This is a genomic window from Streptomyces montanus (genome assembly GCF_005786655.1).
GTDB classification, from domain to species: domain Bacteria; phylum Actinomycetota; class Actinomycetes; order Streptomycetales; family Streptomycetaceae; genus Streptomyces; species Streptomyces sporangiiformans.
On the sequence record NZ_VBZC01000005.1, the window covers coordinates 190,433 to 245,436 of the forward strand.

60 protein-coding genes (1 of these 60 cut by a window edge) are annotated in these 55,004 nt (G+C 70.2%); 32 read left to right on the forward strand and 28 right to left on the reverse strand.

The window, feature by feature from the left end; genetic code table 11:
- Positions 1-42 precede the first annotated feature (42 nt).
- The 8 genes from FE633_RS06100 to FE633_RS06130 all read right to left on the reverse strand — a co-directional run bounded on the left by FE633_RS06100 (position 43) and on the right by FE633_RS06130 (position 6,648).
- A complete protein-coding gene (locus tag FE633_RS06100; RefSeq protein ID WP_138044031.1) occupies positions 43-1,287 on the reverse strand; it encodes a phthiocerol/phthiodiolone dimycocerosyl transferase family protein in 1,245 nt (414 codons plus the stop codon).
- 210 nt (positions 1,288-1,497) lie between these two features.
- On the reverse strand, positions 1,498-2,151 hold the full coding sequence (locus tag FE633_RS06105) for a GOLPH3/VPS74 family protein (RefSeq protein ID WP_138044032.1): 654 nt from the start codon (positions 2,149-2,151) through the stop codon (positions 1,498-1,500).
- Positions 2,152-2,249: 98 nt separating this feature from the next.
- A complete protein-coding gene (locus FE633_RS06110; RefSeq protein WP_138044033.1) occupies positions 2,250-2,945 on the reverse strand; it encodes a DUF3159 domain-containing protein in 696 nt (231 codons plus the stop codon).
- Between the two features lie 119 nt (positions 2,946-3,064).
- Complete coding sequence (locus FE633_RS48100; RefSeq protein WP_342791078.1) at positions 3,065-3,382, reverse strand: alpha/beta hydrolase family protein; 318 nt, start codon at positions 3,380-3,382, stop codon at positions 3,065-3,067.
- Positions 3,268-3,756: a TolB-like translocation protein gene (locus FE633_RS48105; protein WP_246113451.1), complete on the reverse strand. Its 489-nt coding sequence runs from the start codon at positions 3,754-3,756 to the stop codon at positions 3,268-3,270. The genes FE633_RS48100 and FE633_RS48105 overlap by 115 nt, the downstream gene beginning before the upstream one ends.
- A 62-nt stretch (positions 3,757-3,818) precedes the next feature.
- Positions 3,819-4,478: a TetR/AcrR family transcriptional regulator gene (locus FE633_RS06120; protein ID WP_138044034.1), complete on the reverse strand. Its 660-nt coding sequence runs from the start codon at positions 4,476-4,478 to the stop codon at positions 3,819-3,821.
- Between the two features lie 244 nt (positions 4,479-4,722).
- Complete coding sequence (locus tag FE633_RS06125; protein WP_138044035.1) at positions 4,723-5,748, reverse strand: Gfo/Idh/MocA family oxidoreductase; 1,026 nt, start codon at positions 5,746-5,748, stop codon at positions 4,723-4,725.
- 117 nt (positions 5,749-5,865) lie between these two features.
- The gene (locus FE633_RS06130; RefSeq protein WP_138044124.1) at positions 5,866-6,648 is read right to left on the reverse strand and encodes a TIM barrel protein; all 783 of its coding nucleotides are present in this window, start codon (positions 6,646-6,648) and stop codon (positions 5,866-5,868) included.
- 189 nt (positions 6,649-6,837) lie between these two features.
- Between FE633_RS06130 and FE633_RS06135 the strand changes: the two genes are divergently transcribed.
- The 8 genes from FE633_RS06135 (at position 6,838) to FE633_RS06170 (ending at position 15,285) form a co-directional block, all read left to right on the forward strand.
- Positions 6,838-7,863, forward strand: a complete 1,026-nt coding sequence (locus FE633_RS06135; protein WP_138044036.1) for a LacI family DNA-binding transcriptional regulator — start codon at positions 6,838-6,840, stop codon at positions 7,861-7,863.
- A 271-nt stretch (positions 7,864-8,134) separates the two neighbouring features.
- A complete protein-coding gene (locus FE633_RS06140) occupies positions 8,135-9,358 on the forward strand; it encodes a TolB-like translocation protein (protein ID WP_138044037.1) in 1,224 nt (407 codons plus the stop codon).
- A gap of 147 nt (positions 9,359-9,505) precedes the next feature.
- Positions 9,506-10,444, forward strand: a complete 939-nt coding sequence (locus FE633_RS06145) for a transglutaminase-like domain-containing protein (RefSeq protein WP_138044038.1) — start codon at positions 9,506-9,508, stop codon at positions 10,442-10,444.
- Positions 10,445-10,585: 141 nt separating this feature from the next.
- Positions 10,586-11,968: a S1 family peptidase gene (locus FE633_RS06150; protein WP_138044039.1), complete on the forward strand. Its 1,383-nt coding sequence runs from the start codon at positions 10,586-10,588 to the stop codon at positions 11,966-11,968.
- Positions 11,969-12,055: 87 nt separating this feature from the next.
- On the forward strand, positions 12,056-13,246 hold the full coding sequence (locus FE633_RS06155) for a damage-control phosphatase ARMT1 family protein (RefSeq protein ID WP_171059822.1): 1,191 nt from the start codon (positions 12,056-12,058) through the stop codon (positions 13,244-13,246).
- A gap of 58 nt (positions 13,247-13,304) precedes the next feature.
- On the forward strand, positions 13,305-13,697 hold the full coding sequence (locus tag FE633_RS06160) for a hypothetical protein (protein ID WP_138044040.1): 393 nt from the start codon (positions 13,305-13,307) through the stop codon (positions 13,695-13,697).
- Positions 13,698-13,787: 90 nt separating this feature from the next.
- The gene (locus tag FE633_RS06165) at positions 13,788-14,441 is read left to right on the forward strand and encodes a thioredoxin-like domain-containing protein (RefSeq protein WP_138044041.1); all 654 of its coding nucleotides are present in this window, start codon (positions 13,788-13,790) and stop codon (positions 14,439-14,441) included.
- Positions 14,442-14,547: 106 nt separating this feature from the next.
- The gene (locus tag FE633_RS06170; RefSeq protein WP_138044042.1) at positions 14,548-15,285 is read left to right on the forward strand and encodes an ankyrin repeat domain-containing protein; all 738 of its coding nucleotides are present in this window, start codon (positions 14,548-14,550) and stop codon (positions 15,283-15,285) included.
- A 79-nt stretch (positions 15,286-15,364) separates the two neighbouring features.
- Here FE633_RS06170 and FE633_RS06175 read toward each other — a convergent pair whose 3' ends face one another.
- Positions 15,365-16,537 (reverse strand): PucR-like N-terminal domain-containing protein, encoded by a 1,173-nt coding sequence (locus FE633_RS06175; protein ID WP_138044043.1) that lies wholly within the window; start codon positions 16,535-16,537, stop codon positions 15,365-15,367.
- A gap of 155 nt (positions 16,538-16,692) precedes the next feature.
- On the opposite strand from FE633_RS06175, the gene FE633_RS06180 reads away from it, so the two are divergent.
- Together FE633_RS06180 and FE633_RS06185 are read left to right on the forward strand one after the other, a co-directional pair.
- A complete protein-coding gene (locus tag FE633_RS06180) occupies positions 16,693-17,847 on the forward strand; it encodes a PucR-like N-terminal domain-containing protein (RefSeq protein ID WP_138044044.1) in 1,155 nt (384 codons plus the stop codon).
- Positions 17,848-17,918: 71 nt separating this feature from the next.
- Positions 17,919-18,797, forward strand: a complete 879-nt coding sequence (locus FE633_RS06185; RefSeq protein WP_138044045.1) for a poly(ethylene terephthalate) hydrolase family protein — start codon at positions 17,919-17,921, stop codon at positions 18,795-18,797.
- A gap of 26 nt (positions 18,798-18,823) precedes the next feature.
- Here FE633_RS06185 and FE633_RS06190 read toward each other — a convergent pair whose 3' ends face one another.
- Positions 18,824-19,282, reverse strand: coding sequence for a MarR family winged helix-turn-helix transcriptional regulator (locus FE633_RS06190; RefSeq protein ID WP_246113452.1), 459 nt, complete (start codon positions 19,280-19,282; stop codon positions 18,824-18,826).
- Positions 19,283-19,433: 151 nt separating this feature from the next.
- Here FE633_RS06190 and gap point away from each other — a divergent pair, with 151 nt between their 5' ends.
- Entirely contained in the window at positions 19,434-20,438 is a 1,005-nt protein-coding gene (gap, locus tag FE633_RS06195) for a type I glyceraldehyde-3-phosphate dehydrogenase (RefSeq protein ID WP_138044046.1), read from the forward strand.
- A gap of 16 nt (positions 20,439-20,454) precedes the next feature.
- Here gap and FE633_RS06200 read toward each other — a convergent pair whose 3' ends face one another.
- Positions 20,455-20,646: an antitoxin gene (locus FE633_RS06200; protein ID WP_138044047.1), complete on the reverse strand. Its 192-nt coding sequence runs from the start codon at positions 20,644-20,646 to the stop codon at positions 20,455-20,457.
- A gap of 135 nt (positions 20,647-20,781) precedes the next feature.
- On the reverse strand, positions 20,782-21,474 hold the full coding sequence (locus FE633_RS06205) for a ribonuclease H family protein (RefSeq protein WP_138044048.1): 693 nt from the start codon (positions 21,472-21,474) through the stop codon (positions 20,782-20,784).
- A gap of 189 nt (positions 21,475-21,663) precedes the next feature.
- Between FE633_RS06205 and FE633_RS06210 the strand changes: the two genes are divergently transcribed.
- The 3 genes from FE633_RS06210 (at position 21,664) to FE633_RS06220 (ending at position 24,654) form a co-directional block, all read left to right on the forward strand.
- Positions 21,664-22,587, forward strand: a complete 924-nt coding sequence (locus FE633_RS06210) for a MurR/RpiR family transcriptional regulator (RefSeq protein ID WP_171059823.1) — start codon at positions 21,664-21,666, stop codon at positions 22,585-22,587.
- 299 nt (positions 22,588-22,886) lie between these two features.
- A complete protein-coding gene (locus tag FE633_RS06215; protein WP_138044050.1) occupies positions 22,887-23,276 on the forward strand; it encodes a hypothetical protein in 390 nt (129 codons plus the stop codon).
- Positions 23,277-23,334: 58 nt separating this feature from the next.
- A complete protein-coding gene (locus FE633_RS06220; RefSeq protein ID WP_138044051.1) occupies positions 23,335-24,654 on the forward strand; it encodes a hypothetical protein in 1,320 nt (439 codons plus the stop codon).
- A 21-nt stretch (positions 24,655-24,675) separates the two neighbouring features.
- Here FE633_RS06220 and FE633_RS06225 read toward each other — a convergent pair whose 3' ends face one another.
- A complete protein-coding gene (locus tag FE633_RS06225) occupies positions 24,676-25,677 on the reverse strand; it encodes a hypothetical protein (protein ID WP_138044052.1) in 1,002 nt (333 codons plus the stop codon).
- A 285-nt stretch (positions 25,678-25,962) separates the two neighbouring features.
- Between FE633_RS06225 and FE633_RS06230 the strand changes: the two genes are divergently transcribed.
- The 6 genes from FE633_RS06230 (at position 25,963) to FE633_RS06255 (ending at position 30,779) form a co-directional block, all read left to right on the forward strand.
- Complete coding sequence (locus FE633_RS06230; RefSeq protein WP_171059829.1) at positions 25,963-26,685, forward strand: TetR family transcriptional regulator; 723 nt, start codon at positions 25,963-25,965, stop codon at positions 26,683-26,685.
- Positions 26,686-26,809: 124 nt separating this feature from the next.
- A complete protein-coding gene (locus FE633_RS06235) occupies positions 26,810-27,217 on the forward strand; it encodes a Zn-ribbon domain-containing OB-fold protein (protein WP_425473150.1) in 408 nt (135 codons plus the stop codon).
- Between the two features lie 68 nt (positions 27,218-27,285).
- On the forward strand, positions 27,286-27,795 hold the full coding sequence (locus FE633_RS06240) for a mycothiol transferase (protein WP_138044054.1): 510 nt from the start codon (positions 27,286-27,288) through the stop codon (positions 27,793-27,795).
- A gap of 263 nt (positions 27,796-28,058) precedes the next feature.
- On the forward strand, positions 28,059-29,144 hold the full coding sequence (locus FE633_RS06245; RefSeq protein WP_138044055.1) for a tetratricopeptide repeat protein: 1,086 nt from the start codon (positions 28,059-28,061) through the stop codon (positions 29,142-29,144).
- Positions 29,141-30,208, forward strand: coding sequence for a polyprenyl synthetase family protein (locus tag FE633_RS06250; RefSeq protein ID WP_138044056.1), 1,068 nt, complete (start codon positions 29,141-29,143; stop codon positions 30,206-30,208). Before FE633_RS06245 ends, FE633_RS06250 begins: the two co-directional genes overlap by 4 nt.
- 142 nt (positions 30,209-30,350) lie before the next feature.
- Positions 30,351-30,779, forward strand: coding sequence for a DUF2267 domain-containing protein (locus FE633_RS06255; protein WP_138044057.1), 429 nt, complete (start codon positions 30,351-30,353; stop codon positions 30,777-30,779).
- Positions 30,780-30,845: 66 nt separating this feature from the next.
- Here FE633_RS06255 and FE633_RS06260 read toward each other — a convergent pair whose 3' ends face one another.
- The gene (locus tag FE633_RS06260; protein WP_171059824.1) at positions 30,846-31,238 is read right to left on the reverse strand and encodes an STAS domain-containing protein; all 393 of its coding nucleotides are present in this window, start codon (positions 31,236-31,238) and stop codon (positions 30,846-30,848) included.
- 214 nt (positions 31,239-31,452) lie between these two features.
- Between FE633_RS06260 and FE633_RS06265 the strand changes: the two genes are divergently transcribed.
- Both FE633_RS06265 and FE633_RS06270 read left to right on the forward strand, forming a co-directional pair.
- A complete protein-coding gene (locus FE633_RS06265) occupies positions 31,453-32,103 on the forward strand; it encodes a dienelactone hydrolase family protein (protein WP_138044059.1) in 651 nt (216 codons plus the stop codon).
- Positions 32,104-32,170: 67 nt separating this feature from the next.
- Positions 32,171-32,815 (forward strand): phosphoribosyltransferase, encoded by a 645-nt coding sequence (locus FE633_RS06270; RefSeq protein ID WP_138044060.1) that lies wholly within the window; start codon positions 32,171-32,173, stop codon positions 32,813-32,815.
- A 69-nt stretch (positions 32,816-32,884) separates the two neighbouring features.
- Here FE633_RS06270 and FE633_RS06275 read toward each other — a convergent pair whose 3' ends face one another.
- The 3 genes from FE633_RS06275 to FE633_RS06285 form a co-directional block, all read right to left on the reverse strand.
- Entirely contained in the window at positions 32,885-33,337 is a 453-nt protein-coding gene (locus tag FE633_RS06275; protein WP_138044061.1) for a YbhB/YbcL family Raf kinase inhibitor-like protein, read from the reverse strand.
- A 163-nt stretch (positions 33,338-33,500) separates the two neighbouring features.
- Positions 33,501-34,625, reverse strand: coding sequence for a transaldolase (tal, locus tag FE633_RS06280; protein ID WP_138044062.1), 1,125 nt, complete (start codon positions 34,623-34,625; stop codon positions 33,501-33,503).
- Positions 34,626-34,680: 55 nt separating this feature from the next.
- Positions 34,681-34,944: a hypothetical protein gene (locus tag FE633_RS06285; RefSeq protein WP_138044063.1), complete on the reverse strand. Its 264-nt coding sequence runs from the start codon at positions 34,942-34,944 to the stop codon at positions 34,681-34,683.
- A 281-nt stretch (positions 34,945-35,225) separates the two neighbouring features.
- Between FE633_RS06285 and FE633_RS06290 the strand changes: the two genes are divergently transcribed.
- Complete coding sequence (locus tag FE633_RS06290; RefSeq protein WP_342791059.1) at positions 35,226-35,609, forward strand: hypothetical protein; 384 nt, start codon at positions 35,226-35,228, stop codon at positions 35,607-35,609.
- Between the two features lie 304 nt (positions 35,610-35,913).
- Positions 35,914-37,137, forward strand: coding sequence for a hypothetical protein (locus tag FE633_RS06295; protein WP_138044064.1), 1,224 nt, complete (start codon positions 35,914-35,916; stop codon positions 37,135-37,137).
- Between the two features lie 93 nt (positions 37,138-37,230).
- Here FE633_RS06295 and FE633_RS06300 read toward each other — a convergent pair whose 3' ends face one another.
- From FE633_RS06300 to iolC, 7 genes are all read right to left on the reverse strand, one after another.
- Positions 37,231-38,028 carry a VOC family protein gene (locus FE633_RS06300; RefSeq protein ID WP_138044065.1) on the reverse strand — a complete coding sequence of 266 codons (798 nt, stop codon included), beginning with the start codon at positions 38,026-38,028 and terminating at the stop codon, positions 37,231-37,233.
- Between the two features lie 167 nt (positions 38,029-38,195).
- Positions 38,196-38,981: a GntR family transcriptional regulator gene (locus FE633_RS06305; protein ID WP_138044066.1), complete on the reverse strand. Its 786-nt coding sequence runs from the start codon at positions 38,979-38,981 to the stop codon at positions 38,196-38,198.
- A gap of 55 nt (positions 38,982-39,036) precedes the next feature.
- Positions 39,037-40,530 (reverse strand): CoA-acylating methylmalonate-semialdehyde dehydrogenase, encoded by a 1,494-nt coding sequence (locus FE633_RS06310; RefSeq protein WP_138044067.1) that lies wholly within the window; start codon positions 40,528-40,530, stop codon positions 39,037-39,039.
- Positions 40,531-40,618: 88 nt separating this feature from the next.
- Entirely contained in the window at positions 40,619-42,493 is a 1,875-nt protein-coding gene (iolD, locus tag FE633_RS06315; RefSeq protein WP_138044068.1) for a 3D-(3,5/4)-trihydroxycyclohexane-1,2-dione acylhydrolase (decyclizing), read from the reverse strand.
- 11 nt (positions 42,494-42,504) lie between these two features.
- A complete protein-coding gene (iolB, locus tag FE633_RS06320) occupies positions 42,505-43,401 on the reverse strand; it encodes a 5-deoxy-glucuronate isomerase (protein ID WP_138044069.1) in 897 nt (298 codons plus the stop codon).
- A gap of 25 nt (positions 43,402-43,426) precedes the next feature.
- Positions 43,427-44,305, reverse strand: coding sequence for a Cgl0159 family (beta/alpha)8-fold protein (locus FE633_RS06325; protein ID WP_138044070.1), 879 nt, complete (start codon positions 44,303-44,305; stop codon positions 43,427-43,429).
- A gap of 29 nt (positions 44,306-44,334) precedes the next feature.
- The gene (gene iolC, locus FE633_RS06330) at positions 44,335-45,285 is read right to left on the reverse strand and encodes a 5-dehydro-2-deoxygluconokinase (protein WP_138044071.1); all 951 of its coding nucleotides are present in this window, start codon (positions 45,283-45,285) and stop codon (positions 44,335-44,337) included.
- 321 nt (positions 45,286-45,606) lie between these two features.
- Here iolC and FE633_RS06335 point away from each other — a divergent pair, with 321 nt between their 5' ends.
- The 7 genes from FE633_RS06335 (at position 45,607) to FE633_RS06365 (ending at position 51,980) form a co-directional block, all read left to right on the forward strand.
- Positions 45,607-46,626 carry a sugar ABC transporter substrate-binding protein gene (locus tag FE633_RS06335; RefSeq protein WP_138044072.1) on the forward strand — a complete coding sequence of 340 codons (1,020 nt, stop codon included), beginning with the start codon at positions 45,607-45,609 and terminating at the stop codon, positions 46,624-46,626.
- 4 nt (positions 46,627-46,630) lie between these two features.
- On the forward strand, positions 46,631-47,701 hold the full coding sequence (locus FE633_RS06340) for an ABC transporter permease (protein ID WP_138044073.1): 1,071 nt from the start codon (positions 46,631-46,633) through the stop codon (positions 47,699-47,701).
- A 9-nt stretch (positions 47,702-47,710) separates the two neighbouring features.
- Positions 47,711-48,622, forward strand: a complete 912-nt coding sequence (locus tag FE633_RS06345; protein WP_138044074.1) for an ATP-binding cassette domain-containing protein — start codon at positions 47,711-47,713, stop codon at positions 48,620-48,622.
- Positions 48,619-49,521, forward strand: coding sequence for a sugar phosphate isomerase/epimerase family protein (locus FE633_RS06350; RefSeq protein ID WP_138044075.1), 903 nt, complete (start codon positions 48,619-48,621; stop codon positions 49,519-49,521). The genes FE633_RS06345 and FE633_RS06350 overlap by 4 nt, the downstream gene beginning before the upstream one ends.
- A gap of 15 nt (positions 49,522-49,536) precedes the next feature.
- Complete coding sequence (locus tag FE633_RS06355; RefSeq protein ID WP_138044076.1) at positions 49,537-50,559, forward strand: Gfo/Idh/MocA family protein; 1,023 nt, start codon at positions 49,537-49,539, stop codon at positions 50,557-50,559.
- 82 nt (positions 50,560-50,641) lie between these two features.
- On the forward strand, positions 50,642-51,136 hold the full coding sequence (locus FE633_RS06360) for a hypothetical protein (protein WP_138044077.1): 495 nt from the start codon (positions 50,642-50,644) through the stop codon (positions 51,134-51,136).
- 28 nt (positions 51,137-51,164) lie between these two features.
- Positions 51,165-51,980, forward strand: a complete 816-nt coding sequence (locus FE633_RS06365; protein WP_138044078.1) for an SAM-dependent methyltransferase — start codon at positions 51,165-51,167, stop codon at positions 51,978-51,980.
- 137 nt (positions 51,981-52,117) lie between these two features.
- Here the strand turns inward: FE633_RS06365 and FE633_RS06370 are convergent, their stop codons facing one another.
- A complete protein-coding gene (locus tag FE633_RS06370; RefSeq protein WP_138044079.1) occupies positions 52,118-53,101 on the reverse strand; it encodes an aldo/keto reductase in 984 nt (327 codons plus the stop codon).
- A 264-nt stretch (positions 53,102-53,365) separates the two neighbouring features.
- Positions 53,366-53,767: an SseB family protein gene (locus FE633_RS06375; RefSeq protein ID WP_246113453.1), complete on the reverse strand. Its 402-nt coding sequence runs from the start codon at positions 53,765-53,767 to the stop codon at positions 53,366-53,368.
- Between the two features lie 174 nt (positions 53,768-53,941).
- Between FE633_RS06375 and FE633_RS06380 the strand changes: the two genes are divergently transcribed.
- Positions 53,942-54,211, forward strand: a complete 270-nt coding sequence (locus tag FE633_RS06380; RefSeq protein ID WP_138044081.1) for a DUF1876 domain-containing protein — start codon at positions 53,942-53,944, stop codon at positions 54,209-54,211.
- A 91-nt stretch (positions 54,212-54,302) separates the two neighbouring features.
- Here FE633_RS06380 and FE633_RS06385 read toward each other — a convergent pair whose 3' ends face one another.
- Positions 54,303-54,719 carry an SseB family protein gene (locus tag FE633_RS06385; RefSeq protein WP_138044082.1) on the reverse strand — a complete coding sequence of 139 codons (417 nt, stop codon included), beginning with the start codon at positions 54,717-54,719 and terminating at the stop codon, positions 54,303-54,305.
- A gap of 134 nt (positions 54,720-54,853) precedes the next feature.
- Positions 54,854-55,004, reverse strand: the 3' end of a protein-coding gene (locus FE633_RS06390; protein WP_138044083.1) for a hypothetical protein. Its footprint extends 854 nt past the window's final position; only the last 151 of its 1,005 coding nucleotides appear in the window; its start codon lies beyond the right edge, outside the window — the gene reads right to left on this strand; the stop codon is at positions 54,854-54,856.

The window sequence follows — 55,004 nt, forward strand, 5'->3', positions numbered from 1 at the left end:
GCAGCACCACGCCCTCGTTGCACGCTTCCTTGAATCAGGCACTCATCCGCGAGGTGACTCGGCGCACCCTTCGGCCAGCACGGCGCCCATCTCTGGGACGAGCCCGGCGACAGGGTCGTGGGTCAGTTCTGTCATCCGTAGCTGCCCGCCGACAGTTACGACACCGAGAAGGTGCTCGCCTCGCATTTGAGTGATCTGCGCGGGGCCCCACAGATCGGAGAGCGCGCTCAAGCTCTGCCGACTCGGGTGTGCGACCCCGAGGTTGGTGATCTGGATGTCGGCTGCGGTGGCGGCGGTCATCATTGCCTCGGCGTCGCCGCAGCTCGATGGGGGATGCTCTGCGAGAGCCGCCGAACCGGCCTTCAGCGCATTCGGTGTGCGCTGACGAGAGAGCGATGCGCGGGTATGCCGAGAAAGCGTCCAGAAGTTGTTCGCGTCGTGCGCGATGCTCCCCGTCCGGGCGCCTGCGAACCGGACTACCACTTCGTCGGGCAGGTCGACCGCACGGCGCAGGTCCACCGGGCTCAGGACCCGCACGAACGCGCGCCCTCGTCGGTGGAGTACCACCGTGGCAGCAGCGCAGAGCGCGGCATGCACTGAAGTGCGCTCCAGGTGACAACGACGGACAAGCCGCGTGGTCAGTCCCTGGTCCAAGGCGAGAGCTTCGACGTGCGGTCTGCGCCCGGAGAAAGGCATGAGCTCGCCGATGGCGCTCATGCGCTCGTCATCCTCCTCAGGCGTGCTGGTCGCGGCGTCGCCGGCATCCGCCGCTCCGCCGACGTGGGCGAGAAGATCTTCCTGCGCTTCCGGAACGTTGCTGCTCGGCGCCAACTCCTCACCGCCCAGGGCCGCCACCAGGTCCAGCAGAGCCCGCAGACCGCCGATGCCGTCGGCGATCTGGTGAGCGAAGGTGAGTACTACGGCGCACCCCGACTCCCGTGGGACAAGCACGGCACGTGCCAGGGGCCCTGGTGTCGGAGGGATCGGCCGCATCTGCTCGACGGCGACGACGGATCGCCACGGAGTGCCGTCCGCAGCCACATCGAGAGGGATCGCGCCTTGGGATGCCCGGAACACAGCCTCGGGTGCAGCGCGGTCAACCGCGACCGCGAGCAACGGATGTCGATCCCGCAGCGCCGCCAGCGCCGAAGCCAACGTGCTCGCCGGCACTCGGCGATCCAGCTCGGCGACCAGAGAGAACTGGACCGGATTGCGGTGCATGTAGAAGTCGATGGTTCGCTCGAATGCGCCCAGCGGTCGAACGATGCGACCTTGGCTCGTGGTCATCCTCGCGATTTCCTTCGCGGTGGTCGCGGGCCCGGAGCACCGTGAACGCTGCGGGACCGGCGGGCAGTTGGACCGTGTACTGGCTCATCTCCACGGCCAGGATGTGGCCGGCCGTCAGGGTCCAGTTGGTCGCCTTCTGCCGGTCGGACATGGCCGCCGATGACGCCTCGTCCGGCCCGGCGCCATCGCCTTCCGATATGTGGTCGGTGCTCACATTCCCCAACCGCCCCCGACCGCCCTGCTCGACAGGAACGAGTCGCGCAGTGCCTTGCGCAGGCCGGGAACAACGCCGTCGTAATGCGCGGCGAGCGTCTTGAGCGCCTGCTTGTGTGTGCGGCGCTCGTTTCCGGTGAACACGCTGGTCACCTCGACTTCGGTCGCGAACACGGCCATGGTCAGCTCGTCCACCGGGATCGCTGCCGGATCGGAGCCGAGGAGTACGGCGTTGCGTACCCTCTCCTGCAGGGCGAGTACCTGTTGCGGATCGTTGACAGCGACCCGGTCGACGGCGAGCAGCCCCAGCCACCTCTCGTGCTGGATCGTGATCGCACCCGTCGCGGCAAGCTGCTCGCGGATGGGCCTTTCCGCCGTGTGGGCCTTGTTGTGCACGAACTGGAGCCAGTGCTTCGGCTTCTCCGCGGGTACGTCACGCCACACCTCGGCGAGGAAGGGATCGCTCGGCGGCTTGGCGGCGCGCCGTGCGACCTTCCCTCCCTTGGCGGCGAGCAACCCGTCGAGGGTCAGCTGGGTCAGCGCCGCGGCGCGCAGCAGCTGGCCGCGCCCCTGGAGGTTGGTGAGCTCGAACTTCCCTTTGTCCACGGTGTAGCAGAGCAGGTAAAGGCGCTGGGGCAGGGTCTGGTGCATCTCTCTTCCCGAGTGTTTCCGACAGGTCGGTCATGCGGAGCGGAGCGGATGGTCGCGGCTGTTGCCGGTCGCGTGAAGGCCGTACGGGCCGGGCCGGTTCAGACCGATCCGGCGGGCTGCTGTCCGGCCAGGGCCTTCAGCCGCCTGCCCGAGCGCCGGCCCGCCCACAGCACCACCAGGAGGGCCAGGGCGAGGAGCGGGTAGCCCATCGCGATCCTCGCGACGGCCAGCCAGCCCGTGCGGTCCTCGTCGTACAGCCACTGCCAGACGGCGACCCGGACCGCGAAGACTCCCACGAGCGTGAGCGTGGCGATGTCGTAGTAGTGCCGCGAGGGCTTGTCCTTCAGCCAGGCGGTCCCGGTGCCGCTGAGCGCGCCCCAGACGACTCCGGCCAGGGGCAGGCGTACGAGGACCGAGAGCAGGAAGAGTACGCCGAGGGCGAGGTTGCTCCAGATGCCCGTCAGGAAGAAGCCCTTGGCCGAGCCGGTCTTCCAGGAGACGAACGCGGCGACCGCGACACCGAACAGGCCGGACAGCGCGGGCTGGAGCGGCTCCTTGCGCACCAGGCGCAGCACGGAGATCGCCAGCGCGACACCGACGGCGGTGCCAATGGCTGCCGTCAGCCCGAAGGCGGAGTTGGCCGACACGAAGGCCACGATCGGCAGCATCGTGTACACCAGGCCCGTCATGCCGCCCATCTGCTCCAGCGGTGTCTGCTTCGCCTGGCGTCCTGGGATCCTGCCCGGCCCGTGCGGGCCGGCCGCCGTGTGGGAGGGGGGTACGGGTTCAGTCATGATGCGGGATCAACTCACCAAGTAGTCGTGTGTCATTACGGCTTGCGGTGACCACCCTGCTGGCTGCCGGCCGTGGGTCCCGGTGCTTCGCTCCGGGACTGGCTGCGACGGGGCGTCAGTTACGACGCGTCGGGCCGTCCGCCCAGGTGGCGGGCGAGGAAGCGGTCGGACTCGGCCTTGACGACGCGGACGTCGTTGGCGCCCTGGATCACCATCAGCGGTGTGCGGATCGCGTCCACCCTGCTGATGGGCGAGCGGGCCCGCAGCTCCGCCTCCTGCTCCGGGTCGTCGGGGTTGCCGGCGAAGAGGTACCAGTTGTTGATCAGGTGGGGCCGTACGAACTCCGGCACCGTCTGCAGGAAGGTGACGAGGTTCGAGGGGCCGCAGAAGTCGATCGCGGCGGCGAAGACGTCGGGGGTGAAAGTGACGCCGACCAGGGAGGCGTAGCCGCCGAAGATCGCGACGCGGTCCCGGGGAAGGGCGTGAGGTCGACCGCCTCGGCATCCGGGGTCTCCAAGTCGACCCGGAAGACGTGCCAGTTCTCGTCGCCGTCGCCGTCCTGCTCGTAGAGCAGCCAGCGTGGATCGTCCGTCCAGTGGTAGACGTGCACACTGCGGTTGTCGTCCGCGGTGACACAGCGCGCCTCCTCATCCGAATCGACGCTCTCCACCCAGATGTTCAGCCGCTCCCGCCACGGTGCCAGGTAGGCGATCCTGGTGCCGGCGGGCGAGATCGATGCGGCGATGCGGACGGGTGCGCCTAAGAATTCCTCGACGGCGAGGTGCGGGACCTCGCGTGGAAGGGTGGGCATACGGATACGCCTCCTGGGTTCGCAGTTCGGTCGGTGCGCTTCTCGGGGCTCGATGCCCTCATTCAGGCGACGGGGTCGCCGACGACTCCGCCGGTGGCCGTGCGGATCGCATGGGCGAAACGCCGGGAGACGGCCGTCACGTCGGTGAACTCCGTGACGTCGTCGCCGGCGAGGAGGGCGGCGCCGATGTGCTCCTCCAGCACCCGCACGGCCGCGGCGGCGGCCGCGGCATGCATACGCACCTCCAGATCACCGGCCGGGCGCTCAAGACGGTCGCCGATGATCAGGCACATCGCGCGTTCCACCTGGTCGTAGGCCATCAGCCACGCCGTGCGGAGCGCCGGCTCGCTGTCGGCGAGCCGAATCATCTTCATCGCGAGCATCTCGTCGGCAAGATCGACGGGCGGCACCTCGTGACGGAGTCTGGCCAGTTCCGTGGCCAGGTGGTCTTCGAGGGGGCTCTGCCGGGGACAGCTGCGCAGCACCGTCATCAGAGTGACAACGCCCTGCATGACGATCGGCTCGGCACAGCTCTCCTTGCTGCGGAAGTGCCGCCAGATGGTACGCGTGGAGAGGCCCACGGCCTCCGCGATCTGATCGCCGCTCGTAGCGGCCACCCCCTGCTCCCAGAACAGGCGCGCCGCCTCCCGGGAGATCTCCAGCCGCAGCCGCGCACGCCGCTGCTCGCTCATCCCTCCTCCGCTGCGCTTCTCCATCGTCATGGCACCGCTCACCCTCTCCTCGCAATGTCATCAAGCGACGTTATGTCACTAAGTGACAGACCGCAAGGTGAGCGGACCTGAAGTGCTTCGGTTCCGGGAGGCCCGAGGGGCCGTAGCAGCGGCTTGACCGGCTTGGTGCAGCGCGGTGATCAGCTTCCGGGACCGAGGGTGCTGGTGGGGTTGGCCGGATCCGTGAACAGCACGACGTCCGTCGCGCCTGCGGCCGGGGACATGTACGTGGACGTCACCGGTCCTGGAGCTCGTCGACGCGGACGGTGCCGCCCGTGGTGACGGATCGGATGGCGGCGAGGGCTATGGACAGGGCGGCGCGCGCGTCCTCGCCGGTGACGGAGGGGATGCGCCCGGTGCGGACGCTGTCGGCGAAGTCGGCGAGTTCGGCCACGTAGGCGTCGTGGAAGAGGTGCTGGTCGTAGGTGACGGACTCGGCGGCGACACCGTCCGGGCCGTATGCGGTCAGGTGGGTGCGGCGGACGTCGCCCATGGTGAGCATCCCGGCCGAGCCGAAGACCTCGGCGCGTACGTCGTAGCCGTAGACGGCCTGGAAGCTGGCCTCGGCGGTGGCGAGGGCGCCGTTGTCGAAGCGGACGGTGACAACGGCGGTGTCGAGCAGGCCGCGGTCCTTGAAGTCGGGGCGGACCAGGGCGTCGGCCATGGCGAAGACTTCGACGGGTTCGGCACCGGGGTTGAGGTGCCGCAGGACGTCGAAGTCGTGGATGAGGGTCTCCAGGAAGATCGTCCACGGCGCTATGCGGGCCGGATCGGCCAGTTGGGGATCTCGGGTGAGCGAGCGCAACAGCTGCGGTGTGCCGACGTCGCCGGCGGCGACCTTCTCGTGGGCGGCCCGGAAACCCGCGTCGTAGCGGCGGTTGAAGCCCACCTGGAGCGGTACGCCCGCGTCGGCGGCGGCCGCGATGGCGCGGTCGGCCTCGGCGAGGGTGACGGCCATGGGCTTCTCGCAGTAGACCGCCTTGCCCGCCTTGGCCGCCGCCTCGACGAGGCCGGCGTGGGTGCGGGCCGGGGTGGCTATCACCACCGCGTCGATCCGCGGGTCGGCGAGCAGTTCACCGATGTCCGTGCAGGTGGTGGCGCAACCGAGCCGGTCGCCCAGGCTCCGCGCGGCACCCGGGGCCGGGTCGGCCAGGGCGGCGAGCCGGACGCCCGGAAGCCGGTGGGCGAGGGTCTCGGCGTGGAACGAACCCATCCGTCCGACGCCGATGAGGCCGACGGCAAGAGGCTGCTGGGTGGTCATGCTGGGTTCTCCGTACGTCGTCGTCAGAGGTCGTCAGGATCGTCAGATGCAGTCGGTGGTGCTCAGGGGTCTTCAGAGGTGAAGCAGGGGTCTTCCAGCGGGTGAAAGCAGGGGCCTTCAGGGGGTGAAGGCTGAGCGGAAGCGCTCCAGGGCGAGCTCGCTGTCGCCGGAGGCCCACGCCTCCATCGCGACCGTGCCCTCGTATCCCAGGTCCGCCAGGGCGCGGGCGACGGCGGGATAGTTGATCTCCCCGGTTCCGGGTTCGCGGCGGCCGGGGACGTCGGCCACCTGGATCTCGCCGATCAGGCCCAGGGCATGGGCCATGCGGACCAGCTCGATCAGATTCCCCTCGCCGATCTGGGCGTGGTACAGGTCCAGATTCATCCGCAGCCCGGGCCGGTCCACGGCCGCGACCAGCGCCAGGGTGTCGGCGGCCGTCGCGAACGGCACACCGGGGTGGTCGACGGCAGTGTTGAGGTTCTCCAGCGTGAAGACCACCCCGGCGCTCTCGGCCAGGCCGGCGAGGCGGGTGAGCGTGCGGTGGGCGGCGATCCACATCTCTCCGGTGGCCTCACCGGTCACCGGCACCACCGGCAGGCCATCGCCGTCCAGTCCGGTGCCGTGCAGGTTCAGCCGGGGGCAGCCCAGTTGCTCGGCCGCCTGGAGCGACTGCTCGGCGGTGCGCAGGAGTTCGGCCGCACCCTCCTCGTCGGTCAGACTGCCGCGGATGTAACCGGTCATGGAGGAGAAGTCGGCCGGGGTCCGGGCCAGAGCGTCGAGGTCGTGCCGGGTCCAGTCCCAGATCTCGACCTGGAAGCCGGCGTCGTGAATGCGCCGTGCCCGCTCGTCGATGGGCAGATCCACGAACACCATCTCGGCGCAGACCGCCAGTGCGTACATCGCCACGTACCTTCTCTCCCCGCGATTGGCTAGAACGTTCTAGCAGCGCGGACTAGAACGTTCTAGAAGCATCTGCGGAGCAGCAGTACGCCAGCCGTCGCCCACCCCTGTCAAGGCCCCGGCGGCCCGCGAAGGCTAGAACGTTCTATAGTCGGCTCCCAGGAGACGACCCCGACCAGGGAGGACAGGGTGCCGGCGACCTCAGCGGTCCCCGACGGAAAGCGACCGACGCTCGCCGATGTGGCGGCGCGGGCGGGCGTGTCCACGGCGCTGGCCTCCATCGTGATGCGCGGCGCGAAGGGCGCCGGCGCCGCCACCCGCGAGCGCGTCCTCGAGGCCGCGCGGGAGATCGGTTACCGTCCGGACGCCCGGGCGCGGCTGCTGCGCAGCCACCGCTCCCAGCTCCTCGGGGTGCAGTTCGGCCTCCAGCATCCGTTCCACTCCGACGTGCTCGAGGGCATCTACGCGGCGGCCGAACCGGCCGGATACGAGATCGCACTGAGCGCCGTGGCGGCCGGGCGCGGCGAGCACCGCGCCGTCGAGACGCTGCTCGCCGACCGCTGCGAGGCGCTGATCCTGCTCGGCCCACAGGCCCCCGCCGCGCGGCTGGCGGAACTTGCCCGGCAGTTGCCGGTCGTCTCCGTGGCCCGCCGGCTGCGGCCGTCCGTCCCGGGCCTGGAGGTCGTACGGACCGCAGACGACGAGGGAGCCCGCCAGGCGGTGGACCACCTCGTCGCTCTGGGCCACCGAGACATCGCCCACATCGACGGCGGCCGGGCACCGGGTTCAGCCGACCGGCGGCGCGGCTACCGCACCGCCATGAACCGCCACGGCCTGAGCGATCACATCCGCGTCCTCCCCGGCGGGCTGACCGAGGAGGACGGCGCCGCGGCCGCCCGGACCCTGTCGGCGGCCCGCCCGCGCCCCACCGCCGTACTGGCCTTCAACGACCGCTGCGCGACCGGCGTTCTCGACATCTTCCTCCGCTCCGGCGTCGCGGTCCCCGGCGACATCTCCGTCGTCGGCTTCGACGACAGCCATCTGGCCCGCCTGGCCCACATCGACCTCACCACCGTCGGACAGGACATCTCCCGCCTCGCCGGGCTCGCCGTCGGCCGGGCCGTCGCACGCCTGGAGGGCGACGAGATCCCCGCCGGGGAACACGTCATCGCCCCCCACCTCGTCGTCCGGGGAACGACCGCCCCGCCCCGCTGAACCCCGGACGCGCCGACCGGACCCTCGCCCGCCGCGGGCACACCGATCGGCCTGGCCTGTCACATGGTCCCTGTTGCGAGACGGCTGTGCCAACGAGCCCTAGATGGCCGGGAATTGACCGATCGCGTGCGGATCCATTGACCCTTGGCAGGCGGCGCGCTTTCATCGCGTGAACCTCGTGAGTCCTCTGCGCAGGGCCGGGGGCAACGGGGTACAGGGGGCGGAGCACTCCAGAACCGTGGCCGTCCCCGGCCGAAGGGGGAGCCACTTCATGAGACCTTCCTTACTCAGTTCCGTGACCGCCGTCCTGGCGGCCGCCCTGTCCTGTCTCGCCTGGCCTGCGGGGGCGGCGAGCGACGACCAGGTCCCGCACACCGAACGGATCAGCGTGGCTCCCGACGGCACCGGCGGCAACAACCACTCGGTGGAACCGGTGGTCAACGCGGACGGACGCGTCGTGGCCTTCGCGTCAGGGGCGACCAACCTGGTGCCCGGCACGGACGTGAAGAACAGCGTCTTCTACCGGACGGCTCCCGGCGCACCGCTGCAGCGTGTGGTGGTGCCGGGCGAGACGACGTCGACGCCCCAGCTGTCCGAGTCGGGGCGCTACCTGACCTTCAACTCGTACTCGGCCACGACCGGGAAGTCCTCCGTGCACGTCATGGACCTGCACACCGGGAGCGTCGAACGCCTGGCACCCGGGATGGACGAGGGCTATCACGTGTCGTACGGCATCGCCCCGATCAGTGCGAGTGGACGGTACGTTGCCTTCGTCGCCCGGCCCACCGTCGACGAGAACGGCGCGTTCGCTTGCCGGGTCATGCTCCTGGACCGCCGGACGCAGCAGGTTCAGCGGGTCAGCCGGCCCTCGAACGGATCGAAGAACTTCCACCAGTGCCAGCAGATCTCGATGAGCGCCGACGGCCGCAAGGTCGCGTATCTGGAGGGCTACTCCGGGCCGGCCGACGGCGACCAGGGCGACATCCTGGTGTACGACCGGGTGACCGGGCAGTCCGTGCAGGCCGATACCCCCCATGACGGTGCGCCGGCCGACAACTCGGCGATCGCTCCGGTGCTGAGTGCCGACGGCTCCAAGGTCGGCTTCAACTCGCAGGCCACGAACCTGGTTCCGGAAGCCGATCCGAACGACGGCTGGAATGCCTTCATCCGTGATCTGCGCACTGGCACGCTCCGGCGGTACGACGGCCGCTCCCCCACGGATCTCACCCTCGTCTCGGATCTGTCGGTGAACGGTTCGAAGCTGCTCCTGAACTCGGCGGACGCGGACCGCAGGACGCTGGGGCTGATCCTGCGTGATCTGCGCACCGGCCACGAGGAGCTGCTGTCACCGGGACAGGACGGCAAGCCCGTCACCGTGGGGCGAGCGGCACTGAGCGCGGACGAGTCGACGGCCGTCTTCGACTCCTACTACCCCGGCCTGGTGCCCGATGACACGAATCTGATCGGGGATGTGTTCGTCCGCACCCTGCGCTGACCCGCCGGGCACCGTCATCGCCTCACACGCTCTTGAACTCCCCGCCCTCCGTACGAATTTCTGGACAATTCGGGGGAGATTTTGACACGGTGAGGCGCACCGGCCCGGCAATCGAACACGTGGCCGATGCTTCCTGGGGGTCCAGCCATGCCATCCGCGTTCCTCGCACCCGACGTCGCCGCCTTCTACCGCGCACAGAGCGTGTTCTCCGATCCCGGCGCCCTCACCCCGCTCTACTCCGGCCTGCCGGATGACCCGGCTCAACTCGCCCGTATGGCACGCGACCTGCTGATCCACCGACTGGAGGGCCCGCAGTTCGGGTACGCCGTGCCGCAGGATCGCCTGCATCACGACGCCGAGACGCGTTATGTCGACGACATCCTGCGGATCATCGTCGAACGGAACGACGCCCCGCTGACTGAGCGGCGCGAGGCCGGTGACCGCTTCGTCGGCGTCTGCCGCGACTTCGCCCTGCTGCACTGCTCGTTCCTGCGCCACGCGGGCGTACCCGCGCGCCTGCGGAGCGGGTTCGCCGACTACTTCGGCTCGGACGGGTTCCACGGCGACCACGCGGTGACCGAGTACTGGGACGACGAACGCGGCTGGCTGCTCGCCGACCCGCAGTTGACCGACCCGGTGGTCTCCGGCACATGGAAGGTGGACTTCGACCCGATGGACGTGCCCCGCGACCGCTTCCTGGTCGCGGGCAAGGCGTGGCAGGCCATCCGGGCGGGCGACGCCGCCCCGGAGACCTTCGGGCTTCACCCGCCGCAGGAGGGGCCGATGTTCGGGGAGTGGTTCGTGGCGCAGGACATCCGGATCGACCTCGCCGCGCTGAACAAGGTCGAGACGCTGCTGTGGGACGTCTGGGGCATGGAGGCGGGCCGCGAGCGGGAGATGACGGACGTGATCCGCGAACGGTACGACCAGGCCTCGCTGGTGTCGGTGGACGACGTCCCCTTCGACACGGCGCGCAAGCTGTTCGCGGAGAACGACAGGCTGCGGACTCCGAAGACGGTGCGTTCGCTGGCACCGTTCAACGGCCCGAGCGACGTCGCTCTACGGCCTCTCCGGACTCTCCGGTAAGGCGAGTTGGCACCGAATCCGAAGATCGGGCGGACCCGGTGAACCGGACGCCGCGGCGGCACGTACTGATGGAGGGCTTTCAACATGTTGGTGCCCTCGCGTTGGTGACGCGATGTCAGGACGGTCGCACGGGAGCCATGGATGAGGCATGCACGACGGAACGTTCAGCGGTTCGCGCGGTTCGCCGCCATCGGCGGGCTGGTCTGCGGAGGGCTGATGGTGTCGCACGCCATGGCGAGCGAGACGTCGGACGAGCCGACCGCCCCCGGCGCGGTGACCCGGGCCGCCGACACGGGCCGCGGTCTCGTCTCCGAGCTGGGCACCACCCGCACGGCGGGCACCTGGATCGCGGAGGACGGACGCCCGGTCGTCGCGGTCACCGACGAGGAGGCGGCGGCCGACGTACGCCGCGCGGGCGCCCGCGCCAAGATGGTGGACCACAATATGCGCGACCTCCGCTCCGCCAAAGACACCTTCAGCGACGCACCCCGCGTCGCCGGCACCTCGTGGTCGATGGACTACAAGTCCAACCAGGTCGTCGTACGCGCGGACAGCACCGTCTCCGCCGACGAGTGGTCACGGATGACCAAGCTCGCCGAGAGCATCGGCAAGTCCGTACGCATGGAACGCATAGAGGGCACGTTCACGCCCCGGCTGAACGGCGCCGCCGCGATGTTCGCCGGCTCAGGCCGCTGCTCGGCGGGCTTCAACGTGACCGACGGAAAGTCCAACTTCATTCTGACGGCGGGCCACTGCGGACCGACGGGCACCACCTGGTTCTCGGACCAACAGGGCAGAGAGCAGGTGGGGACGACCGTCGCCGGTGAGTTCCCCGGCAGCGACTTCTCCCTTGTGGAGTACGACAGCGGCACCGCGCTCAGCGGAGCCGGCGTGGTGGACGTCGGCAACGGCCAGGGTGTACGGATCACCGGGGCGGGCGATCCGGCCGTCGGACAGAAGGTCTTCCGCAGCGGGAGCACCACGGGTCTCCAGTCCGGCGAGGTGACCGGCCTCGACACGACGGTGAACTACCCGCAGGGCACGGTCAGCGGGTTGATCGAGACCACGGTGTGCGCCGAACCCGGCGACAGCGGCGGCCCCATGTTCGCCGACGGCCGGGCGCTGGGCGTCACCTCCGGAGGCAGCGGGGACTGCGACAGCGGTGGTACGACGTTCTTCCAGCCGATCACCAAGGCGCTGGACACGCTGGGCGTACAGCTGGCCACCGATCCCCAATCGGACGCTAAGGACACGCCCTCCGCGGGCGACGACGGCAACGGCGCGGCGGCACCGCCCGCCGGGTCCTCGGCCGCATCGGGCGGCACGGGCCCGGGAGAGACGGTGCCCGGCGGCGGGCAGACGGACACGGCATCGTCGCCGTTCGACAAGGTCGCGGAGTACAGGAGCCTCGGGCCGGGACTGTTCGTCATCGCGGGAAGCCTGGTCGCGCTGGTGGCGATCAGGATCCGCTCGGAGCGGGGACGCAGGGCGTACCGCCAGCAGTACTCGCAGAGCTGGGGCTGACGCTGACAGCCGCCGCACATCCATGCTCACGCGCCCGCCACCGCACCCATGCCGCCACCGCTGAGGCGTGAGCGGTTTACTGGGGGGATGACGCGTCCCAGCCCAGTGCCCGAAGACCGCGCCCCCGTCATCGTCAGTACGGCCGGCTCCTTCGCCCGGAGCGTGCTGGACGAGCGGCACCCCGCCCTCATCGAGCGCGTACGGCGGGCCACGCCGTACCCGCCCGAGCAGCAGCGCGCGCTGGACGCCCTCCTGGAGGAGATCACCAAGGGGGAGATCGAGCGGCTGGACGAGGACGAACCGGGCGCGGAGCGATGGCGGGACGAGCCCTTCTACGGGCAGCGCTGGCCGGACGTGCCGTTCCTGTGGGCGGAGAGCTTCTTCTACCGCAAACTCCTGGCCGCCCTGCGCTACTTCACGCCGGGCCCCTGGCAGGGCGTCGACCCCTTCGCGCCGTTCAAGAACGCCGAACTCGGGAGCGCCAAGGTCGACGACGAGCTGACCGCGCTCGACCGCCTCCCCCGGCTCCCGGTCGAGGAGCGGGACCGCACGCTGCTGCACTCCTCGCTCTGGGGCAACCGGGCCGACCTGGGATTCCAACTGTCCGCGGGCGCCGAGGGATTGGGCGAGCGCGTACCGGGACTGGTGACGGACGACTCCGCCGCGCTCTGGGAGACCCTGGCCGGCGAGCGGTCCGGCAAGCAGCCAGGCAAGGTCTGTCTGGTCGCCGACAACGCCGGGCCCGAGCTGCTCCCCGACCTCGTACTCGCCGACCATCTGCTGACCACGCGCCGGGCGACCTCCGTGGTCCTGCACCTCAAGCCGTATCCGTACTACGTCTCCGACGCCACCACCGCCGACTTCCTCTCCTGCCTGGACCGGCTGTCCACCGCCTCCGGATACGCGCGGGACATCGGTGAGCGGCTGCGGCAGGCCATTACGAGCGATCGCCTGATCCCGCGTACCCACCCGTTCTCCTGCGCACCACTCCCCTACGCGCACATGCCGGCCGACCTCCGCGACGACTTCGCGTCCGCCACCCTCACCGTGATGAAGGGCGACCTCAACTACCGTCGCCTCGTGGGCGACCGCCACTGGCCCGCCACCACGCCGTTCTCCGATGTCACCGCGTACTTCCCCGGCCCGGTGGCCGCCCTGCGCACGCTCAAGTCGGATGTCGTCACCGGGCTCACGCCCGACACCGTGGCGCGGTTGGACGCGGGCGCCGAGTCCTGGCGCACCAGCGGCACACACGCCCTGATCCAGGTCAGGGCGTGACGTTCCTGCCACGGGGCCCGCGAAGCGTCGTCACGAGCACCGCATAACATCACCCGTGATGAGCAGCCGAACGCCGCGGAGCGGGCCCCGTGTCGCATGGAGCGCGGCGCTGTGGCCTGCCCTTGGTGTGCTGCTCGCGACACTGGCGATGTGCCTTGCGACAGGGGTGTACGAGCACGGGGAGCGGGCCGCCGCTCCCGTGGCCGGCGTATCCGTCCCCCTCTCCTTGGCCGAGGAGCGGCTGGTCTCCCCCGTCGACGACCACGACAGGTGCTGCGGCAGGCCGATCCGTGAGACACGGGCGGTGCTCCCCGTGGGGGCGCAGCCGCTGCCCGCGGTCCTGCCCCGCGCACCGTTCGTGCCGCCGCCGGCCGGCACTGCGCACCTTCCCGACCTGCCGTCCCCGCGCGGCGCTCCCGATCTCCATGTCCTCCAGGTGCAGCGGATCTAGACCGACGTCCGTTCGGCGACGTCCATCAGAGATTCCCGCACCCACCGCCGCCCGGGGTTCCCGTGCGGCGGGGACAAGGAACGTATCCGCATGAGCAAGACCAGCAAGAAGTCGGCCGCCGCGGCGCGCAAGGAGCGCATAGCGGAGATGCGGCGCGCGGAGAGGGCCCGCGAGCGCAGAAACCGCATCCTCACGATCACGATCAGCACGGTCATAGTCGCCGGGCTGGTCGGCTTCGGCGCGTACGCCCTCGACAGCGCCAACGACAAGGAGGAGGCGCAGAGCGCGGCCGCGAAGAAGCCCGTGAAGGGCGAGAAGTCCTGGAACGCGAAGAAGCTGAGCCAGAACCATGTCGCGAAGAGCGTGTCGTACCCGATGAACCCGCCGGTCGGCGGCGACCACCATCAGGCGTGGATGACCTGTGACGGCACGGTCTACACGAAGGCGATCCCGAACGAGAACGCGGTGCACTCCCTGGAGCACGGCGCCGTGTGGGTGACGTACAACGAGAAGGCGGCGGACGCGGATGTGAAGCGTCTCGCCGGCAAGGTCGACAAGACGCCCTACACCCTGATGAGCCCGGTCGACGACCAGTCGGGGGCCATCACGCTGTCGGCCTGGGGCCACCAGCTCAGCGTGGAGAAGGCGTCCGATCCGCGGGTCGAGCAGTTCTTCACGAAGTACGTGCAGGGCGCGCAGACCCCGGAGCCGGGAGCGGCCTGCACCAACGGGGTGACCGGGTAGCGAGGGAGCGGCGCCGGGCTCGTCCGCGAGTCCGGCGCCGCGGACGCTGGTTTTCTGGCAGGCTCGGCTCCGGGCGCACGGTCCGGCGCCGGGCAGGAGATCTGGGATGGAAACGCTCGACTCGCAGGATCCGCTGGCCCTCACGGTGACCGAGGCGATCCGCACCGGTGATCTGCCGACACTCCGGCAGTGCCTCGCCGAACATCCCGGACTGGCCACCGCGCGCATCGTCGAGCAGGACGGTGACGCGGCAGGGAGCCGGAGCCTGCTGCACATCGTCGCGGACTGGCCCGGTCACTTCCCGGGCGGTCCCGCGGTCGTTGCCATGCTCGTGGCGGCCGGCGCGGACCCCAACGCCCGCTTCGACGGAGCCCATTCCGAGACCCCACTGCACTGGGCGGCGAGCAACAACGACGTCCTCGTGCTCGACGCTCTGCTCCAGGCGGGCGCCGACATCGAAGCCCCGGGCGCCGTGATCGGGGGCGGCACCCCGCTCGCCGACGCACGCGGCTTCGGCCAGTGGCGGACGGCGCACCGGCTCGTCGAGCTGGGCGCGCGGACGACGCTTCAAGATGCCGCGACACTGGGCTTGTCGGACCGGGTGAAGGTCTTCGTCGAAGGCCCCGAACCGGCGGACCACGATGCCGTCACCCGTGCCTTCTGGGGCGCCTGCCACGGCGGCCAACTGGCCACCGCCGCATACCTTCTCGAGCACGGCGCGGATCTCGACTGGATCGGCTACGACGACCGGACCCCGCTCGACATCGCCCGCGCCATGGATGCCGACGCCGTGGTCCGCTGGCTGCTCGACCGAGGCGCGAAGGGGCGTGCCGAACTGCCCTGACCCGGGGCATAGAGGCCACTGTGAATCGGCAGGTGCCGGGGATCCACAGGCGCCGGGGATCCACAGGTGCCGGGGTTGGTCAGATGCCGGGCGACAGCAGCCAGGTGAGTACGAGCATCGTCTCCAGATGGAGTTCGGGGTCGGGACAGGTGCCGTCGGTCAACTGGCTGATCTGGCGCAGGCGGTAGCGGACCGTCTGCTCATGGACATGGAGTCGTTCGGCGGTGAGGACGGCGTTGTCGCCGCAGCGGAGATAGACCAGCAGCGTTTCGAGAAGCGGTGTGCGGCGGCGGGGCGGGAGCGCGAGGAGCGGTCCGAGCAGGTTGGCCGCCGCGGCTTCCAGGAGGTCCCCCGACTGGAAGGCCGAGAGGACGGCCACCTGGTCGACGCAGCGCAGCGGCGCTTCGGCCGGCAACGTCCCCCGCTCGACCAGATCAAGGCCGCGCCGCGCCCAGCGCAGCGACACCGCGCCCCGGTCGACGGGCACCACGGGCCCGAGCACCGCCCCCTTGGCCTTCGGGAGCCAACGCGGGCCGGGATCACGGGGGTCGGGCAGGATGAGGAACGGGGCGGCGGGGCTCCGGTCGGCAAGCACCTCGGGCGGCAGGACATGCATCTGCGGATGGTCCCCCGCCGGCAGGGCGAGCACGGCGAGGGTTCGGGGCAGCTGCCACCCGGCGGCCGAGGCCAGCTCGGTGAGCGGCCGTGGCTCATGGCCGGCATCGGCCACCAGGGCGTCGCGCAGCCGGTCCCGCTGTACGTCCAGCGGGTCGCGGCTGCATTCGTCGGCGTATCCGCGCGAGGCCGCCGCGATGGCCGTACCGATCAGGTCGAAGGCGTCCTCGGTGAGGGTCGCCAGTACGGACTCCGGCCACTGCTCCCGGTACGCGTCCTCGATGAGCCGGCGGCACGCCACCCGCCCTGCCAGGTCGAGCGCGTCTCTCAGCACGTCGAGGGGGCGGCCGAGGCGGCCGTGCTGGGCGCCGATGCGCTCGTACAGGGCGATGATCTCGGCGGTGGCGGCGGGGCCGGGCCGGGTCACGTCGTGGATCGAGACGAAACAGCTGACCGTCTGGTCGATGATCTGACGCACCGAATAGCCGTTCGTGCCGTTGGCGGCGTTCGCGTAGTCCGGCAGACCGGTGCGGACGGCCTCCTCCATCTCGTCGACGACGGCCGGGATCTGCCGCAGCAGCATCCGGCGCGTCTCGCCCGGGAGGGGCCCGGTGTCCTGTGGATTGGCGAGGGTCAAGGTGCCTCCCGTGGATTCCCGTGGGGCCCGACAAGCCTGCGGGACCCGTGTGACGTACGCCAGATTTCGCGCGCGAGCGCACGGCGAAACTGTCATGCGCCTTACACTCCAGACCACGCCGACTGACCCTCTCGTGCTAGCAAGGGAGTTGCCACGTGTCAGCTGCCGAGCCGTTCTTATCCAGGCGCCCGTGGCACGATCTGCCTCCGGCCCTCGCCCCGCTGCTGCGCGACCGCCTTCCGGATCTCACCACGGAGATGGTGCAGGCGATCCGCCACGAGGTACGCGGCTACCGGCAGCCGATCGGCTCCGCCGTCGCGCGCGACCTCGCCGAGGCGGTCGGTCTGGCCGCCGCCCAGTTCACCGAGCTCATCGAGGATCCGGACGCGCCCCAGCACCACTATGTCCCGCGCTTCCGACGGCTGGGCAGGCTGGAGTACCTGAATGGGCGCGGCATGGACGGGCTGCAGGCCGCGTACCGGATCGGCGCCCGTGTGGCGTGCCGCCGCTACGCGGACGTGGCGCGGGGCGCGGCGCTGCCGGGGGACATCGCCGTCCCGCTGAGCGAGGCTGTGCTGACGCACATCCACGCGCTGGCCGGGGAGTCGGTAACGGGTTACGAGGCGGCGCGGGCCGGGGCCACCGACGAGGTCCTGCGCAGCCGCCGTGCGCTCGCGGCACGGCTGCTGGAGCGCCGCCACGATCCGCTCGCGGAACCCCTGCCGGACCTCGCCCGCAGGGCCGCCTGGCCGCTGCCGGAACGGATCCGTTGTGTGCTGCTGCCCGCCTCCGGCAAGGTGCCCGGACTCGACGCGGACATCCTTCGGGTGAGCAGGGGCGGTGAGGTGCACCTGGTGGTGCCCGACGACAGGCTGTTGACGGTCTTCGAGGGCACGGGTGCGGCGGTGGGCCCGGCGGTACCGCCGACCGAGGCCTGGGTTTCGCTGCACTGCGCCCGGCTGGCGTGGCGTCTGGGACGGGTCAGCGCCGAGGATCACCTCTCGGAGCTGCACCTGCTGCATGGCTCCCCGATCGGAAGTCTCCTGGCGGATCAGGTACTTGAGCCGATACGAGCCCTGCCGCCGGGCAAGGCCGAACGTCTGACGGAGACACTCGACGCGCTGCTGGCCTCCACCGGGCGTACGGCCCCCGAAGTCGCCACCGTGCTGGGCATCCATCCGCAGACTGCCCGCAACCGGCTGCGTCAGCTGGCCGCCCTGTACGGCGACCGGCTCGACGACCCCGGCTTCCGGTTCGACGCACAGCTGGCGCTGCGCAGCAGGTCACCGCGGCGTTCCGTACTCCCGTGACAAACTTTCGTACGGAATTCAGCAGTTGAGTCAGAAGCGGTACTGAATACCCGTCAGCATGCTCTGGTCGCATGAGACATGCGAGCACCCGTAGCGCGAAACGTATCGGACTCCTCTCCGGCGCCGCCGTCCTGGCCGTGGGCGCGAGCCTCCTCCCCCAGGAGGCACTGGCCGGCCCCGGGGACTACCAGCGGGGCCCCGCGCCCACCGAGCAGTCCATCACCGCTGAGCGGGGCCCCTTCGCCACGGCCCAGACGACGGTCGACGGACCGAACTTCAACAAGGGGACCGTCTACTACCCCACCGACACCAGCCAGGGCACCTTCGGGGCCGTGGCCATCAGCCCGGGATTCGTGTCACCGGAGGCCGTCGTCAGCTGGTACGGCCCCCGCCTCGCGTCCCAGGGTTTCGTCGTACTGACCCTGGAGACCAACTCCCTCGTCGACCAGCCCGACGACCGGGCGACCCAGTTGGTCAACGCCCTCGACTTCCTCGTCAAAGACAGCTCCGTGAAGAACCGTATCGACCCCAACCGCCTGGCGGTGATGGGCCATTCGATGGGCGGGGGCGGTTCGCTCAAGGCGTCGGAGCTGCGTCCCTCGCTCAAGGCAGCCATCCCGCTCATGCCGTGGAACAACGACAAGACCTGGCAGGGCGACAGGGTTCCCACGATGATCATCGGTGCCCAGAACGACGTCATCGCGTCGCCCGCTTCGCACTCGAAGGTCTTCTACGACAGCCTCACCGGCACGCCGGAGAAGGCGTACCTGGAGCTGCGGGGCGCGGACCACATGGTGGCCATCTCCTCGAACGTGACGATCGCGAAGTACAGCATCGCCTGGCTCAAGCGGTTCGTCGACGAGGACGTGCGCTACGAGCAGTTCCTCTGCCCGGCACCGGCACCGAACCAGCAGATCAGCGAGTACCGGAACACCTGCCCGACCGGGTAACTCCGCGCCCGCACCTCCCCGTTGCCCTACGACCCGCCTCGCCCGAGTTCCGCGAGGCGGGTCAGGGCGGGCAGTGCGTCGGCGATCACCTGCCGTTCCTCCGGGGTGAGTTGGGCGATGAGCGGGATCAGATGGCGGGTGCGGTCGTCATGGCGGGAGCGCCCGATCCTCCGGCCGGCCTCGGTGATGTGGACGAGGACGGCACGCCCGTCCTCCGGGTCGGGGCGGCGCTCCACCAGCCCGTCCCGCTCGAGCCGGGTGACCAGCTGGGTGATGCCGGGCTGGCTGATCTGCTCGGTCCTGGTCAGGTCGGTCAGCCGCATCGGGCTGCCCCTGAACGCGAGGGTGTCCAGCACCGACAGCGTCGTGAACGGCAGCTTCTCCAGCGTGGGGAGCCGGATGTAGAAGCGGTTGAAGTTCTCGATCGCCATGGTGAAGGCGTCCGCGTCCAAGCCGTCGTGGGGAGCGTTCGGAGTGTCGTTCACGGCAGAAATATATCGCACACTTATTTAAGCTGCTTATGCTGTGTCATGGAGCCGCCCCGTCAGCGACCCCGCGCCTGCCGGTCGTGAGCCTGCCGGCCGTGAGCCTGTCGACGGGGCGCGTCACACCTGGTCGGCGCAAGGAGAGGGATCCATGACTGTTCGTATCGGCATCAACGGCTTCGGGCGGATCGGCCGCAACGTCTTCCGTGCGGCGGCCGCCCGCGATGAGGACCTGGAGATCGTCGCGGTCAACGACCTCGGCGATGTGGCGACCATGGCCCATCTGCTGGCCTACGACTCGATCCTGGGCCGCTTCCCCGGCGAGGTCGTGGCCGAGCCCGGCGCGATCCGGATCGGAGACACCGCCGTCAAGGTTCTGGCCGAGCGCGACCCCGCCGCTCTGCCGTGGGGCGATCTGGGCGTGGACGTGGTCATCGAGTCGACCGGCATCTTCACGGACGCGGCCACATCCCGCGCGCACGTCGACGGCGGCGCGAAGAAGGTGATCATCGCCGCGCCGGCGAGCGGCGAGGACATCACCATCGTGCTCGGTGTGAACGAGGACGCCTACGACCCGGAGCGGCACACGATCATCTCCAACGCCTCGTGCACCACCAACTGCCTCGGCGTACTGGCCAAGGTGCTGCACGACGCCGTCGGCATCGACTCCGGGATGATGACCACCGTCCATGCCTACACCCAGGACCAGAACCTCCAGGACGCCCCGCACAAGGACCTGCGCCGAGCCCGCGCCGCGGCCCTCAATGTCGTCCCCACTTCCAGCGGCGCCGCCAAGGCCATCGGCCTGGTCCTGCCCGAACTCCAGGGCCGCCTCGACGCCTTCGCCCTGCGGGTGCCGGTGCCCACCGGCTCGGTCACGGACCTGACGGTCGCGACCAGCCGCCGCACGACCGTGGAGGAGGTCAAGGAGGCCTACGCCCAGGCCGCCGCCGGCCCGTACAAGGGTCTGCTCTCCTACACCGAGGCACCCCTCGTCAGCACCGACATCGTCACCGACCCCGCGTCCTGCGTCTTCGACGCGGAACTCACCCGCGTGGTCGGACCGCAGGTCAAGGTCGTCGGCTGGTACGACAACGAGTGGGGCTATGCCAACCGCCTCATCGACCTGTCACTCCTGGTCGGCGGCACCCTCTGATGTCGGCATCCTCCCGTCAGGACTGGGGCGGGCGGTCCCTGCCCTCGGTGCCGAACTCGTCCTTGAGCCTGTCCTGACCGGTGTCGACCCGACCGCTGTACCGGCCCTGGGTCTTGTCGTCCACGGTGTCGCCGGACTTGTCGATCCCCTTGCTCGTCCGGTCCTCGTGGCCCTTCAGCATGTTCTTGATCTTGTCCATCATGGACATGGGACATCCTCCTGATCCGCTCGCCCCCCACTCGTCCAGGGTCACCGCAGGTGGGGGGATTCGCATCCCAGGCAGGATCGGGACACCCCGGGCCTCGGCCCCGAGGGGCCCGGCCCTGGGTGGACGGGCCGGGTCCTACGCCTCAGTACGGCACTCCGGATGGCCCCAGCCGTCGTTGTTCTTGGCGATCGTCGTGCCCGCCGCGTACGGACGGCCGCAGCGGCAGCGGCCGGGGAACTTGGCCTTGAGCGTGCGGGCGGAGGAACCGGAGGCACGCTTGCGCGGCGCCGCGGCCTTGCCGCCCGATGAGGCCTTCTTCGCCGCGGGAGACGGCGGCGGCTCCGGCGACCCCTGCCCACTGCCGGCCGCCTCCTGGACGAACGCGGCCTGGCTCGCGGCCCGATCGGCGAAGTCGTTGAGCGGGTCGCCGCCGACCTGATGCGCGGGGACGTAACGGAAGTCCACCGAGCGGCCCTCCAGCAGCTCGTCGATCCGTACGACGAGTTCCTGGTTGGCCACCGGCTTGCCGGCGGCCGTCTTCCAGCCTTTGCGCTTCCACCCGGGCAGCCAGCTCGTGACGGCCTTCATCGCGTACTGGGAGTCCATCCGGATCTCCAGCGGCACGTCCGGCGGCACGGCGGTCAACAGCCGCTCCAGTGCGGTGAGTTCGGCGACGTTGTTGGTCGCCGTGCCGAGCGGCCCGGCCTCCCACTCGACGGGAGTTCCCGTCCCGTCGGCGATGACCCAGGCCCAGCCGGCGGGCCCGGGGTTTCCTTTCGACGCCCCGTCACACGCGGCGCTTACGCGTTCAGCCATGCGTACGATCATGCCAGCCCCCGCCGCCGGGGGACCCATCGGCCGGTCCGCCATCGCAGTCGGTCCTGAGGCGGGCCGGCGCCGCTCCGGGGAGGCTCGGGCACGGATCACGGTCCGGCGTCGACGCCCGAAACGAGTCCCTCGGAGGCCGCGGGGGGTGAGCTATGTTGAACCCTTGTGGGAGACGAAGGAGGCGCACCGGTGCCATCGCCGCAGCAGGCACGCGCACAGGCGTCTGCGATCACCTCGGGGAAGCCGGTCTCCGAGGCGGAGGCCGCTCCCACCTCACGACTGCGAGCGCTGTTCGACGGCCCTCGGCTCTCTCCCGGGCAGCGACGCATCGCCCAGTACCTGATCGAGCACATCACAGAGGCCGCGTTCCTGTCGATCACGGATCTCGCGGATCGGGTCGGCGTGAGCCAGCCCTCGGTGACACGCTTCGCGACGGCGGTGGGCTTCAGCGGCTACCCCGCGCTGCGGGAGCGGCTTCAGTCGATCGCGCTCAGCGCCCTTGCGAGCACTTCCGACGACAGCGAGGAGGCCCGCCCGAACGAGCTCCAAGCGGCCGTCGACGCGGAGATCGACAACCTGGAGAACCTGCGGCGCGACTTCGCCGATCCGGCGCAGGTGATCGAGATCGGGCGCGCGTTGTCGCGGTCGACGCCGCTGACGGTGCTCGGCCTGCGGATCTCCTGCTCGCTGGCCGAATACTTCGCCTACGCCGCCCGCCGAATCCACCCCGACGTCCGCCTGGTCACGCGGGGCGGCAGTGTCGCGTACGACGCCCTCCTCCAGTCACGCGAGGCGGGCGGAACCTGGGTGCTGGCCTTCACCATGCCGCGGCACGCGCAGGAGACGCTCACCGCCATGCGGGTCGCACGGCGCGCGGGCCTGAAGGTCGCCCTGATCACCGACCTGGCGCTCGGGCCGCTGGCCGACGAGGCCGACGTGGTCTTCGCCTCCGGCACCGGCTCGCGCCTGGTCTTCGACTCCTATGCCGCGCCCGTCGTGATGTCCGCGGCCCTCCTCCAGGCCATGACCGACGCGGATCCCGAGCGCACGCAGGCCCGCCTGGACGACTACGAACAAGTCGCCGAACAACACGCGTTCTTCCTCAAGGACTGAGACCCCTTTCCCCGGGACCGGGGTTCACAAGAAGGTGCGCTCGCCCCTCGCAAGGCACGATTCAAGAGGGTTTCACATGAATTTTTTCATTCCCTTGCGTACCCGACGGTATATATGAATACTTCTCGCTGATCGGGAGATGGGTTCCTGATCAGCCCGGGAAAGGCGCTCCCTTCTCGCATCGGCCCCGGGCGCACTGAACGGGCACCGCTCGCGCACGCCCGTCGGCGGTCCCGGTCATCCCCTAGCCGGGGCCGCCAAGAATCTGACGACCGGCCGGCCGGCCACCTCGGGAAGCGATGACGATGTCCCTGACGTACTCAGCGATCAGCACGGACTGGCCCTGCCAGGTCAAGACGCCCGGTACTCGGGACTGGGAACGTTCGGCGTCCAAGTGGCTGCGTGAACTGGTGCCGGACCGCTACGGCAGCTACCCGCTGCTGATCCGTCAGCCGATCCTGCTCGCCCGCCACGCGCAGATACAGCTCCAGCAGGAGATTCGGGTCGTTCGTACCGCCCTGCACAGCGCGCGGGCCGAACTGCCCGCCCTCGGGCTTCCCGAGTCCGTCATCGAGCACACGATCAAGCTGTACGCCGCGGAACTCACGCAGTTGAACCACATCGCCCGGGGTGTACGCGTCGTCTCCCAGGCCCTGGTGGACAGCGGAAGCGGGCGGCACGGCAACTGAGCCGATCATGTGCGGCCCCGGCGGGTTCACCGCCCTCGGCAATCGTTAGTCTGCCGGGATGCGTGATGGGGGAAGCAGGAGTGACACCGGTGACGACCGTGACGTCGACCGGCCCGAGGACGGACTCGACGAGCTGCCCGCGGATGAAGCGGATGACGCGGATCAAGCGGATGACGCGGATCAAGCGGATGAAGTCGCCGAGCACCCCGCAGACACAGTCGACGAGCGGCCCGCTGGACACGGTGGCCGTTTCGGCCCGCTGAAGCGGCACCGGCGACTCGTCGTCTGCGCGGTCGCGTTGCTGCTCGTCGCCGGGGTGTCCGTCCCCCTCGCCCTCGCCTACTCCGGTGGGGACAAGCCCTGTTGGCAGCTGCCCGCCTCGAAGCGGGCACTCGCCGACGATCCGGCGGCCGCCACCGAGGCGCTCGATCCGGGCGAGGATCTCAAGCGCTTCGGCTCCACCAGGAAACTGCTGGCGCACGAGGAGGTGTGCGGAGACGGCGCGCGCGCTCTCGGCCGCGTTGTGAACGCCGCCACCCGCGCCGCAGGACCGGGTGAGCCGCACACCATGGCGCAGGCACGAAGCGCCTACGCGGTGGCCGCCGCACTCCACGGAGTCGAACTCCCCGACGGGCTGGCGCCGGGCGTGGCACGGATGTTGGCCGAGTACGTGGTGGACGCGGGCCGCGACGACAGGATTTACGACGACCAGGTGACCGGCCCCGCGGTACCCGCCGAGGGGGCCCAGCCCGACGAAGAGGGCTACGTGTGGCTCGGTCGCTTCCTTGCGCCCCGCGAAGCACACGTGACCTTCGGATACGGCGACAGCCTCACGGAGGCCGACCCGGACATCGAGATCCTGGTCTCCGAACTGGCCAAGGACCCCGAGGCGTTCGCGATCCTCTACGACGCCGAGCGCGCCTGGTTCGCGCACTACCTGGAGCGGCTGACCGACGAGGGCGGCAACCCCGACTTCCGCGGTTCGACCGACAAACGCTTCCCGTCGACCGACCAGGACTGGCCCGACAACGACCTCGAGGACCTGTCCGGCCGTATCGGCAACCTCATGAAGTACCGCGCCCGGTACGCGCGAGACGGCACGATCTCCGACCTCGCCGCCTTCGACAAGGCCGTACGCGCGCACACGCGCGGCACGTACCGTCCCGCGCCGAGGCAGCTCGGCACGCGCCCGCCTATGGGCGACATCGCGGACCGGCCGGTGGCCGGACCCGTACGCGGCGACCTGATGGACGGACGGCACCAGCTGGCCACGGTTCTCGCCGGGTGGGCGAAGGAGCGGAACGTGCCGGACGAACGCGCCACGGCGATGCGGCAGTTGCTGGAGGACGGGTACGTACGCGCGCTGTGGCTGATGTGACGGGTCCGGGCCGGCGCCCCCTCAGAAATGGAACCGCAGATCGGAGCAGCCGCGCCGGTTCACCTGATCCTGCGCGAACCGCTTGAGCAACCGCTGCTGGTCCGCTTTGCCGACACCGGGGATGTCCTCGGACCCGCCGAGCGCGTAGTTGGCGGCCTCGCCGTCGCAACGTGCGGTGGCCGTCATGGACCGGAACTCGCCGTTGCCGCCCTCGAAGTTGAGGCGGCTGCTCCAGTCGCCGTACCACGCCACGAACGCCAGCGACTTCTCCGAACCGGACTCCCTGTCCCCGCTGGAGACGTCGCAACGCCCCGTGGGTGCCGCGTTGTTCATTCCGACATCGACCCGCCAGTCCACGCCCTTCGGCAGCCCGGCCTCGGCCACCCACCCGCAGGCTGTGCCCTTGGCCTCCGCCGTGGACAGGGTCTTCGGGTCGTCCTCCGGGTCGGCGGGCACAGCGCCTCCCTTCGGGGCCTTGAGCGGCTCGGCGCCACAACCCAGCCGTTCGGAAGCCGAGTTGGTGAGCGCGATGGCCGCCTCGTACGCGGCGCCAGGCACCCCGCTCAATGTGTCCGTGCCCATCCACGTGCGCACCAGAAGCTTGCGCTGCCGGCCTTCGGCGTCCTCGCCGAGGTCCGGGCAGGGCAGCAGGAGGTTGATGGCGCGGTAATCGTCGATGAACCCGGGGAGCCCGTCGGGCAGAACCCCCTGCCGAGAGAAACCCTCCTCCGGGAAGGCGCCGAAGAACTCACGGTCCTGGTCGTCGCGTCGGGTGTAGGCCTCCATCTCGATGAGCCGCGAGTTCTGGATCTCGTCGCCCTCGATGGTGAGGTCGCACCCATAGGAGCCGAGCCCGTCGCTCTGCCGGGACTCCTCGCTGTCGAGATGCGCGTCCTCGGGCATGAGCCGGTCCACGACGTCCCGGGGCAGCGCCCCGTCGCAGGCGCTCCCGGCCAGCATCCAGTCCCGCGCGTACGGCTCGGCCACATAGCCCGCCACTCCCAGGACCACCGCAGCCGTCACCGACACCTTGATCCATCGCCGCACCGTTTCCGACCCCCGTCACACCGATTTCACGCCAACTCCCGCCCCACCGGCGGACACAGAGCCGGACCCTACTGGTTGCCCACGGAGTCCCCTCCCTCGCCCCTCTCCCCCATCCTCCCGCCCGACCGCAGCCCCATGGCACTCAGTTCCCCCGGAAGAGCACACTGAGTGCCATTTCGTGTCACTCGATGCTAGGTTCCCCACATGAGCGAGGTATCCCGGCCTGGCCAGGCGGCCGATGCGCCGGTTCCGAAGCCGCCGATGCGGGACGCTCTCGTCGCGGCGGCGTTCCAGTTGTTCCTGGAGCGGGGGTACGAGCAGACCACTGTCGACGACATCGTGTCGCTCGCCGGTGTCGGGAGGCGGTCCTTCTTCCGGTACTTCCCGTCGAAGGAGGACGTGGTCTTCCCGGACCACGAGCGCTGTCTGGCCGACATGACCGAGTTCCTGGGCCGGGGCGGCGACGAGGACGATCCGGTCGCGCGGGTCTGCGACGCGGCACGCCTCGTCCTGCGCATGTACGCGGAGAACCCGACGTTCTCGGTCCAGCGCTACCGCCTCACCAGGAAGGTCCCGGGGCTGCGCGCGTACGAACTCTCGGTGGTCTGGCGGTACGAGCGGGCCCTCGCCGAATATCTGCGCCGACGCTTCTCGGGGCGGCGCGACGGGACGCTGCAGGCCGACGTGATCGCCGCGGCCGTGGTCGCGGCGCACAACAACGGGCTGCGGTCGTGGCTTCGCTCGGACGGCCAGAGCGACGCGGGCGCGGAGGTCGACCACGCACTCGCCCATGTGCAGCGGACCTTCGGTCCGACTGTCGTTCCCCCCGGCTCCACTCCGGCTCCCGCACCCACCCACGCCCCCGCCCCCACCTCCTCCGAGGCTCCGGCGGAGGACGTGGTCGTGGTCGTCTCGCGGCGCGGGGTGCCGATGTGGCGGGTGGTCCAGGAGATCGAGACCACGCTGGGGCGCCCCCTCGATTGAGGGTACCGAGTGCCTTTACGGGTGGCACTGCGTGCCATACGCTGAGCTCGTGCACGGCGCGGTGCTCCGCGCACCTTCAGTTTCGCGCACATCAGATTCCGGCCCAGCGCAGGGAGATGACATCGTGTTCCACCGAGGAAACGGGATCGCGGCGGGCGTGCTCGACGCGGAGAGGGCGACCACCCCGAACTCGACCGAAGAGGGGCTGTTCTACCAGCGCTGCCGCTGGTGCGGGACGGCCATGTTCCACCGGCTGCTCTGCCCGGTCTGCGCGGGCAGCGACCTCCGTACGGAACGCAGCTCGGGCCAGGGCGTCATCCGCCACTCCACCACCGTCCAGCGCAACACTCCCGCCGCGCGCAATGTGTCCCTCGTCGAGCTGGAGGAAGGGTTCACGGTGCGCGGGCGAGTACAGGGCCCGCTCATCGCGATCCACATCGGCGGCCGCGTCCAGCTGACCACGGCCGCGGACCCGGTGCGCCGCGAGCCCGTGTTCAAGCTGAGTGAAGAGCCGCACTCGGGCTGGTTCTGACGCGCGCGGGCGGGGACTCGCGGGAACACTGGCAGGGACAGTTGCCCGCGCAGAGCGTGGAGGAACCCATGCACGCCAAGGATGTTCTCGTCGACGCGTACGGTCGCATCCAGGAGGAGGTCCACGCCGTCGTCGACGGACTCTCCGCCGACGATCTCAACGCCCGCCCCGACGACCGGGCCAACTCGATCAGCTGGCTCGTCTGGCATCTCACCCGCATCCAGGACGACCACGTCGCCGACGCCTCCGGCCGCAAGCAGGTCTGGCAGTCGCAGGACTGGGCGGACCGCTTCGGCCTCGGCCTCCCGCGCAAGGACACCGGATACGGGCACACCCCGCAGAAGGTCGCCAAGGTCCGCGTGGACTCGGGCGACCTGCTGGTGGGCTACTACGACGCGGTCCACGAGCAGACGCTCTCCTACCTGCAGGACCTTGACGATGACGAGTTGGACCGCGTCGTCGACAAGAGCTGGTCCCCTCCCGTCACCCTGGGCGTCCGCCTGATCAGCGTCGTCTCCGACGACCTGCAGCACGTCGGCCAGGCGGCGTTCGTGCGGGGGATCCTGCAAAGCCGCTGAGCAAGGCTCGGCGAGGCCCGCGCGGCGCGTGGGCCTCCCTGCCCTGCCTGTGATGTACACCTCAGAAGCAACCCGGCCGCCGACGCCGACGTCTTGATCGACAACGGGAAGGCGCGGCGGCGCCGGTGACCCCCGCCCCAAGGATGACGATCCGGGGCGGACATCCGGCGCACTATACACTCCGCGTATACACGCCGTGTATACGCGACGCGGATAGGTCCGCCGTGCCCCCGGGCAAGCAGACGGCAGACCGAAAGGCATCCATGTACGGCAAGGCATTCGCCCCGGAGTACCAGGGCGCGCTCACCACACTGTCCGTGAACTCGTCGCTGGTGGACGTGCTGGCCGCCGGTACCGAGCGGTTGCGTGCGGCCGAGCGGGCCGGAGAGCGGCGCGAGGCGGCGCGGTCGGGTCTCGCGGTCGCCGAGGCACACAGGCGGCTCGGGCAGGTGGCAGACGCCGACCGGGCGTGGAAGGCGAGCTACCGCGCCGCCCGCGAAGCCGAGGACGACGCGGCGATGGCATGGGCCCTGTGGAGCGGAGGCACGCTCGCGCGCCAACGCGGCGCACTCGCCCTGGCCTGGCGGCTGCTGGGCCTGGCGGCCGAACTCGGCGAGCGCGGCGGCGACATCGTCGTACGCGGCTACTCGCTCGCCGGAATGGCGGAGACCGGCCGTATCCAGGGCGACTACACCGCGGTCGGCGCGCTGCACGAACAGCTCCTGGCCGAGGCACGCAAGCGCGGCGAGGCCCGGCACACCGTGTGGGCGCTGGAGGGCATCGCGCAGATGCACCGCAACACCGGCTCGTACGACACGGCGTACGCGATGTTCGAGGAGGCCGCCGAGATCGCCGGGCGGGCCGACGACCGCCGTGGCCACGCCTGGGCGCTACGAGGCCTCGCCGACATCGTCTCCGTGCGTGACGGGGACGCCGAGCGGGCACTCGGGCTGCTCGCCGAGGCCGAGGTCACCTGTCGCGAGATGAACCTGTCGAGCGCGCTGGCGTACAACCACAAGATGCGCGGCAACGTCCTGTACCGCGCCGGGCGGTACGTGGAGGCGCGGGACACCTACGAGCAGGCGCTGGCGGAGTTCCGTGCGATGAACGAGCCGCGCGGGGAGGCGCTGTCCCGTCTCGGGCTGGCCAAGTCCCTCGCACACCTGGGCCGCGATCTCGACGAGACGGCGGCCGAACTGGCCGAACTCGCAAGGACGTTGGAGCGGATCGGACTTCGGCACGCGCGGCAGATGGTGGCTCGGGCGCAGGCGGAGTTCGGAGTGGAGGTGGGGGTCGGGCCCAAGGAGGCCGGGACGGCAGCCGCCGCGAGCGTGGAGGAGGGGCGATGACGACGAGGTCCTCGGTCCTTCCGTCCGCCCTGTCCTCTCCCGCCGGTGCGGCTCCTCATATCCTCGATCACTGCCGGGAGTTGGTGCGTCCGGCGCTGGAGGAAGCCGTCGCGCGCCTGCATCCGTGGGTCGGCGAGATGGCCGCGTACTCCTTCGGCTGGTGTGAGGTCGGCGGCGCGCCCGCTGCCGCGGCCGGCGGCAAGGGGCTGCGGCAGGCGCTGGCCGTCCTGGGCGCGGAGGCGTCCGGGGCGCCCGTACGATCCGGAGTCGCCGCGGCCGTCGCGGTGGAGCTGGTACACACCTTCTCACTCCTGCACGACGACATCATGGACGGCGATCCGACCCGGCGCCGCCGTCCCACCGTGTGGAAGGCGTATGGCACGGGTCCGGCCGTCCTCGCGGGCGACGCGCTCTTCGCGCTGGCCGTGGAGACGCTGGCCGACGCGCCGGGCGGCCAGGTCCCGGCGGCGGTACGCCACATGTCCACGGCCCTCAACGACCTCGTACGCGGTCAGGCCGACGACCTGCTCTTCGAGTCCCGCTCCTGGACCGGCCCGGACGCGGTCCGCCCGGACGAGTACCGGGCGATGGCCGAGCACAAGACCGGCGCGCTCCTCGGGTGCGCGGCCGCACTGGGTGCCGTACTCGCCGGTGCCCAGCCGGCGACGATCACCGCCCTGGACCGTGCCGGACGCCACCTCGGCGTGGCCTTCCAGGTGATCGACGACATCCTGGGCGTCTGGGGCGACCCCGCCCTCACGGGCAAGCCGGTCCACGCGGACCTGCGCCGGCGCAAGAAGACGTTCCCGGTCCTGGCCGCTCTCGCCGCTCCGGACACCCAGCGTCTCGCCCTCCTCCTGGACTCCCCCGAACCCCTCGACGACACCGTCGTCCGACGGGCCGCCGTCCTGATCGAGGAGGCCGGCGGCCGCGCCGCGGCCCTGGCCGAGGCGCACCGCCACATCGCCGCCGTGGACGCCTGCCTCGACAGCGTCCCGCTGGAGCAGGCCGCGGCCGACGGGCTGCGTGCGCTGCTGTCCTTCCTCCTGCGACGCGAGAGCTGAGACGAACGGCCGGGGCAGCAGGGGGCCGTGTATTCGCTCGCTCCAGGGAAACTCGCATGGTGCTCGCATGGTGTACGTGTCCGTCTCACGAGCCGCAGGAACACGTGCACCGTGCACCGCGTATCAGAAGGAGTCGGGAACCATGCGGCACGACGAGCTGATCGGAAAGGTCCAGGCACAGGCTCAGCTGCCCGACCGGGGCGCCGCCGAACACACGGCGCGGGCGGTGTTGTCGACGCTGGCCGAGCGCATCCCCGAGGGGCTGGCCGATCACCTGGCCGCACAGCTCCCCTCGGACCTGGCCGAGTCCATGCGGGAGAAAGCCGCCGGGCCCTCCGAGGACGAACGGCGGCGCGGTACCGGCGAGCGCTTCGACCTCACCGCGTTCGCGGGCAGGATCGCCTGGCGCGCCGGCGTGCCCGAGGATGTCGCACTGCGGCAGGCGGCCGCGGTCCTCGAGGTCCTGGACGCGGCGGTGGCGCCCGAGGAGATGGAGAAACTGGCGAGCGTTCTGCCCACGGACATCCGTACGCTGCTGCCGCTTGCCCGGGCCGAAGACACCGGGGCATAAGCGGGAGCCGACACGGGGCCGGCACGGGACCGGCTCAGGCTGAGCGTCCTTCGGGCGGAGCGCCCTTCAGGTGATGCCGTCCGCGCCCGTATCGGTCCGTCCGGGCGGAGAGGTCCTGGTGAGGGCGGTCGGCAGGTCCGTGACGATGTCGAAGGTGTACGAGAGCCCGGTCAGTCGGAGCAGGCGTCTGTGGCGCGAGTCGTCGAGGACGAGGAGCAGCCGGCCTCGTCCGCCCGCCAGCCGATTGCGGATGCGGCACAGGAGCGCGAGGCCGCTGCAGTCCAGGAACGTGACCCGCCGCAGGTCGAGCACCAGCCGGCTGGGGCCCGCCTCGCACACGGCGTCGAGGCATGCCACCAGCTCCGTGCTGGCCATGAGATCCAGCTCTCCGGAGAGTTCGATGACCGTGCTGTCGTTCACGGTCCGCTCTCGGATGTCGTAGGTCGGATGCTGCATCATCGCCCCCATCCCCTTCGGGGGTAAGCACCCGTGCGTCCCTGTGGCGCACCGTGACCGAGTGGGGCATATTTTCTCCGCCCTCACGTACCCCCTGTACGCCGCACCATTCGCATCGCGCTCGGCCGGGTGTGAACGCTCCCGGCCGCATGGTCGGCGAGCCCGGGGGTACTCGGCGGTCGCCCGGTTTCCGGATCCACAGCAGCCGGGAGGTTCCATGCTGTCCACGCTCGTGACCGTACAGACCGGCGAAGCGGCGCTGGCCGGAGATCTGACGGTGCCGGACCAGGCGTCGGCGGTCATCCTCTTCGCGCACGGCAGCGGCAGTTCCCGCCACAGCCCGCGCAACCAGGCCGTCGCCGCCACGCTCCGTACCGCGGGACTCGGCACCCTGCTGATCGACCTGTTGACCCCCGAGGAGGAGGCCGAGGACGTCGCGACCGGTCGGCACCGGTTCGACATCGACCTGCTCACCCGGCGGCTGACCGGCTCGGCGGACTGGCTGGCCGCCCGCACCGAACACCTGCCGATCGGTTTGTTCGGCGCCAGCACGGGAGCGGCCGCCGCGCTGGCGACCGCCGCCGAACGCCCTCAGGACGTGCGGGCCGTGGTCTGCCGCGGTGGCCGTCCCGACCTGGCCCCCGACCAGGTCCTCGCCCGCGTACGCGCGCCCGTGCTCCTGTTGGTGGGAGGGCGCGACGAGGTCGTCCTGCAGCTGAACCGGGACGCGGCCAGTCGGCTGCAAGCCCCGCACGAGCTGCGGGTGATCCCGCACGCGACGCATCTCTTCGAGGAACCCGGTGCCCTGGACGAGGTCGCGGCGGCGGCCGCACGGTGGTTCACCAGCAGCGTGCACCCACGCCGGTAGCCCGCGTCCGCCTGCCTCCCGCAGCGTCCGGCACTCGGCACACGAGGGGGCGGAAGGAGTGGTCTTCATGCGCTTCCATGACCGACGGCAGGCCGGCGCGGCCCTGGCGGAACGGCTCCGGGCGCGGCAGGAGAAGGGAGCCCTGTCCGACCCGGTCGTGCTCGCACTGCCTCGCGGCGGCGTCATCGTGGCCGACGAGGTCGCGCGCGCCCTCGACGCGCCGCTGGATGTGCTGGTCGCCCGCAAGATCGGGGCTCCCTTCCAGCCGGAGCTCGGCGTCGGCGCGATCGTCGGGGACGACCCGCCGCTCTACGACGAGCGGGCGCTGGACCGCCTCGGCCTGAGCAAGGCGTCTCTTGAGCCCATAGTCGAGCTGGAGCGGATTGAGCTGCACCGGCGCGAACAGCTCTATCGCAAGGGCCGGGCCGTTCCCGACCTGACCGGCCGGACGGCTGTCGTGGTGGACGACGGCGTGGCCACCGGAGCCACCGCCCTGGCCGCACTGCGCTCCGTACGCCTGCGCGATCCCGCCAATGTCACCCTCGCGGTCCCGGTCTGCTCACCGGAGGCGAGCCGTCTGGTGCGGGCGGAAGCGGACGACGTCGTCTGCCTGCACGAGCCCGCGGCGTTCATGGCGGTCGGGCTCTGGTACCACGAGTTCGACCAGGTGACGGACGGCGAGGTGCTCGAGGTGCTGAGCAAGTCCCCGTGAGGCGTGCGGGCTGAGCAAGTCCCTGTCAGGCGTGCGGAAGGTCCTGCCTCGCAGCGGAGGCGGACGACGTCAGCGCTGGTAGAGCCCCACCAGCGTGCCGCTGGCCAGTTGCTGCCGGTCGAGCACACTGTGCACGTCGTCGGCCGTGGCGTCGTCCGGCAGCGACACGGGAGCGGGAAGGGCGTACAACCGGAAGTAGTAGCGGTGCGCGTCATCGCCGACCGGCGGCTGCGGCCCGCCCCACCCCCGCTCCCCGAAGCCGTTCCGGTGCGGCTGACTGCCCGAGGGCTGCTCGTCGGCGTCCAGACCCTCGCTGTGCGGATCGATGCCGGTCACCAGCCAGTGGACGAACGTTCCCGACGGCGCGTCCGGATCTTCACACACAAGAGCCAGCTCCGCTGCCTCTTCGGGGACTCCGGACCAGCTCAGAGGCGGAGAGATGTTCTCCCCCGTCTTCGCGTGACGGCGCGGAATCACGTCATGATCTCTGAATGCGGCGCTCTTGAGCTCGATATCGGTCATGCGCGCCGCAGTACCCCGAGAGAGCGCGAGCACACATGACGCAGCCGACTCGATCATGGAGCCGACTGCGTCTGCTACCCCTCGCGGTGCACCCGAGTACCCAGGTCACGGCGTTGAACGCACCAGTCGCGACCCGTTCGACCGAGGGCCCGCGCCCGCCGGGTCAAGCCCGCCCAGAACTCGCGCCGCCGGTTTTGAGTTGGTCGGCAAGGATCTCGCCGAGGTGCTCCCAGCTGGCACTGAACTTCTCGACGCCCTCCTTCTCCAGAACGGCCATGACGTCGTCGTAGTCGACGCCCACCTCTCGCAGGGAGTCGAGGACGCGCTGGGCCTCGTCATAGTGCTCGCGCACGGTGTCGCCGCGGATGCGGCCGTGGTCGGCGACCGCGTGCAAGGTCGTCTCGGGCATGGTGCAGACGACGCCGTCGGTGACCAGGTCGACGACATAGCGGGTGTCGTCGTAGCTCGGGTCCTTCACGCCGGTGGAGGCCCACAGCAGGCGCTGAGGGCGCGCTCCCGCGTCGGCCAGAGAGGTCCATCGCTCCTCGCCGACCATCTGCTCGTAGAGGCGGTGGGCCGACCGCGCGTTGGCCACGGCGGCGCTGCCGCGCAGCCGTCGCGCCGCCTCGTCTGCGATCTTGTCGAGGCGCTGGTCCACCTCCGTGTCGATACGGGAGACGAAGATGGACGCCACCGAGCCGATCCGGGAGAGGTCGTGTCCCGCGTCGCGGGCGCCCGCCATGCCGGTCAGGAACGCGTCCTGAACCTGCCGGTACCGCTCGAGCGAGAACATCAGGGTGACGTTGATGCTGATGCCCTCGGCCAGACAGGTACTGATCGCCGGGAGCCCCTGCCGGGTCGCCGGGATCTTGACGAAGAGGTTCGGCCGGTCCACCAGCCACCACAGCGCCCGCGCTTCGGCGACGGTCCGTTCGCTGTCGTACGCCAGGCCGGGGGCGACCTCGATCGACACCCGGCCGTCGACACCGTCACTGTCCTCGTAGGCGGGGCGGAGCACATCGCAGGCCCATCGCACGTCGAAGCAGTTCAGCTCGCGCTGTGCCGATTCCACGCCGACGCGGCGCAACGCCAGATCGGTCAGCTGACCGGCGTAGGCGTCGGTGTTCGCGACGGCGTTGGTGAAGGTGGTGGGATTGCTGGTCACTCCCGTCACATGCCGGTGGCGGGCCAGGTCCGCGAGGCCACCGCCGGTCAGTCGCTGCCGGCCCAGATCGTCGAGCCAGACCGCCACCCCGGATCGTGTCAGTTGTTCCAGTGCGTCACCCATCCTGTGCCTTGCCTCTCCCCGGCTGCGTCGCCTCTCCCCTGTGTCGGGTCCGCTGTCAGTCGGGCTGTTCCTGAGGGACGGGTTCCTCGGCGAGGGGTTCCTCGGCGGGGGGTCCGCCCTGATCGGAGTCGTCGCTCTCGTCACCGCGACGCCGCCCGGAGCCGGCTTCGTCGGGGTCCGGGTAGACCTCCGGAGGCGCTTCCTCATCGGTCGGAACCTCGACGAGTGCGTCCTCCCGCTCGGCTTCGTACGGCGGCTCGGGGAGGTCCCGCGGCACCTTCGTGTTCGTGCCCGGCTCCTCCATCCGCTTATCGTTCATGCTGGCAGCTCCTGTGTTGATCGCCCTGACGGGCCCATCCGGAGTACCCGCCGTCCCAGACACCAAACGAGACCGCCCGGCCGGCCCGCGAGGCCCTCCGGCCGACCCGATCACCGCGTCCTGGCACGCTGGACGCCGCTTCTCCTGCGCGGCGGGACCGCCACAGGCACACGGCAGCGGACCATGTTCGACAATCACCGCATGAACGTCCCCGAACTACTGGAAGCGGCTTCCCTGTTGGCCCTGGCTCCCGCATCGGCGGCACGGCGAACGCCATCACGGTGGACGACGTATGGGAGTACCTCGTCGACGACGAGTGGGAGATCGCCCTCGGTTTGCTGGAGGAGCTCGGGGAGCTCGGGGAGCTCGGGGACGGCCGTCCGCTGCCGGTGGCCTTCTGGGAAACGCTCGCCGAAGCCGCCGAGCGGCTGCGGCTGGAGCGGAGCGCTGCTTGGTGCCGTTGGCGGTGCCACGAGGCCCGCCACGGGATGATCCGGGCGGGCCTGGCCCTCCGCCCGGCCTCGGAGGGCCGTCGCAAGGGCCCACTGCCCGGCGCCGGTGTTCTGCGGCCGATGTGGGACATCGGGCACCGCTCGCCCACCGGCGCCGGTGTGGCGACCGTCCTGGAGATCCAGCCACCCGCCACGACGATGCCATCGGGGTGACCGCCCGCCGCACGACGGCGGGACGACGCACCGGACCCTTGACGCCACGCGGCGCCGTTGCCACACTCACCACCCGCACGAGAAAGCGCTTGCTATCGATTGACCTCCGTAGCGCGCCGGTAACACCCCGAGCCGAGTCCTCCCCGGTCACGCACCTCCCGCGGTGAATCGATTCAATTCACGCTCGATCGAATCGCATTCGACACGGGACCGGAGCGCCGCAGGACGGGTCGTCAGGCGCGCCCACCCCCCACTGACAGGAGAAGCCGAGATGGGACGCAGAGCCGCAACTCACTTCAGAGGCATGACCTTAGGCACCCACAAGAGGCGCACCAGGGTCACCGCCGCCTGCGCCACCGCTGCCTGTGCCACCGCCCTGCTCGCCGGGGCCGCCACGCTGACGGCCCCCGCCGACGCGGCGCCGAAAGCGGCCGCCGCGCCCCAACAGGCCGCCGCCACCACCGCGTCCGCGGCAGCGGCCTGTGGCGACGGCTCGTACCAGGCCGAGGCCGTACTGAACGGCAGCACCTGGACCGCCCGCCGGGGCAGCAGCGTCGTCTACACCGGCTCCGACATGCGCGCCGCGATGCAGGCCGCGGTGAACAGCCTTACGGCGGGCCGGACTTCGAAGGAACGGGTCGTCGTGCGTGGCTCGGGCTCCATCAGCGCCGGGTCCAGGGTCTCCCTGCCGAGCTACACCGTCCTCGACGTCTGCGACACCATCAACGTCACCGGCTCAGGCTCCGGCGACCAGGCCCCGGTCTACGCACGCGGCGTACGGGACATCGAGGTCCAGCATCTGAAGCTCACCGGCACCCCGCTGTACGGCGTCTTCATGCGCAACGTGCAGAACGTGGTCCTCGGCCAGATCGACATGCGGCTGTCGCGCGGTCTCGGCGTACGGATCGACAACCGCGGCAACACCAGCCAGTGGACCAAGAACGTCCGGATCGACAATGTCTACGTGTCCGGGGCGAGCAGCCACGCGGTGGAGACGTACGGAGTCGACGGCCTCACCATCGGCACGGTGACGGCCCGCGATGTCGGCGAGTCCGGGCTGCTGCTGAACCAGACCATCAATGCCACCGTCACCAAGGTGGACGCGAACAACGCGGGCGCCGGCACCGGCTACGCGGCCTTTCGTATGGCCAACCGCAACGGCCGGGTCGGCAGCGGCTATCCGACCAACATCCGGGTGGGCGAGGTCATCGCACGCGGCGGCGGACGCGGGGTCTTCTGTGTCTCCGAGAGCGGCGGCGCCGTCATCGACCGGGTCACCCTCTCCAACACCGGCAACAACTCGATCCTGATCGAGAACTGCTACAACGTGAACGTCGCCGCCCAGAGCGGCAGCGTCACCGGCGGAGGGGAGATCCGGCTCGCCGCCCGCTCGGAGTTCGCGAACAACGACAACATCACCGTTCAGAACCTCACGGTGACCAACTCCGCGATCACCGAGAATCCCTGTGGCACGAACACCACTTTCCGCAACAACCGGCTGGTCGACAGCCGTCAGAACATCTGCTGAGTGACGCCGGCGCAGCCGAGGCAGGCTGCGGCCCCGCGCCCACGTCAGCGTCAGCGTGACGGGCGCGGGGCCATGGCGGGGAGGACGGCCCGGTCAGGACACGTCGGTCATCTTGGGCATGTCGCCCTTGGTCGTGGTCATGTCGATGACAGAGAACGAGGCGCCCTGCGGGTCACTCAGTGCCGCGAAGCGGCCGAAGGGGGTGTCCATCGGACCGAACCGCAGCACCCCGCCGCGCTCGGTCGCCTTCGCCACCGCCGCGTCGCAGTCCTCGACGGTGAAGTACACGTTGATGTAGGGCGGCACCTCGGGCGGGAAGTCGTCCGTCATCTTCATCCGGCCGAGGACGGATTGCTCGCCGAGGTTGAAGACCCTGAAATCCATCGTCTCGTCTTCCATCTGCTGCGCGCGGTACGGGAAGACGGCCGGGAAGAAGGCGTCCGACTTCTCGGGCTCCCGGGTGAAGACCTCCGCCCAGCAGTACGCGCCGGGCACGGCCTTCGCCTCGAAGCCCTCGTGGACGCCGGCCTGCCAGACGCCGAAGACGACACCGCTCGGGTCCCGGGCAAGCAGCATGGAGCCGAAGTCGCCGACCTGCATCGGCCCCATCAGTACCTCACCGCCATGGTCGCGGACCTTGGCGGCGGTGGCGTTGACGTCCGGAGAGGCGAGGTACAGGCACCAGGCCGACTGGTCCTCCGCCCCGGGCATCGGCGGGACGACGGCGGCCACCGCCTTGCCGTTCGCATACGCCTGCGTGTAGTTGCCGTACTCCGTCGACGCCTCACCGAACGTCCAGCCCAGCACGTCACCGTAGAAGCTCTTCGCGCCCTCGAGATCGGCGAACATCGCGTCGGCCCAGCAGGGCGTTCCCTCGGGTTCTGCGGCCATGGCTCCGACTCCTTCGTCTGAGAAGGCTTGATCCGAGAAGACTGCTCCGACTTTTCACGCTAGCCAGCGAGCCGCCACCGCGCGCGTCGAAGAGCCGCCGCACCGGACCCGACCGCCCCGAGCAACCTGGGCAGCGCCGTTCAGGGGCGCCCCCGAGCGGCCTCGCTTCAGGGGCGTACGAGGAGCTGGAAATCGAAGGCGTAGCGGGTGGCGCGGTAGACGTGGGTGCCGTACTCGACCGCTCGCCCTGTGTCGTCGTATGCGGTGCGCCGCATGGTGAGCAGCGCGGCTCCTGCCGGCTCCTCCAGCAGCTCGCCCTCCTCGGAGGTGGCGGAGCGGGCGCCGACGGTCTGGCGGGCGCTGTGCAGGGTGATGCCGGCGGCCCGCATCATCCGGTAGAGGCCGGTCGCCTCCAGGCGGGCCGTGTCCAGGTCGAGCAGTGAGGCGGGCAGGTAGTTGCACAGGTACGCCACGGGTTCGCCATGCGTCAGGCGCAGCCGCTCGAGCACCATGACGTCGCCGCCCTCGGGGATGCCTAGGGTGGCGGCGACGTCCGCCGAGGCCCGCTGGACCTCGTTGCGCAGGACCCGGGTGGCCGGGCTCTGCCCGGTGTCCGCCAGGTCGTCGTAGAGGCTGCTCAGCTCCAGCGGACGCTTGACCTGGCTGTGCACCACCTGGGTTCCGACGCCGCGCCGGCGCACCAGCAGTCCCTTGTCCACCAGGGACTGGATCGCCTGCCGGACGGTCGGCCGGGACAGGCCCAGCCGCGCGGCGATGTCCAGCTCGTTGCCCAGCAGATTGCCGGGCGCGAGCGCGCCGTGCTCGATCGCGGACTCCAGCTGCTGGGCGAACTGGTAGTAGAGCGGGATCGGGCTGCCCCGGTCCAGCGCGAACTGGATGCCGTCGAACGCGGAGGCGTTCGCGGCACGGGCCGCCTGGCCGTGCGCTGTCACAGGAGCCCCTCCCTTCGCGTGCTGTGGACGACTCGCGTGGTGCGGACGAGGTGTCTCAAGAGTGGCTGGGGAAGCCGAGGTTGATGCCGCCGTCGGCCGGGTCGGGCCAGCGCGTGGTGATCACCTTTCCCTGGGTGTAGAAGGCGATGCCGTCGTTGCCGTAGATGTGGTGGTCGCCGAAGAGGGAGTCCTTCCAGCCGCCGAAGGAGTGGTACCCGACGGGGACCGGGATCGGGACGTTCACGCCGACCATGCCGGCTTGGACTTCGAGCTGGAAGCGGCGGGCCGCGCCGCCGTCCCGCGTGAAGATCGCGGTGCCGTTGCCCCAGCGGGAGCGGTTGATCAGCGCGATGGCGTCGTCGTAGGTCTCGGTACGGACCACGCACAGCACGGGGCCGAAGATCTCGTCCCGGTACGCGTCAGCGGTGACCGGCACCTTGTCGAGGAGCGAGACGCCGAGGAAGAAGCCGTCCTCGTGGCCCTCGACCGTGTACCCGGTGCCGTCGACGACGACCTCGGCTCCCTGGGCGCGGGCGCTGTCCACGTAGGAGGCCACCTTGTCGCGGTGCTCGCGGGTGATCAGCGGACCCATCTCGCTGGCCGCGTCGTTGCCGGGGCCGATCTTCAGGCCCTTGGCCCGCTCGGCGATCTTGCCGACCAGCTCATCGCCGGTGTCGCCGACCGCGACGACGACCGACACGGCCATGCAGCGCTCGCCTGCCGAGCCGTACGCGGCGTTGATGGCCTGGTCGGCGGCGTAGTCCAGGTCGGCGTCGGGCAGGACGAGCATGTGGTTCTTGGCGCCGCCGAGTGCCTGGACGCGCTTGCCGTGCTCGATGCCCTTCAGCTGGATGTACTTGGCGATCGGGGTGGAGCCGACGAAGGAGACGGCGGTGATGTCCGGATGCTCAAGGAGACGGTCCACGGCGACCTTGTCACCCTGCACGACGTTCAGCACGCCGTCCGGCAGTCCCGCCTCGGTGGCCAGCTCCGCCAGCCGGTACGAGGCGGAGGGGTCCTTCTCGCTCGGCTTGAGCACGAAGGTGTTGCCGCAGGCGATGGCGATCGGGAACATCCACATCGGCACCATGGCCGGGAAGTTGAACGGGGTGATGCCCGCGACGACGCCGAGCGGCTGGCGGATCGCGGCCACGTCGACGCGGGTGGAGACCTGCGTGGACAACTCGCCCTTGAGCAACTGCGGGATGGAGCAGGCGAGTTCGACGATCTCCATACCGCGGGCAACCTCGCCGAGCGCGTCGGAGTGCACCTTGCCGTGCTCGGCGGTGATCAGTTCGGCGATCTCGTCGCGGTGGGCGTCGAGCAGCTCGCGGTACTTGAAGAGAACGGCCGTGCGCCTGGCGAGCGAGGCGGTGCCCCAGGTCTCGAAGGCGGCCTGGGCGGTGGCGACGGCGGCGTCCACCTCGTCCACGGTGGCGAAGGCGACCTGCTTTTCCTGGGCGCCCGTGGCCGGGTTGTACACGGGGCCGAAGCGACCGGAGGCGCCATCGACGGCCTTGCCCCCGATCCAGTGGTTGATGGTCTTCATGACGGGCGGATCCTTTTTTTCGTGAGCTGAGGGAATCAGCAGGTTCAAGGGGGTTCAAGGGGGTTCATCGAGGGTTCAAGCGGGAGGATCAGAGGTGCCGGCGGCGCCCCTGGACGTTGCGGTCGTAGGTCTCGCGGGCCCTGGTGGCGGCCTCGCGGGAGGCGACCTCGGCGACCGGCACGTCCCACCAGGCCTGGGCCGCGGGGGCGGTGGGCGTGGGGTCCGTCTCGACGTAGACGCAGGTCGGGCGGTTCGACGCGCGGGCACGGGCCAGGGCGTCGCGCAGTTCACGTACGGTCTTGGCGCGGATGACGTCCATGCCGAGGCTGGCCGCGTTGGCGGCGAGGTCGACGGGCAGGGGCGCGCCGGTGAAGGTGCCGTCGGCCTCCCGGTAACGGTAGGCGGTTCCGAACCGCTCACCGCCGGTCTCCTCGGACAGGCCGCCGATGGAGGCGTAGCCGTGGTTCTGGATGAGGACCAGGTTGACCGGCAGGCCCTCCTGGACCGCCGTGACGATCTCGGTCGGCATCATCAGGTACGTGCCGTCGCCGACCAGGGACCACACGGGCGTCGCGGGGGCCGCCTGCTGTACGCCGATGCCGGCCGGGATCTCGTAGCCCATGCAGGAGTAGCCGTACTCGAGGTGGTACTGGCGCGGTGAGCGGGCGCGCCACAGCTTGTGCAGATCGCCGGGGAGCGACCCGGCGGCGTTGATGACCACGTCGTCGTCGCCGACGACGGCGTCCAGGGCGCCGAGCACCTGCGTCTGGGTGGGAGCCTCGTTCTCGTCGGCCGCCCGGTAGGCGGCGTCCACGACCTGCTCCCAGCGCTCCTTGCCCGCGCGGTACTCGGCCTCGTACGCGGCGTCCACGCGGTGGCCGGACAACGCCTCGGTGAGCGCGTCGAGCCCTGCGCGGGCGTCGGCGACCAGCGTCCGCGCGCTCAGCTTGTGGGCGTCGAAGGGCGTGACGTTGAGGTTGACGAAGCGCACCGCGGGGTGGGCGAAGAGGGTGCTGGAGGCGGTGGTGAAGTCGGTGTAGCGGGTGCCCACGCCGATGACCAGGTCGGCGGTGCGTGCGATGTCGTCGCAGACCGCGGTGCCGGTGTGGCCGATGCCGCCGATGTCGGCGGGGTGGTCGTGGCGCAGCGAGCCCTTGCCCGCCTGGGTGGAGGCGACGGGAATGCCGGTGGCGTCCACCAGCGCCTTGAGCGCGTCCTCGGCCTCGCTGTGGTGGACGCCGCCGCCGGCGACGATCAGCGGCCGTTCGGCGGCCTTGATGGCGCGCGCGGCCTCGGCGAGTTCGGCCTGTTCGGGTGCGGGGCGGCGTACCTGCCAGACCCGGTCGGCGAAGAACTCCTCGGGCCAGTCGTACGCCTCGGCCTGGACGTCCTGCGGCAGGGCGAGGGTGACGGCGCCGGTCTCGACGGGGTCGGCGAGCACGCGCATGGCGCCGAGGGCGGAGGGGATCAGGGCTTCGGGGCGGGTGATCCGGTCGAAGTAGCGGGAGACCGGGCGCAGGGTGTCGTTGACGGACACATCCGCGGACACGGGGTGTTCGAGCTGCTGGAGCAGCGGGTCGGCGGTCCGTGTGGCGAAGTAGTCGCCGGGCAGCAGCAGGACCGGGAGCCGGTTGACGGTGGCGAGGGCGGCTCCGGTGACCAGATTGGTGGCGCCGGGGCCGATGGAGGTGGTGACGGCCTGTGTGGACAGTCGGTTGAGCTGGCGGGCGTAGCCGACGGCGGCGTGCACCATGGACTGTTCGTTGCGGCCCTGGTGGAACGGCATGGTCCGCTCGTCGGCCTCCAGCAGCGCCTGGCCGATCCCGGCGACGTTGCCGTGGCCGAAGATTCCCCACGTCCCGGCGATCAGCCGGTGCCGTACGCCGTCGCGTTCGGTGTACTGCGCGGCGAGGAAGCGCACGAGCGCCTGGGCGACGGTCAGGCGGCGGGTGGAGGGGCTCATCGGGGCGTACCTCACTGGGACTGGGCGGTGAAGCCGGTGGTGAGTCTGGGGTCGACAGGCCGGCCCGGCCAGGTGTCGCGGATCCAGGCGTGGTCGGGGTGGTCACAGATGAGCCAGGCACGCTCGGCGCCGGGGCCCGCCATGACGTTGAGGTAGTACATGTCGTGGCCTGGCACGGCCATGGAGGGCCCGTGCCAGCCGTCCGGGATCAGGACGACGTCGCCGCCGCGCACCTCGGCCAGCACATCCGTGCCCTGACCGTTGCCGGACGGTGAGACCCGCTGGTAGCCGAGGCCCGGTGTGCCCTCGTGGTCCGCGAACTCGAAGTAGTAGATCTCCTCCAGTTCGGTCTCCTCCCCGGGGCGGTTCTCGTCGTGCTTGTGCGGCGGGTACGAGGACCAGTTGCCGCCGGGAGTGATCACTTCGACGGCGATGAGCTTGTCGCACTCGAAGACTCCGGCGGCACCGAAGTTGTGCACCTTGCGCGAGCAGTTGCCGGTCCCCCGCAGTTCGACGGGGACGGACGGGGCGGGCCCGTAGCGGGGCGGCAGGCGGCGCTCGCAGCGGGCGCCGGTGAGCGCGAAGCGCCCGCCCGTGTCCGAGGTGAGCGTCGCGGTCGCGTCGCGCGGCACGTACACGAAGTCGCTGACGCCGCTGAACACACTGTCGCGGCCGTGCAATGAGAACGTGTCACGGCCGCGGTCGTCGGTGACGGCGACGGTGCAGCCGCCACTGAGCGACAGCACGATCCACTCGCTGTCCCCGGCCGTGAAGAGGTGTGAGTCGCCGGGCCGCAGGTCGAGCACCCGCAGGCTGGAGTAGCCCCAGCCTGCTGTCTCGGGGGTGATGTCGACGGCGTACTGGCCGCTCGTGGCCTTGCCCGCGGGCATGTGGTGTGTGGTGGTCATGAGTTGGTTCCTCCGGGTCCGGCCCTCACAGCAGCCCGACGGCCGTGTCCACGGCGGTCTCGACGCTGCCCTCGGCGGGGTAGAGCAGGGAGCGGCCGACGACCAGGCCCTGCACGGTGGGCAGCCGCAGCGCCTTGCGCCACCTCTCGTACGCGCCCTCCTGGTCCTTGCCGACCTCGCCGCCCAGCAGTACGGCGGGCAGGGTCGAGGTCTCCAGGGCGGCGGCCATGTCGTCGGGGTCGCGGGTGACCGGCAGCTTCAGCCAGGTGTAGGCGGAGGTGCCGCCCAGGCCCGAGGCGATGGCTATGGAGCGGGTGACGGCCTCGGCGGACAGGTCGTTGCGTACCGCGCCCTCGATGCGGCGGGAGATGAACGGCTCGACGAACAACGGCAGCCGGCGCTCTGCCATGGCGTCGACGGCGCGGGCGGTGGACTCCAGGGTGGTCAGCGACCCGGGGTCGTCGTAGTCGATGCGCAGCAGGAGCTTGCCCGCGTCGAAGTTCAGCCGGGCGATGTCCTCGGCGCGGTGTCCGGTGAAGCGGTCGTCCATCTCGAAGGCGGCGCCGGCCAGGCCGCCGCGGTTCATCGAGCCCATGACAACCTTGTCGTCGAGGGCACCGAGGAGGAGCAGGTCCTCCAGGATGTCCGCGGTGCCGAGCACCCCGTCCACGCCGGGCCGGGACAGCGCCACGCACAACCGCTCCAGCAGGTCGGCACGGTTGGCCATGGCCAGACGGCGGTCGCCGACACCGAGAGCGCCGCGTGCCGGATGGTCGGCGGCCACGATCATGAGGCGGCCGCTGTCGCCGATGAGCGGGCGGCGCCTGCGCCGGGTGGCCGCCTCGGCGATGGCCTCCGGGTGGCGGGCGCGCACCCTGACGAGGTCGGGGATGGTGAGGCTCAAGGGTTGACTCCGTTCAAGCGGGCGGCGGGTCAGCCTCGGGAGGCGACGAGATCCTCGACCTCGGCGGCGGTCGGCATCGCGGAGGAACAGGCGAGGCGGGAGGCGACGATGGCTCCGGCCGCGTTGGCGTATCGCATGGTCTTCTGCAGCTCCCAGCCGGCGAGCAGTCCGTGGCAGAGGGAACCGCCGAAGGCGTCGCCCGCGCCGAGGCCGTTGACCACCTCCACGGGTACCGGCGGAACCTCTGCGGTGGTGCCGTCCCGGTGGACGGCGAGGACGCCCTTGGGGCCCTGCTTGACCACGGCGAGTTCCACGCCCGCGTCGAGCAGCGCCTGGGCGCAGGCGTGGGGTTCGCGCACGCCGGTGGCGACCTCGCACTCGTCGAGGTTGCCGACGGCGACCGTGGCGTGGCCCAGGGCTTCGGCGTAGTACGGGCGGGCCTCGGCCGGGTCCTTCCAGAACATGGGGCGCCAGTCGAGATCGAAGACGGTGATGCCCGACTTGTCGCGGGCCTTGAGGGCGGCGAGCGTGGCCGAGCGGCTGGGCTCCTCGCTCAGACCGGTCCCGGTGATCCAGAAGATGCGGGCGGCCCGGATGGCGAAGAAGTCGAGCTCCTCGGTGTGGATCTCCAGGTCGGGCGCCTTGGGCCGGCGGTAGAAGTACAGCGGGAAGTCGTCGGGCGGGAAGATCTCGCAGAAGGTGATGGGGGTCGGGTGGGCGTCGACCGGCGTGACCCAGCGGTCGTCGACCCCGAACTCGCCCAGCGCCTCGTGCAGATACGTGCCGAACGGGTCGTTTCCGGTGCGGGTGATGATCGCGGTGGATCGGCCCAGGCGCGCGGCGGCCACCGCGACGTTCGCCGCCGACCCGCCGAGGAACTTCCCGAAGGTGTCGACACGGCTGAGGGGCACGCCTGTCTGCAGGGGGTAGAGGTCGACGCCGATGCGGCCCATAGTGATCAGGTCGAAGGACTCGGTCATGCGCCTCGCTCCTCGTGCTGGGGATGCGGACAGCCGTGGGGATGAAGGCTGCCTGCCGGGGACCGGTGTGCCCTTAGGTGTAAGACGCGCGACAGAGCCCTGTCAATACTTTGTACTTACATTCGCACGTGATCGTGAAATGATGTCTTAACAAAGTATTGACAGGTGGGGCTGTCAGGTACTTTCATCCCGTGCCAACAGCACAACCGAGTTGTTCGGCACATGGCCCGCGTTCGCCGGGCCGGCCCCCCAGGGTCCGGGCTCACGCCCCGCCCGTGTTCCCGTTCCCTTTCCCCAGTAGCACAGTGAGGTGCCGGAAAGATGGACTCTATGTCTCGCCCACGCTCCCGTAGATTCCCCGCCCTCGTGGCCGCTGCCGCCGCGACGGCGCTGATAGTCACCGGCTGCTCCAGCGGCTCCGGCGGCAAGGAAGCAGAGGAGAGCGGCGAGAACGCCGCCGCGGGCAAGGCCAACACCCCCCGCATGACCATCGCGTTGGTCACCCACCAGGCCCAGGGTGACACCTTCTGGGACATCGTCCGCAAGGGTGCCGAGGCGGCGGCCGCGAAGGACAACGTCAAGCTGATCTACTCCAGTAACCCCACTGCGGCCGACCAGGCCGGCCTCGTGCAGAACGCGATCGACCAGAAGGTCGACGGCATCGCGGTCACCCTCGCCAAGCCGGACGCCATGAAGGACGTCGTGGCGAAGGCCACGAAGGCCGGCATCCCCGTGGTCGGCCTCAACTCCGGTGTGGACAACTGGAAGGACATGGGTCTGCTGGAGTACTTCGGCCAGGACGAGGGCGTGGCGGGTGAGGCGCTCGGCAAGAAGCTGAACGAGACCGGCGCCAAGCACGTCGCCTGCGTGGTCCAGGAACAGGGTCACGTCGGACTGGAGGCGCGCTGCGCGGGCGTGGAGAAGACCTTCAAGGGCAAGACGGACAACGTGTACGTCAACGGCACCGACATGCCGGCCGTGAAGTCCACGATCACCGCCAAGCTCAAGCAGGACAGCTCCATCGACCAGGTGGTCACCCTCGGCGCTCCGTACGCGCTGACCGCGGTGCAGTCCGTCGCCGACGCGGGCAGCAAGGCCAAGGTCGCCACCTTCGACCTCAACAAGGACCTGACCAGCGCCATCGAGAAGGGCGACATCGAGTTCGCCGTCGACCAGCAGCCCTACCTGCAGGGCTATCTCTCGATCGACTCGCTGTGGCTGTACAAGACCAACGGCAACTACAGCGGCGGTGGCGAGGAGCCGGTCCTGACGGGCCCGGCGTTCGTCGACAAGAGCAATGTCGACACGATCGCCAAGTTCGCCGCGAAGGGTACTCGGTGATCGTATGACCCAGCAGGCTGCGCCGGCGGTGACCTCACCGCCGGCCTCCGGCCCTCAGAAGACCGACGGGCGGACCTCGCAGCACCCCGTGTGGCTGAGGCTGCTCGCCCGTCCTGAGGTCGGTGTCTTCCTCGGTGCCGCCGCGGTGTTCGTGTTCTTCCTCGTCGCGGCGCCGCCGGTCCGTCAGGCCGACTCGATGGGCACGATCCTCTACCAGTCGTCGACCATCGGCCTCATGGCCCTGCCCGTGGCTCTGCTGATGATCGGCGGCGAGTTCGACCTGTCGTCCGGCGTCGCCGTGCTGACCTCGGCACTGACCGCGAGCATGGTCAGCTACCAGCTGACGATGAACGTCTGGGTGGGGGTGTTCGTCGCGCTGTTGGTCTCGCTCGCGATCGGCGCCTTCAACGGCTGGATGATCATGCGCACGGGGCTGCCGAGCTTCCTGGTCACCCTCGGCACCTTCCTGATCCTGCAGGGCGTCAACCTCGCCGTCACCAAACTGGTCACCGGCAACGTCGCGACCAACAGCATCAGCGACATGGACGGCTTCGAGCAGGCGAAGGCGGTCTTCTCCGCGTCCTTCACCATCGGTGGCGTCCAGGTGAAGTCCACGATCCTGTACTGGCTTGCCTTCGCGGCGGTGGCCACGTGGCTCCTCCTGCGCACCAAGTACGGCAACTGGATCTTCGCGGTCGGCGGCAACAAGGCCAGCGCCCGCGCGGTCGGCGTGCCGGTGGCCTTCACCAAGATCACGCTGTTCATGGGCGTGGGCTTCGGCGCCTGGTTCGTCGGCATGCACCAGCTGTTCGCCTTCAACACCGTGCAGTCGGGCGAGGGTGTCGGCCAGGAGCTGATCTACATCGCCGCGGCGGTGATCGGCGGCTGCCTGCTGACCGGCGGCTACGGTTCCGCGATCGGCCCGGTCTTCGGCGCCTTCATGTTCGGCATGGTGAACCAGGGCATCGTCTACGCCGGCTGGAACCCCGACTGGTTCATGGCCTTCCTCGGCGTGATGCTGCTCGGCGCCACCCTCGTCAATCTGTGGGTCCGCCGCGCGGCGACCCGGAGGTGATCTGATCCCATGACAACCAACGGTTCCTCGCCCACCGAGGCCCTCGTCAAGGACGACGTGCCCCAGGACGGCCGGCCGATCGTCGAACTGCGCGGCGCGGGCAAGTCGTACGGCAACGTCCGTGCCCTGCACGGCGTCGACCTGCAGGTCTTCCCCAGCCAGGTGACCTGCGTCCTTGGCGACAACGGCGCGGGCAAGTCCACCCTCATCAAAATCATCTCCGGCCTGCACCAGCACTCCGAGGGCGACTTCCTCGTCGACGGCGAGCCGGTGCGCTTCACCACCCCCCGCCAAGCCCTCGACCGCGGTATCGCCACCGTCTACCAGGACCTGGCCACCGTGCCCCTGATGCCGGTCTGGCGGAACTTCTTCCTCGGCTCCGAGATGACCAAGGGCCCCTGGCCCGTGCGCCGCCTCGACATCGCCCGCATGAAGGAGACCGCGGACGAGGAACTGCGCAACATGGGCATCATCCTCGACGACCTCGACCAGCCCATCGGCACGCTCTCCGGCGGCCAGCGGCAGTCGGTGGCCATCGCCCGCGCCGTCTACTTCGGCGCCCGCGTCCTCATCCTGGACGAGCCCACCGCCGCGCTCGGCGTGAAGCAGTCCGGCGTGGTGCTGAAGTACATCGCCGCCGCCCGCGACCGCGGCCTCGGCGTCATCTTCATCACCCACAACCCGCACCACGCCTACATGGTCGGCGACCACTTCAGCGTGCTGCGACTCGGCACCATGGAGCTGAGCGCCTCCCGCAGCGAGGTCGGCCTGGAAGAGCTCACCAACCACATGGCGGGCGGTGCCGAACTGGCCGCGCTCAAGCATGAGTTGGCACAGGTCCGGGGCGTCGACGTGGAGAAGCTCCCCGAAAAGGAGGACCTCACCGCACCCGTCGTGGCTTCCGAAGGGACGTCCTCATGACCGACGCCCTGAACCGCATCCGAGTCGGTTCGGCTCCGGATTCATGGGGCGTGTGGTTCCCCGACGATCCCCAACAGGTGCCCTGGGAACGCTTCCTGGACGAGGTCTCCGAAGCCGGTTACTCCTGGATCGAGCTCGGCCCGTACGGCTATCTCCCCACGGACCCGGCCAGGCTCACCGACGAGGTGGACCGGCGGGGCCTGAAGGTGTCGGCCGGCACGGTCTTCACCGCGCTCCACCGCGGCCCCGACGTCTGGGACGCCACCTGGGAGCACGTCAGCCAGGTCGCCGAACTGACCCGCGCCATGGGCGCCAGGCACCTGGTGGTCATCCCGTCCTTCTGGCGGGACGACAAGACCGCCGCGCTGATCGAGCCGCCCGAGCTGACCGTGCGTCAGTGGGCGTATCTGACCAAGGGCATGGAGCGCCTCGGGCACGAGGTGAAGGAGCGCTTCGGCCTCGACATCGTCGTACACCCGCACGCCGACACGCACATCGACACCGAGGAGCACGTGGAGCGCTTCCTCGACTCCACCGACGGCGAACTGGTCGGCCTCTGCCTGGACACCGGTCACTACGCCTACTGCGGTGGCGACAACGTCAAGCTCATCGAGACGTACGGCGAGCGGATCGGCTACCTCCACCTCAAGCAGGTCGACCCCGAGATCCTCGCCGACGTCGTCAAGAACGAGATCCCGTTCGGCCCCGCCGTCCAGCGCGGTGTCATGTGCGAGCCACCGGCGGGCGTACCCGCGCTGGAGCCGGTGCTCGCCGCCGCACAGAACCTCGGTGTCGAACTGTTCGCCATCGTCGAGCAGGACATGTACCCCTGCCCGCCCGACAAGCCGCTGCCCATCGCCACGCGCACCCGCACGTTCCTCCGCTCCTGCGGCGCCTGAGAAGGGAACCAGCCCATGGCCCAGCGCACAACGCTACGCGTCGCCGTCGTCGGCACCGGCAGGATGGGAGCCGACCATGTGCGCCGGATCAGCGAGGTGACCAGCGGGGCCCGGGTGAGCGCGGTGGTGGACATCGACGCCGAACGGGCCAAGGGGCTCGCCACCGGCATCGACGGCTGCACGGCGTACACGGACCCCGCCGCCGCCATGGCCGCGGACGACGTGGACGCCGTGCTGATCGCCTCCCCGGGCCCCGCGCACGAGGCGGCGCTGCTCACCGCCTTCGAGCACGATCTGCCCGTCCTGTGCGAGAAGCCGCTCACCCCGGACGCGGCCTCCGCGCTGCGCGTCCTGGAAGCCGAGCAGAAGCTCGGCCACCGCCGGGTGCAGGTCGGGTTCATGCGGCGGTACGACGCGGAGTACATGCAGCTCAAGGAGCTGCTGGACAGCGGCCGGCTGGGACGTCCGCTGATGCTGCACAACCGGCACCGCAACGCCACCCTCCCGGTGCCCGGCTTCACCAGCGAGATGCTCATCAACGACGCCGTCGTACACGAGATGGACGTCACCCGGTGGCTGCTGGACCACGAGATCACCACGGTCACCGTGATGAAGCCCAGGCCGTCGTCCAACGCACCCGAGGGCCTCGAGGACCCGCAGTTCGTCATCTTCGAAACCGACGGGGGCGCCCTCGTCGACGTCGAGATGAGCGTCAACTGCCAGTTCGGCTACCAGGTACAGGCGGAGGCGGTCTGCGAGAACGGCACCGCGCGGATCGGTGACGGCCACGGCATGCTCGTCAACTCGGCCGGGCGGTGGGGTGGTTCGATCGCCCCGGACTTCGTGGCGCGTTTCGAGGACGCGTACGACCGTGAGGTGCAGGCGTGGGTGGACGCCACCCGGCGCGGCGAGGTCACCGGCCCCAGCTCCTGGGACGGCTATGCCGCCGCCGCGGTCTGCGAGGCGGGCGTGCGCGCCCAGGCCGAAGGCGGCCGGATCACCGTCGAACTCGTCGAACGTCCCAGCCTCTACCGCTGACCCGGAGACTCGACCCACGAGCCACCAGGCCGTCGGTCGCCTGCGGCAGGCCGCCGAGCCGGGGCCGGTGCTGGTCGGTCCTATGGACGTCGGCCTGCTCCTGCACCAACCCTGGTCGACGGGCACACCCAACGGCGGCGACCATTGGGTGACCGTGCTCGGCGTCGACCACGAGACGGTGCACTTTCATGACCCCGGCGGCTATCCCTTCGCCACGTTGCCCATCGATGCCTTTGTCGCAGCGTGGAGTGAGCAACTACCGGACTGCGCGGGCCGGTTCACCATGCGCAGTGACTACCGGCGCGTCGGTGGACGACCGCGTCCTGGCCCATCTGACGGGCTTCGCCGTCCGGGTCGGCGCGCGCAGGCGCGGCTGCTCGGCAACGTGCAGTACAGCCTGGTCGCGGGCGACACACCGTCGGCCGCGGCCGCGCTACGGCAACTGGCAGCCGCTTACGACGAACTGGGCGCCGCGGTGGGCAAACGCCCTGACCAAATCCCGTGGTTTTTACCGGAGTTCGCTTGCCAAGACCGGGGCGGGAAGCCGGACCATTCGACTAGGTTGGTGTTCGGTTAGCGAACACCCATGCGCAGGAGGCACTCTCGTGTCAGATCAAGACCCCCAGCTCGCCGCCGCAGCCGAGATACGTGCCCGGATCGACACGAGCAAGCCGCACTCCGCGCGTTTCTGGAACTACTTCGTGGGCGGCAAGGACAACTACGAGGTGGACCGCGAGATCGGGGACCAGATCAAGGAGATCTTCCCCGGCCTCGTAGACGTGGCGCGCACGAGCCGCCTCTTCCTCGGGCGCGCGGTGCGGCACCTGGCCGGAGAACAGGGCGTCCGGCAGTTCCTCGACATCGGCACCGGCCTGCCGACCGCCGACAACACCCACGAGGTGGCCCAGCGCGTGGCGCCGGATGCGCGGATCGTCTACGTCGACAACGACCCCATGGTGCTCGCGCACGCCCGCGCCCTGCTCACCAGCACGCCCGAGGGCGAGACCGCGTACATCGACGCCAACTTCTACGAGCCCGAGGAGATCCTCAAGACGGCGGCGGGCACGCTGGACTTCTCCCAGCCCGTCGCGCTGATGATCCTCAACACCCTGGGCCACGTGGCCGATTACGGCCAGGCCCGGGAACTGGTCTCTAGCCTCATGGCCGGTCTGCCGTCCGGCAGTTATCTGGTGATCAGCGACAGCACCGCGACCAGCGAGGGCATGATCGCCGCGTCGGCGGCGTACAACGAGAGCGGCGCCGTCCCGTACTACGTGCGCAGCGTCGAGGAGATCGCCGGCTTCTTCGACGGGCTGGAGCTGGCAGAGCCAGGGGTCGTCCAGGTCACCGAGTGGCGTCCGGAGCAGGAGTCGGACGTGTCGACGGTCGACGCCTACGGCGGAGTGGGCCGCAAGCCGTGAGCCACGGGCGTCCGCCCCTGCATGTGGAGGTTTCTCCGGGGCGGACGCCGTCAGCCGCACCAGGTGACAGCCGCACCAGGTGACAGCCGCGCTGGGGTGACGGCCGCATCAGGTAACGGACGCATCAGGCGGGGGTTCTACCAGCGGTGGTGGACCTGCGCCCGAATGCCGCTGTCGTACAGCTCGCCCACGGCGTCCAGGGTCGCGTCCGGCAGCGGGGCCAGCGCGGCCGCATCGGCGTTCGCCCGCGCCTGCTCGGGGGAACGGGCGCCGGGGATCACCGAGGACACGCCGGGCTGCTGGATGATCCACCGCAGAGCGGTCTGGGCCGGTGTCGCGCCCTCCGGAGCGAGCTTCGAGAACTCAGCGGCCGCTTCCACCCCCGACGCGTAGTCGACCCCGGAGAAGGTCTCGCCCTGGTCGAAGGCCTCGCCGTGCCGGTTGTACGTCCGGTGGTCGTCGGCCGGAAAGGCCGTGTCCTTCGTGTACTTGCCGGAGAGCAGCCCGGAGGCCAGCGGTACGCGGGCGATGATGCCCACACCCGCCTCCGCGGCGGCCGGGAGCACCGCCTCCAACGGCTTGAGGCGAAACGCGTTGAAAATGATCTGGACGCTCGCCGTCCCCGGCCTGGCGATCGCCGTCAGCGCCTCCTCACAGGTCTCCACACTCACGCCGTACGCCGCGATGCGCTGTTCCTCGACGAGCGTGTCGAGCGCATCGAAGACCGCGTCCGACGCGTACACGGGCGTGGGCGGGCAGTGCAGCTGCACCAGGTCGAGGGTGTCCACGCCCAGATTCGTGCGTGAGCGGTCGGTCCAGGCGCGGAAGTTGTCGAGGGTGTAGAGCGCGGGGTCCAGCGCCACCCGGCGGCCCATCTTCGTCGCGACGAGGATGTCCGCGTCCGGGCGTACCCGCAGATAACGGCCGATGAGCTGCTCGCTACGCCCGTCGCCGTACACATCGGCGGTGTCGAAGAACGTCACGCCGCTCTCGACCGCGGCGTCCAGCACGGCGAGAGCGTCCTCCTCCTTGACCTCGCCCCAGTCGGCGCCCAGCTGCCAGGTGCCCAGGCCTACGACGGAGACCCGCTGGTTCGTCCTGCCGAATACCCGCTGTTCCATGATGATCTCTGTCCCTCTTTCCCGTGGCGCCCGTGAGGCTCAAGCATGCGACGTACCTCCAGCATCGGGGCCACGAAGATCGCCCGTCCAACAGGAGTTTGCGCATGCTGTCATGAACCGGCCTTCTCAATCACCTGCGGAATCACATGCCGGGTGACATGCCGAATCACACCACGGTGAGGCACCACCCGTCCGCAGGGGCCCCCTCCCCAATCCGCGGGTAGGGGGTCCCCCTGGGGACCGGGTGTCGTCCTGGGCCTGGAGTCAGGTCTCCTCGCGGTCGAGGAGTTCCTTCACACCGTGGGCTGTGAGCGCCAGCTCCTCCGGTGTGCCCGCGTCGATGACCAGCGACAGTCTCTCGCTGGGCCAGCCATGGGCGAGTACCCCGAGGACCACGTTGCGGTGCCGCTTGATCTGCGGCAATGCCTGTTCCATGCGGTCCTGTGTGGTGAAGACCGGCACCAGCTCGGTGCCGTCCTCCTGCTCGAACACGGGCAGGGTCAGTGCCTTGGGGGCGGGTCCTTCCGCGTCGGTTCCGGTGGGGAGCAGAACCTCGCTCCTGGCCAGCGTGCTCAACGCCGCCTCGTCCACGGTGCCCTCGACGACCGCGCGCAAGGCCTGCTGGGCGGCGGAACCGCCGCCGCCCTGGGAGTGGAAGTCAGTCACGGTTCGTCCAATCGCCGTATCGGTCACAGGCTCCTATCGGAGTCCGACGGGCCGAGTACCCGAACCCCCGAGACCCATGTGGCAGCTGCCCGGAACCGGTACGCATATGGCGTCGGGATCCGGGCACTCGTCGCGCATGCACGGCACACCGGCGTGCGGGAGGGGGTGACCGCCATGCAGGCACACCTCAACTGGCATATCGACCTGGACATCGAGCGGACCGAAACCGAGAGCGAGGCGACCGCCTCCCTTCGGCTGCCCGACTCCACTCTCCTGACCACCCGCGGTCACGCCCGGCGCAATCCCGACGATCCGGAACAGGCCCGGGTCGGTGAGGAACTCGCCACGGCCCGGGCACTCAACGACCTGGCTCGACGGCTGCTGCGCAAGGCGGCGAACGAGATCGAGGAGACCACGCACTCCCCGGCGCACCCGCACCTGTGACGCGGGCAGCCGCCGGCTCCAGGGCCGTCACTGACGGAGTTCTCCGTCAGTGACGCACGAGGTCAGTGACTCAGGGGGTCAACGCAGGAGGTCAGTGACGCACGAGCAGGGTGCGGATTCCCTCGGCCGTCAGGGTCAGCACGTCGGAGTGACCGGGGTCGATGGCCAACTGCAGTTCCTCGTCGGGCCAGTCGGTGGCCAGCCGCCCCAGCGGCACCAGCCGGTAGGACAGGACGCTCGGCAGTGCATCGCCCAGCCGCTCCTCCGAGGTGAACACGGGTACCTGCTGGGAGCCGTCGGCCTGGTCGAGCACGGGCAGGACCAGGGCTCGCGGGTCTCCGTTCTTTCGCTCGTGGTGCCGGGGATCGACGACGGGTATCAGGACAGGCGTCTCGGTCAGCACCGCCAAGGCTCTCTGCAAGGCCTCCCCGCCCACGGAGTCGTCGGTCAGGACCCTGAGGGCTTCCTGCGCCTGCGAGGGGGTCGGATGATCGGGGATGTCGGGCATCGTGCGCCCCCATCGTGTCGACGGGCCTGTCCGGCGGACGTCCCGTCTCTGCATGACCACACTCGTGTACCCGCTCCAGATGCACGCATACGTCCGGGGTGCGGGCCATTCCTGCCACCGCTGGAACCCATGTCTCAGTGCGCGTGCCCGGGCTCTCCCTCGGAGGGCTTGGTCTCCGCGGGCGTCTCGGGATTCTGAGGCCCTTGCTCTGCCTGTGCCCCCTCCCCCGCCTTCGCCGCGCCGCCCGCGTGCACCGTGAAGGCCGCCGTACGGACCTCGCCCTGG

What these genes read in the sequence shown, in the direction of transcription:
- FE633_RS06100 (WP_138044031.1), bottom strand. Translation starts at nt 1,287, where the DNA reads ATGACCACGAGCCAAGGTCGCATCGTTCGACCGCTGGGCGCATTCGAG.
- FE633_RS06105 (WP_138044032.1), bottom strand. Translation starts at nt 2,151, where the DNA reads ATGCACCAGACCCTGCCCCAGCGCCTTTACCTGCTCTGCTACACCGTG.
- FE633_RS06110 (WP_138044033.1), bottom strand. Translation starts at nt 2,945, where the DNA reads ATGACTGAACCCGTACCCCCCTCCCACACGGCGGCCGGCCCGCACGGG.
- FE633_RS48105 (WP_246113451.1), bottom strand. Translation starts at nt 3,756, where the DNA reads ATGCCCACCCTTCCACGCGAGGTCCCGCACCTCGCCGTCGAGGAATTC.
- FE633_RS06120 (WP_138044034.1), bottom strand. Translation starts at nt 4,478, where the DNA reads ATGACGATGGAGAAGCGCAGCGGAGGAGGGATGAGCGAGCAGCGGCGT.
- FE633_RS06125 (WP_138044035.1), bottom strand. Translation starts at nt 5,748, where the DNA reads ATGACCACCCAGCAGCCTCTTGCCGTCGGCCTCATCGGCGTCGGACGG.
- FE633_RS06130 (WP_138044124.1), bottom strand. Translation starts at nt 6,648, where the DNA reads ATGTACGCACTGGCGGTCTGCGCCGAGATGGTGTTCGTGGATCTGCCC.
- FE633_RS06140 (WP_138044037.1), top strand. Translation starts at nt 8,135, where the DNA reads ATGAGACCTTCCTTACTCAGTTCCGTGACCGCCGTCCTGGCGGCCGCC.
- FE633_RS06145 (WP_138044038.1), top strand. Translation starts at nt 9,506, where the DNA reads ATGCCATCCGCGTTCCTCGCACCCGACGTCGCCGCCTTCTACCGCGCA.
- FE633_RS06150 (WP_138044039.1), top strand. Translation starts at nt 10,586, where the DNA reads ATGAGGCATGCACGACGGAACGTTCAGCGGTTCGCGCGGTTCGCCGCC.
- FE633_RS06155 (WP_171059822.1), top strand. Translation starts at nt 12,056, where the DNA reads ATGACGCGTCCCAGCCCAGTGCCCGAAGACCGCGCCCCCGTCATCGTC.
- FE633_RS06160 (WP_138044040.1), top strand. Translation starts at nt 13,305, where the DNA reads ATGAGCAGCCGAACGCCGCGGAGCGGGCCCCGTGTCGCATGGAGCGCG.
- FE633_RS06165 (WP_138044041.1), top strand. Translation starts at nt 13,788, where the DNA reads ATGAGCAAGACCAGCAAGAAGTCGGCCGCCGCGGCGCGCAAGGAGCGC.
- FE633_RS06170 (WP_138044042.1), top strand. Translation starts at nt 14,548, where the DNA reads ATGGAAACGCTCGACTCGCAGGATCCGCTGGCCCTCACGGTGACCGAG.
- FE633_RS06185 (WP_138044045.1), top strand. Translation starts at nt 17,919, where the DNA reads ATGAGACATGCGAGCACCCGTAGCGCGAAACGTATCGGACTCCTCTCC.
- gap (WP_138044046.1), top strand. Translation starts at nt 19,434, where the DNA reads ATGACTGTTCGTATCGGCATCAACGGCTTCGGGCGGATCGGCCGCAAC.
- FE633_RS06200 (WP_138044047.1), bottom strand. Translation starts at nt 20,646, where the DNA reads ATGTCCATGATGGACAAGATCAAGAACATGCTGAAGGGCCACGAGGAC.
- FE633_RS06205 (WP_138044048.1), bottom strand. Translation starts at nt 21,474, where the DNA reads ATGATCGTACGCATGGCTGAACGCGTAAGCGCCGCGTGTGACGGGGCG.
- FE633_RS06215 (WP_138044050.1), top strand. Translation starts at nt 22,887, where the DNA reads ATGACGATGTCCCTGACGTACTCAGCGATCAGCACGGACTGGCCCTGC.
- FE633_RS06220 (WP_138044051.1), top strand. Translation starts at nt 23,335, where the DNA reads ATGCGTGATGGGGGAAGCAGGAGTGACACCGGTGACGACCGTGACGTC.
- FE633_RS06230 (WP_171059829.1), top strand. Translation starts at nt 25,963, where the DNA reads ATGCGGGACGCTCTCGTCGCGGCGGCGTTCCAGTTGTTCCTGGAGCGG.
- FE633_RS06240 (WP_138044054.1), top strand. Translation starts at nt 27,286, where the DNA reads ATGCACGCCAAGGATGTTCTCGTCGACGCGTACGGTCGCATCCAGGAG.
- FE633_RS06245 (WP_138044055.1), top strand. Translation starts at nt 28,059, where the DNA reads ATGTACGGCAAGGCATTCGCCCCGGAGTACCAGGGCGCGCTCACCACA.
- FE633_RS06250 (WP_138044056.1), top strand. Translation starts at nt 29,141, where the DNA reads ATGACGACGAGGTCCTCGGTCCTTCCGTCCGCCCTGTCCTCTCCCGCC.
- FE633_RS06255 (WP_138044057.1), top strand. Translation starts at nt 30,351, where the DNA reads ATGCGGCACGACGAGCTGATCGGAAAGGTCCAGGCACAGGCTCAGCTG.
- FE633_RS06260 (WP_171059824.1), bottom strand. Translation starts at nt 31,238, where the DNA reads ATGATGCAGCATCCGACCTACGACATCCGAGAGCGGACCGTGAACGAC.
- FE633_RS06265 (WP_138044059.1), top strand. Translation starts at nt 31,453, where the DNA reads ATGCTGTCCACGCTCGTGACCGTACAGACCGGCGAAGCGGCGCTGGCC.
- FE633_RS06270 (WP_138044060.1), top strand. Translation starts at nt 32,171, where the DNA reads ATGCGCTTCCATGACCGACGGCAGGCCGGCGCGGCCCTGGCGGAACGG.
- FE633_RS06275 (WP_138044061.1), bottom strand. Translation starts at nt 33,337, where the DNA reads ATGACCGATATCGAGCTCAAGAGCGCCGCATTCAGAGATCATGACGTG.
- tal (WP_138044062.1), bottom strand. Translation starts at nt 34,625, where the DNA reads ATGGGTGACGCACTGGAACAACTGACACGATCCGGGGTGGCGGTCTGG.
- FE633_RS06285 (WP_138044063.1), bottom strand. Translation starts at nt 34,944, where the DNA reads ATGAACGATAAGCGGATGGAGGAGCCGGGCACGAACACGAAGGTGCCG.
- FE633_RS06295 (WP_138044064.1), top strand. Translation starts at nt 35,914, where the DNA reads ATGACCTTAGGCACCCACAAGAGGCGCACCAGGGTCACCGCCGCCTGC.
- FE633_RS06300 (WP_138044065.1), bottom strand. Translation starts at nt 38,028, where the DNA reads ATGGCCGCAGAACCCGAGGGAACGCCCTGCTGGGCCGACGCGATGTTC.
- FE633_RS06310 (WP_138044067.1), bottom strand. Translation starts at nt 40,530, where the DNA reads ATGAAGACCATCAACCACTGGATCGGGGGCAAGGCCGTCGATGGCGCC.
- iolD (WP_138044068.1), bottom strand. Translation starts at nt 42,493, where the DNA reads ATGAGCCCCTCCACCCGCCGCCTGACCGTCGCCCAGGCGCTCGTGCGC.
- iolB (WP_138044069.1), bottom strand. Translation starts at nt 43,401, where the DNA reads ATGACCACCACACACCACATGCCCGCGGGCAAGGCCACGAGCGGCCAG.
- iolC (WP_138044071.1), bottom strand. Translation starts at nt 45,285, where the DNA reads ATGACCGAGTCCTTCGACCTGATCACTATGGGCCGCATCGGCGTCGAC.
- FE633_RS06335 (WP_138044072.1), top strand. Translation starts at nt 45,607, where the DNA reads ATGGACTCTATGTCTCGCCCACGCTCCCGTAGATTCCCCGCCCTCGTG.
- FE633_RS06340 (WP_138044073.1), top strand. Translation starts at nt 46,631, where the DNA reads ATGACCCAGCAGGCTGCGCCGGCGGTGACCTCACCGCCGGCCTCCGGC.
- FE633_RS06345 (WP_138044074.1), top strand. Translation starts at nt 47,711, where the DNA reads ATGACAACCAACGGTTCCTCGCCCACCGAGGCCCTCGTCAAGGACGAC.
- FE633_RS06350 (WP_138044075.1), top strand. Translation starts at nt 48,619, where the DNA reads ATGACCGACGCCCTGAACCGCATCCGAGTCGGTTCGGCTCCGGATTCA.
- FE633_RS06355 (WP_138044076.1), top strand. Translation starts at nt 49,537, where the DNA reads ATGGCCCAGCGCACAACGCTACGCGTCGCCGTCGTCGGCACCGGCAGG.
- FE633_RS06360 (WP_138044077.1), top strand. Translation starts at nt 50,642, where the DNA reads ATGGACGTCGGCCTGCTCCTGCACCAACCCTGGTCGACGGGCACACCC.
- FE633_RS06370 (WP_138044079.1), bottom strand. Translation starts at nt 53,101, where the DNA reads ATGGAACAGCGGGTATTCGGCAGGACGAACCAGCGGGTCTCCGTCGTA.
- FE633_RS06380 (WP_138044081.1), top strand. Translation starts at nt 53,942, where the DNA reads ATGCAGGCACACCTCAACTGGCATATCGACCTGGACATCGAGCGGACC.
- FE633_RS06385 (WP_138044082.1), bottom strand. Translation starts at nt 54,719, where the DNA reads ATGCCCGACATCCCCGATCATCCGACCCCCTCGCAGGCGCAGGAAGCC.